At 42.0% G+C, this 57,671-nt stretch carries 45 protein-coding genes (2 of these 45 cut by a window edge); 23 read left to right on the forward strand and 22 right to left on the reverse strand.

The window, feature by feature from the left end:
- From AB5062_RS01425 to AB5062_RS01435, 3 genes are all read left to right on the forward strand, one after another.
- Nucleotides 1-693 carry the 3' portion of a hypothetical protein gene (locus AB5062_RS01425; protein ID WP_004318625.1) on the forward strand. 180 nt of this gene lie to the left of the window's left edge, so 693 of the gene's 873 nt are visible here — the last part of the coding sequence; its start codon lies off the left edge, out of view; its stop codon occupies nucleotides 691-693.
- Nucleotides 694-902: 209 nt separating this feature from the next.
- The gene (locus AB5062_RS01430) at nucleotides 903-2,795 is read left to right on the forward strand and encodes a type IA DNA topoisomerase (RefSeq protein WP_005680137.1); all 1,893 of its coding nucleotides are present in this window, start codon (nucleotides 903-905) and stop codon (nucleotides 2,793-2,795) included.
- Between the two features lie 11 nt (nucleotides 2,796-2,806).
- The gene (locus AB5062_RS01435; RefSeq protein ID WP_004318621.1) at nucleotides 2,807-3,025 is read left to right on the forward strand and encodes a hypothetical protein; all 219 of its coding nucleotides are present in this window, start codon (nucleotides 2,807-2,809) and stop codon (nucleotides 3,023-3,025) included.
- 34 nt (nucleotides 3,026-3,059) lie between these two features.
- On the opposite strand, the gene AB5062_RS01440 is transcribed toward AB5062_RS01435, so the two are convergent.
- On the reverse strand, nucleotides 3,060-3,467 hold the full coding sequence (locus AB5062_RS01440; RefSeq protein ID WP_004311882.1) for a deaminase: 408 nt from the start codon (nucleotides 3,465-3,467) through the stop codon (nucleotides 3,060-3,062).
- A 658-nt stretch (nucleotides 3,468-4,125) separates the two neighbouring features.
- Between AB5062_RS01440 and AB5062_RS01445 the strand changes: the two genes are divergently transcribed.
- Entirely contained in the window at nucleotides 4,126-4,293 is a 168-nt protein-coding gene (locus AB5062_RS01445; protein ID WP_008771129.1) for a helix-turn-helix domain-containing protein, read from the forward strand.
- A gap of 5 nt (nucleotides 4,294-4,298) precedes the next feature.
- On the forward strand, nucleotides 4,299-4,610 hold the full coding sequence (locus tag AB5062_RS01450; RefSeq protein ID WP_004311879.1) for a helix-turn-helix domain-containing protein: 312 nt from the start codon (nucleotides 4,299-4,301) through the stop codon (nucleotides 4,608-4,610).
- Nucleotides 4,611-4,675: 65 nt separating this feature from the next.
- Here the strand turns inward: AB5062_RS01450 and AB5062_RS01455 are convergent, their stop codons facing one another.
- Nucleotides 4,676-5,905, reverse strand: a complete 1,230-nt coding sequence (locus AB5062_RS01455) for a site-specific integrase (RefSeq protein WP_004311878.1) — start codon at nucleotides 5,903-5,905, stop codon at nucleotides 4,676-4,678.
- Nucleotides 5,906-6,262: 357 nt separating this feature from the next.
- Between AB5062_RS01455 and AB5062_RS01460 the strand changes: the two genes are divergently transcribed.
- The 6 genes from AB5062_RS01460 (at nucleotide 6,263) to AB5062_RS01485 (ending at nucleotide 14,146) form a co-directional block, all read left to right on the forward strand.
- Nucleotides 6,263-6,625 (forward strand): BlaI/MecI/CopY family transcriptional regulator, encoded by a 363-nt coding sequence (locus tag AB5062_RS01460; protein WP_007831675.1) that lies wholly within the window; start codon nucleotides 6,263-6,265, stop codon nucleotides 6,623-6,625.
- A 33-nt stretch (nucleotides 6,626-6,658) separates the two neighbouring features.
- Nucleotides 6,659-8,545 carry a M56 family metallopeptidase gene (locus AB5062_RS01465; RefSeq protein WP_005843060.1) on the forward strand — a complete coding sequence of 629 codons (1,887 nt, stop codon included), beginning with the start codon at nucleotides 6,659-6,661 and terminating at the stop codon, nucleotides 8,543-8,545.
- Between the two features lie 10 nt (nucleotides 8,546-8,555).
- Nucleotides 8,556-9,899, forward strand: a complete 1,344-nt coding sequence (locus AB5062_RS01470) for a lipopolysaccharide assembly protein LapB (protein ID WP_005843058.1) — start codon at nucleotides 8,556-8,558, stop codon at nucleotides 9,897-9,899.
- A 30-nt stretch (nucleotides 9,900-9,929) separates the two neighbouring features.
- On the forward strand, nucleotides 9,930-11,120 hold the full coding sequence (locus tag AB5062_RS01475; protein WP_032952737.1) for a peroxiredoxin: 1,191 nt from the start codon (nucleotides 9,930-9,932) through the stop codon (nucleotides 11,118-11,120).
- 22 nt (nucleotides 11,121-11,142) lie between these two features.
- Nucleotides 11,143-13,251, forward strand: coding sequence for a TlpA disulfide reductase family protein (locus tag AB5062_RS01480; RefSeq protein WP_032952736.1), 2,109 nt, complete (start codon nucleotides 11,143-11,145; stop codon nucleotides 13,249-13,251).
- Nucleotides 13,252-13,372: 121 nt separating this feature from the next.
- Nucleotides 13,373-14,146 carry a hypothetical protein gene (locus AB5062_RS01485; RefSeq protein WP_057099393.1) on the forward strand — a complete coding sequence of 258 codons (774 nt, stop codon included), beginning with the start codon at nucleotides 13,373-13,375 and terminating at the stop codon, nucleotides 14,144-14,146.
- A 177-nt stretch (nucleotides 14,147-14,323) separates the two neighbouring features.
- Here AB5062_RS01485 and AB5062_RS01490 read toward each other — a convergent pair whose 3' ends face one another.
- The 10 genes from AB5062_RS01490 to AB5062_RS01535 form a co-directional block, all read right to left on the reverse strand.
- Complete coding sequence (locus AB5062_RS01490; RefSeq protein ID WP_005851052.1) at nucleotides 14,324-16,363, reverse strand: alpha-L-fucosidase; 2,040 nt, start codon at nucleotides 16,361-16,363, stop codon at nucleotides 14,324-14,326.
- Between the two features lie 8 nt (nucleotides 16,364-16,371).
- Complete coding sequence (gene miaA / locus AB5062_RS01495) at nucleotides 16,372-17,274, reverse strand: tRNA (adenosine(37)-N6)-dimethylallyltransferase MiaA (RefSeq protein WP_005843035.1); 903 nt, start codon at nucleotides 17,272-17,274, stop codon at nucleotides 16,372-16,374.
- Nucleotides 17,275-17,325: 51 nt separating this feature from the next.
- On the reverse strand, nucleotides 17,326-17,889 hold the full coding sequence (locus AB5062_RS01500) for a hypothetical protein (protein ID WP_005843033.1): 564 nt from the start codon (nucleotides 17,887-17,889) through the stop codon (nucleotides 17,326-17,328).
- Between the two features lie 62 nt (nucleotides 17,890-17,951).
- Entirely contained in the window at nucleotides 17,952-18,719 is a 768-nt protein-coding gene (gene lpxA / locus AB5062_RS01505; protein WP_005843031.1) for an acyl-ACP--UDP-N-acetylglucosamine O-acyltransferase, read from the reverse strand.
- A gap of 16 nt (nucleotides 18,720-18,735) precedes the next feature.
- A complete protein-coding gene (locus AB5062_RS01510; RefSeq protein ID WP_005851058.1) occupies nucleotides 18,736-20,121 on the reverse strand; it encodes a bifunctional UDP-3-O-[3-hydroxymyristoyl] N-acetylglucosamine deacetylase/3-hydroxyacyl-ACP dehydratase in 1,386 nt (461 codons plus the stop codon).
- A gap of 5 nt (nucleotides 20,122-20,126) precedes the next feature.
- A complete protein-coding gene (lpxD, locus tag AB5062_RS01515) occupies nucleotides 20,127-21,167 on the reverse strand; it encodes a UDP-3-O-(3-hydroxymyristoyl)glucosamine N-acyltransferase (RefSeq protein ID WP_005851060.1) in 1,041 nt (346 codons plus the stop codon).
- Nucleotides 21,168-21,299: 132 nt separating this feature from the next.
- Entirely contained in the window at nucleotides 21,300-22,535 is a 1,236-nt protein-coding gene (locus AB5062_RS01520) for an HD domain-containing protein (RefSeq protein ID WP_117720173.1), read from the reverse strand.
- Between the two features lie 88 nt (nucleotides 22,536-22,623).
- Nucleotides 22,624-23,442, reverse strand: a complete 819-nt coding sequence (gene pyrF, locus AB5062_RS01525; RefSeq protein WP_005843024.1) for an orotidine-5'-phosphate decarboxylase — start codon at nucleotides 23,440-23,442, stop codon at nucleotides 22,624-22,626.
- A 36-nt stretch (nucleotides 23,443-23,478) separates the two neighbouring features.
- Nucleotides 23,479-24,594: a peptide chain release factor 1 gene (prfA, locus tag AB5062_RS01530; protein WP_005843023.1), complete on the reverse strand. Its 1,116-nt coding sequence runs from the start codon at nucleotides 24,592-24,594 to the stop codon at nucleotides 23,479-23,481.
- A 242-nt stretch (nucleotides 24,595-24,836) separates the two neighbouring features.
- Entirely contained in the window at nucleotides 24,837-26,006 is a 1,170-nt protein-coding gene (locus AB5062_RS01535) for an AIR synthase-related protein (protein ID WP_005851064.1), read from the reverse strand.
- A gap of 1,237 nt (nucleotides 26,007-27,243) precedes the next feature.
- Between AB5062_RS01535 and AB5062_RS01540 the strand changes: the two genes are divergently transcribed.
- Nucleotides 27,244-27,837, forward strand: coding sequence for a hypothetical protein (locus tag AB5062_RS01540; RefSeq protein ID WP_057279659.1), 594 nt, complete (start codon nucleotides 27,244-27,246; stop codon nucleotides 27,835-27,837).
- Between the two features lie 2 nt (nucleotides 27,838-27,839).
- Nucleotides 27,840-28,838, forward strand: coding sequence for a virulence RhuM family protein (locus AB5062_RS01545; protein ID WP_057279660.1), 999 nt, complete (start codon nucleotides 27,840-27,842; stop codon nucleotides 28,836-28,838).
- A gap of 348 nt (nucleotides 28,839-29,186) precedes the next feature.
- Here AB5062_RS01545 and AB5062_RS01550 read toward each other — a convergent pair whose 3' ends face one another.
- Complete coding sequence (locus AB5062_RS01550) at nucleotides 29,187-30,866, reverse strand: glycoside hydrolase family 10 protein (protein ID WP_057279661.1); 1,680 nt, start codon at nucleotides 30,864-30,866, stop codon at nucleotides 29,187-29,189.
- Nucleotides 30,867-30,944: 78 nt separating this feature from the next.
- Between AB5062_RS01550 and AB5062_RS01555 the strand changes: the two genes are divergently transcribed.
- From AB5062_RS01555 to AB5062_RS01565, 3 genes are read left to right on the forward strand one after another with little or no spacing between them, the layout of a single operon-like run.
- Entirely contained in the window at nucleotides 30,945-32,375 is a 1,431-nt protein-coding gene (locus AB5062_RS01555; protein ID WP_118292401.1) for a carbon starvation protein A, read from the forward strand.
- Nucleotides 32,362-32,583: a hypothetical protein gene (locus AB5062_RS01560; protein ID WP_005851069.1), complete on the forward strand. Its 222-nt coding sequence runs from the start codon at nucleotides 32,362-32,364 to the stop codon at nucleotides 32,581-32,583. The genes AB5062_RS01555 and AB5062_RS01560 overlap by 14 nt, the downstream gene beginning before the upstream one ends.
- Before the next feature lie 18 nt (nucleotides 32,584-32,601).
- Nucleotides 32,602-33,093 carry a hypothetical protein gene (locus AB5062_RS01565; RefSeq protein WP_005851070.1) on the forward strand — a complete coding sequence of 164 codons (492 nt, stop codon included), beginning with the start codon at nucleotides 32,602-32,604 and terminating at the stop codon, nucleotides 33,091-33,093.
- 109 nt (nucleotides 33,094-33,202) lie between these two features.
- On the opposite strand, the gene AB5062_RS01570 is transcribed toward AB5062_RS01565, so the two are convergent.
- The 3 genes from AB5062_RS01570 to uvrA all read right to left on the reverse strand — a co-directional run bounded on the left by AB5062_RS01570 (nucleotide 33,203) and on the right by uvrA (nucleotide 39,644).
- A complete protein-coding gene (locus AB5062_RS01570) occupies nucleotides 33,203-35,509 on the reverse strand; it encodes a family 20 glycosylhydrolase (RefSeq protein ID WP_032938752.1) in 2,307 nt (768 codons plus the stop codon).
- A gap of 56 nt (nucleotides 35,510-35,565) precedes the next feature.
- Nucleotides 35,566-36,597 carry an endonuclease/exonuclease/phosphatase family protein gene (locus tag AB5062_RS01575; protein ID WP_005843009.1) on the reverse strand — a complete coding sequence of 344 codons (1,032 nt, stop codon included), beginning with the start codon at nucleotides 36,595-36,597 and terminating at the stop codon, nucleotides 35,566-35,568.
- Between the two features lie 245 nt (nucleotides 36,598-36,842).
- Nucleotides 36,843-39,644 (reverse strand): excinuclease ABC subunit UvrA, encoded by a 2,802-nt coding sequence (uvrA, locus tag AB5062_RS01580; protein WP_032946428.1) that lies wholly within the window; start codon nucleotides 39,642-39,644, stop codon nucleotides 36,843-36,845.
- An 81-nt stretch (nucleotides 39,645-39,725) separates the two neighbouring features.
- Between uvrA and AB5062_RS01585 the strand changes: the two genes are divergently transcribed.
- Nucleotides 39,726-41,225: a glycoside hydrolase family 10 protein gene (locus AB5062_RS01585; RefSeq protein ID WP_032946429.1), complete on the forward strand. Its 1,500-nt coding sequence runs from the start codon at nucleotides 39,726-39,728 to the stop codon at nucleotides 41,223-41,225.
- Between the two features lie 286 nt (nucleotides 41,226-41,511).
- On the opposite strand, the gene AB5062_RS01590 is transcribed toward AB5062_RS01585, so the two are convergent.
- From AB5062_RS01590 to purL, 4 genes are all read right to left on the reverse strand, one after another.
- A complete protein-coding gene (locus AB5062_RS01590; RefSeq protein WP_005843003.1) occupies nucleotides 41,512-42,084 on the reverse strand; it encodes a chromate transporter in 573 nt (190 codons plus the stop codon).
- Nucleotides 42,081-42,629: a chromate transporter gene (locus AB5062_RS01595; RefSeq protein ID WP_005843001.1), complete on the reverse strand. Its 549-nt coding sequence runs from the start codon at nucleotides 42,627-42,629 to the stop codon at nucleotides 42,081-42,083. Before AB5062_RS01595 ends, AB5062_RS01590 begins: the two co-directional genes overlap by 4 nt.
- Before the next feature lie 4 nt (nucleotides 42,630-42,633).
- A complete protein-coding gene (locus AB5062_RS01600; protein ID WP_032946431.1) occupies nucleotides 42,634-46,650 on the reverse strand; it encodes a hybrid sensor histidine kinase/response regulator transcription factor in 4,017 nt (1,338 codons plus the stop codon).
- Nucleotides 46,651-46,727: 77 nt separating this feature from the next.
- Nucleotides 46,728-50,432 carry a phosphoribosylformylglycinamidine synthase gene (gene purL / locus AB5062_RS01605; RefSeq protein ID WP_032946432.1) on the reverse strand — a complete coding sequence of 1,235 codons (3,705 nt, stop codon included), beginning with the start codon at nucleotides 50,430-50,432 and terminating at the stop codon, nucleotides 46,728-46,730.
- Between the two features lie 150 nt (nucleotides 50,433-50,582).
- Between purL and AB5062_RS01610 the strand changes: the two genes are divergently transcribed.
- The 4 genes from AB5062_RS01610 (at nucleotide 50,583) to AB5062_RS01625 (ending at nucleotide 54,303) form a co-directional block, all read left to right on the forward strand.
- A complete protein-coding gene (locus AB5062_RS01610) occupies nucleotides 50,583-51,242 on the forward strand; it encodes a LysE family translocator (RefSeq protein ID WP_005842995.1) in 660 nt (219 codons plus the stop codon).
- Between the two features lie 71 nt (nucleotides 51,243-51,313).
- Nucleotides 51,314-51,856, forward strand: a complete 543-nt coding sequence (locus AB5062_RS01615) for a DUF4924 family protein (protein WP_032946433.1) — start codon at nucleotides 51,314-51,316, stop codon at nucleotides 51,854-51,856.
- A gap of 14 nt (nucleotides 51,857-51,870) precedes the next feature.
- Nucleotides 51,871-52,728, forward strand: coding sequence for a dTDP-4-dehydrorhamnose reductase (gene rfbD, locus AB5062_RS01620; protein ID WP_005851079.1), 858 nt, complete (start codon nucleotides 51,871-51,873; stop codon nucleotides 52,726-52,728).
- Nucleotides 52,729-52,734: 6 nt separating this feature from the next.
- Nucleotides 52,735-54,303, forward strand: coding sequence for a peptide chain release factor 3 (locus tag AB5062_RS01625; RefSeq protein WP_005842989.1), 1,569 nt, complete (start codon nucleotides 52,735-52,737; stop codon nucleotides 54,301-54,303).
- A gap of 74 nt (nucleotides 54,304-54,377) precedes the next feature.
- Here the strand turns inward: AB5062_RS01625 and AB5062_RS01630 are convergent, their stop codons facing one another.
- Nucleotides 54,378-55,160: a TerB family tellurite resistance protein gene (locus AB5062_RS01630; RefSeq protein ID WP_005842987.1), complete on the reverse strand. Its 783-nt coding sequence runs from the start codon at nucleotides 55,158-55,160 to the stop codon at nucleotides 54,378-54,380.
- A 106-nt stretch (nucleotides 55,161-55,266) separates the two neighbouring features.
- On the opposite strand from AB5062_RS01630, the gene AB5062_RS01635 reads away from it, so the two are divergent.
- Nucleotides 55,267-56,151 carry an NAD(P)-dependent oxidoreductase gene (locus AB5062_RS01635; RefSeq protein ID WP_032952768.1) on the forward strand — a complete coding sequence of 295 codons (885 nt, stop codon included), beginning with the start codon at nucleotides 55,267-55,269 and terminating at the stop codon, nucleotides 56,149-56,151.
- Here AB5062_RS01635 and AB5062_RS01640 read toward each other — a convergent pair.
- Nucleotides 56,134-56,922, reverse strand: a complete 789-nt coding sequence (locus AB5062_RS01640; RefSeq protein WP_008670229.1) for an aspartate dehydrogenase domain-containing protein — start codon at nucleotides 56,920-56,922, stop codon at nucleotides 56,134-56,136. The two genes, AB5062_RS01635 and AB5062_RS01640, sit on opposite strands and share 18 nt — an antisense overlap.
- A 296-nt stretch (nucleotides 56,923-57,218) precedes the next feature.
- Here AB5062_RS01640 and AB5062_RS01645 point away from each other — a divergent pair, with 296 nt between their 5' ends.
- Nucleotides 57,219-57,671, forward strand: partial view of a BF3164 family lipoprotein gene (locus AB5062_RS01645; RefSeq protein ID WP_005842980.1) — the beginning only. Its footprint extends 627 nt past the window's final position; only the first 453 of its 1,080 coding nucleotides appear in the window; its start codon is at nucleotides 57,219-57,221; its stop codon lies off the right edge, out of view.

Below are 57,671 nucleotides of genomic sequence, written 5' to 3' on the forward strand. Positions count from 1 at the left end.
CTCCACGAACCCTCATGGGGAAAACGGATCGGATTATTCTTTCGTACCAAAAATCCAATCGCTATCCTCCGGGATGATTACCGGAGCAATCGCAGTAATCTGTTGAATAAATGGGAAACGTCCAGCCTGAACCGTATCCAGATGGAACTGGTCCGAATGGGTAGTATGCCTATTCAGAATAAGGACAGACATACTTTCAAAGCTCTGAACAGCATTGAAAAGAAAATCAAACAACTGCAGGAATATGAAGGATGTCCCGATATGAGCCATGAAAAGCAGCTTCTGGCAACATACAAGTACATTCTTTCTTCTCCTTTTGACCGGAAGTTCGGAGGATTGCCACCCGATGAGATTTGTGGGATGCTTCAGCAGAACGGACTGTCTGAATCAAACCTTCCTTACCAAAATTACGAAGGAATCCTCCAGGGCCGTGAAACAGTCATGTACGAACTGGCAACCGGAAAGAACGGGGAGAAATACCTCCAACCGGCAGATCAGGTGAAACTGAATGCGGGAATGTCAGGAATCTCAATGGATTTAATCAGCCGTTTTCCGGCAAAGGAAATACCCCTGCCGAATCTGACGGAAAGCATACAAGTATCGGAAAAGAAAGAGAAGCTCTCCATTCCCAAAGAACCGAAGAAAAGGGTACGGAAAGAAAAATCAAAGGTCAAGAGTGTAAAAATTAAATAGTCATTCATATTAAAAAAGAAAGTAACATGAAAACAATTTGTATTTGTGAGAAGCCCTCGGTGGCACGCAGCATTGCCCGGGTCCTGGGCGTAACGGAGAAACAGGAAGGATACTTGAGTGGGAACGGATATGCCGTCACATGAACTTACGGCCATCTGTTGGCATTGGCCCTGCCTCAAGACTACGGCATTGTCCATGTGGAAAAGGAGATGCTGCCTATTATTCCCGACCCGTTCAAACTGGTTGTCCGTCAGATTAAAACCGAAGATGGATACAAGGCTGATCCGACGGCTCTGAAACAATTGGAAGTAATCCGTAAACTGTTGGGTCAGGCTGATCAAGTGATATCCTGTACTGATGCAGGGCGGGAAGGAGAGTTAATTATGAGATATGTGCTTGAATATCTGGGATATCATAAGGAAACCAAACGCTTGTGGATATCTTCCATGACAGAAAAATCGATACGGGAAGGATTTGATAGCCTCAAATCAAGTAAGGAGTTTGACAACCTGTACCGTGCCGCTAAAGCCAGGAGAGAATCAGATTGGGTCGTCGGTATGAATGCCAGCCTGTCTTTGAGCATGGCTGCAGGCAAGAGTAACTATTCTCTGGGAAGAGTACAGACACCGGCACTTGGCATGATTTGCCGTCGATATCTGGACAACAGGGATTTTATAGCCAAACCCTATTATCTGCTACAGCTACGGACAACGAAAGCAGGGAAAGAACTCGTCTTAACCTGTACCGGGAAATATGATACACCGGAAAAACTCGATGTGGACCGTAAAAAAGTGTATGAAGAGACGACAGCCAAAGTGGTGCAAGTGGAGAAGAAAGAGGTTCCAGAAGAAGCTCCGCTACTTTATGACCTGACCGCCCTGCAACGAAGTGCCAATACCAAACTCGGACTGACCGCAGAACAGACGCTGAACATTGCTCAAAAATTATATGAAGGAGGCTACATTTCGTATCCCCGTACCGGATGTAGCTATATCACAGAAGACATCTTCGAACAAGTCCCTTCCCTCATCGGCCTGCTTAAGCAACATCCCCGTTTCACATGGCATGCGGAAAACCTCTGTAACCAGCCTTTAAACCGGCACTGTGTGGACGATAGCAAGATGACGGACCATCATGCGTTAATCATTACGGAGAACTATCCCCAGAGGCTTTCCCTTGACGAGCAGAATATCTATTCCATGATCGCGGGACGCATGTTGGAGGCTTTCTCCGGCAAATGCCTGAAAGAAACGGTATCCGTACAAGCGGACTGTAACGGCGTTCTTTTCGGGATAAAAGGAAGCCAAATCAAAGTTCCGGGGTGGAGAGGCATCTATAACGAACCCAGTGAGAAAGAAGAAGGAAGTCTTCTGCCCGAATTTCAGGAAGACGAAATATTGCCCGTGCTCGGTATTGATACATTGGTCAAGAAAACCAAACCGCAGCCCATATTCACTGAGGCAAGCCTGCTTGCTGCGATGGAAGGTTGTGGCAGAACATTGGACGATGAAAAGGAAAAAGAGGCAATGGAGGATTCCGGCTTGGGTACACCGGCTACACGTGCCGGAATCATCGAACTGCTCATTGCCAGACACTACGTGGAAAGAAACGGACGGTCACTGATTCCCACTCCCAAAGGACTGGAAGTATATGATATTGTAAAAGAGAAGATGATCGCCAACGTGAGCATGACCGGAGGGTGGGAATGCGCCTTGCATGAAATCGAAACCGGCAAAGTTTCCACGGAAACATTTACTCAGAGCATCAATTCCTATACCCAACAAATCACCTCGGAACTGCTTGCCCTGAAACTTAACCATCCGGACTTGCCACATTGTAACTGCCCCAAATGCGGAGCAGAAACGATTATCGTCTTTAACAAGGTCGCCAAATGCAGCGATCCCAATTGTGGGTTCCTGTTATTTAGAACGTTCAACGGCAGGGAACTGACGGATAATCAGATGCTCCTGCTGCTATCGGGGAAACGTACCGGATATCTGAAGTTTACCAGCAAGAAAGGAAAGAAGTATGAGGCATCACTCGAGCTGGATGACAATTACAGGATTGAGATGACTTTCAAGGATAATAAACCTAAAAAATAAAGAAGCGACTTATGAAAAAAGAAATGGAAGAGATACCGGATGAACTGAATCCGGACTTAATGCTGAATACGATTGCTTCCGAACTGCTGATCAAGATAGCCAAAGGGGAGATTGATATCCAGAAGCTGGTCAGGAAACAACTCTCGGACAGGGGAATCGATGACCAACGGAACTGGATAGGACCGGACAAGGCAAGAAAATATTGGGAGAAATATAAGATGCCTGTCTAAACCAAGTCAGTCAGGATAAGAAGATAATTGCAGGTTATTCAATCCGTTTGTAGGCCAGCCTGCAAATACCGGATCTGAAACATTTGTTCCCGGTCATTTCCCATGAGGAAGGACCGGGAATTTCTGTAAACAGACGTATGCCGTCCCCTTGGATATACGGTGCGACAAAAAGGATGATTTCATCCACCAACCAGTATCTGAACATGCTGCTTATAACGGAAATTGTATCCGGAGCCGCTTCTATGAAATAAATACCTTCATTTTTCTTTTTCCATTGTGTCAATGAGATGAAAGATACATCCGGCCCGAGAGTCTGTGTAGCACGTTCCCGTATTTTGGTGAGGCCATATTTGTTCGGATTATCCCACAAAGGGGAAGAAACAGTCCTGTCGAAGAGGTATCCGTCAAGAGTAGTGATTGCAAGTAATTGGAGTTTTGCCATAAGTATAATATTTAACCTATAAATATTATTCGGCAGAAGTATTTGAGAAAGCGTGGCCTTACCCAACTCCAAGACGGAGGTTCTGGTAAACCTATGAATAGTAGCTGTGTAAGCCACGCTATGACAAAGCATAGCATAAGCAATACACAAAAAGCCTCTATTCATTGAAATTTACCAGATTTCCGTCTTGAGACATTCTGCGAATGTTATGTCTATATCTAATTGGAAGGCTATTGCCTGCCATTTAAATCTATATTTCGTTCCAAAGATACTCATATTTCTGATTTCTCCGAAGAAATCCATATCATAAAGAAATGTGGCAGGGCAAAAAAGGAAAAAAGATGAAAGAGTTACCATTTGTATAAGGGATGTCGGATTTCACGACTCCCCCGTTAAATAAAAAGTATAAGAAAAGCTACGCTGACAAAAAATGACTATTAATGACTATTAACGACACTGGAAACTAAACGATTGATTTATAGTAATATTCCCTTTATCTTGCACCCAATTTCATTATTCACAATTTAATTTATAAATCATGGAACTGACAATTATCGAAACAAGTGCTTATCAGGACTTGAAGAAACAACTAAGTATGCTGTCCGTGCAAATGATGGACTTTCAAAAGAAAATAGCCCCCGTAACACCGGACAAGTGACTGGATGCGCAGGATGTGTGCCTGGCTCTCAATATTTCCAAAAGGGCACTGCAGACTTACCGGGATAACGGGCTGATTCCTTATTCTAATATCGGTGGAAAATTCTTTTATAAAGAAGTGGACATCCAGCAAATTCTGGAGGAAGGACTAATCAAAAAAAGAAAATAAAGAGTATGGCAGACATTATCACTAAAGATTCGGAAGAGTTCAAGGAACTTACCGGATGGATCAAACGGACAGGAAAAAATCTGGAGGCTGCTGCGGCACGGATACGTCCGACGATTGCAGACGAACATTATCTGAGTGGAGATGAGGTATGCCGGATGCTTCATGTTTCCAAGCGTACATTACAAACACTACGGGATGAAAAGGCAATACCTTATACCTCAATTACCTCTGTCGGGGGTAAACTGCTCTATCCGGAAAGCGGGCTATACGAGGTACTAAAAAAGAACTATAAAGATTTCAGGCGTTACTTGAAATAAGCAACCTGCCTGAATACGAAAAACACCCTTCAACATTTGCTGAAGGGTGTTTTTTCATACTTATTCTAATTGGCCAAGCGATACACGGAACCAATCTTGTCGCACATCCTATCCGTATCTTCCCCAACCTTCGGATTGATCAGTTCAGCATAGACTTGTGTGGAAAGAATCGATTTGTGTCCTAATACTTTTTGCAAAGTTTCTAACGGCATGCCTTTCAATATAGCCAAAACTGCAAAGGTATGTCTCCCGATATGAGGGGTGATATTTACATTACAATCACACTTTTTCCCTAAAACCTTAAAACTACTTTTCATGGTTTCATAATCACCGACGGGGAAAACGCAATCAGGAGAATCTTTCTTTTTGTTATCACCCTTATACTTTTCTACAAGTTCAATTGCTATAGGTAATAATTTCACGACGTATGCTACGCCTGTTTTTATACGGTTTCCCATGAGCCATGTGCCACCATCAGAATCTGTATGGATATTCTTATAAGTAATTGCTTTCAGATCTGCGAAGGCGAGGCCTGTGAAGCACATGAAAAGTAGCATGTCACGCATAGCCTGCTGACGTTTATACCTCAATTCTACATGTATAAGCCTCTGCAGTTCTTCTTCAGAGAGAAATGAACGTCTTTTATATCCCGGCTTACATCCAAAACCCGTGAAGGGATGAACTTTTATTAAACCTTTCTCTTGAGCGATATGCATTAGCCATTTCATGGTATTAACACGTCCGAATGCTGTAGAACTGGCCGAGCCGCATGTGCCCAACATCCAATTATAATAGTCTTCAATAAAATCTTTGTCAAGTTCATCAAGTGCAATGTCCTCAACATTCTTTTTGTCTTTCAAAAAAAGCAATGCGCTCTTATAATCGGCTACTAAACCAAGATAGGTGCTTTTTGCCTTTTCCTTGCCTACTTTCTCCTTGTATGACTCAAGCTGTTCCCTGAAAAGCTCCATAAGGGTGTGGGAATCTTCTTTAAAACCGACATAGCGGCTATAGACTTTCTTGGCTGTGACAAAACTGTCATGATCGCATATGTATTGGTAATGCTTGGCAATTTGGGCTTTGGCATTATCAAGTTCCTGGTTTAACATTCTAGCTTCTTCGGATTTCCCTTTAGCCCTATTAGCTTTGGCGTCCCATAAAGAAATAGACACCTCCTTCTTACAGCTAAAGCAAGCTGTGGTCTTGTTGATGGTAATACGTCCCATTACAGGTACTTTACCATTCTTAATCGATTGATTTTTAGTGTAAAACAACACTCTGAATGTACTTCTCATAACTCAACTTTTTTAGTTACAAATTTAATTACTGTTGAGGTATTTGAAGTTATGAAGAATAATGCAATATATTGAAAACTAATGCCTTATATCCGATTAGTAGGCAAATTGGAAGAGGTAACAGATAAGTAACATAACTCACTCCCAAATATGCTCTATTTAGCTTTATTCACCACATCCGATTAAAACATTAGTTTTATAACTATTTGAATTTTAATAGGTTTGCACTATATTTGCGCATCTTGAAAAAACACTTTGTTTCACAGCAGGTAACTAAAGCTTTTAGTTTACTTTAACTATGAAAATTAGTTTTATAACTAAAAGTTTTAGTTCTTTGTGATAATCAAAAGAAAGATTATGAAAATGTTGACAGCAAAGGAAGAAGAAATTATGGGTTATTTTTGGGAAAAAGGCCCGTTGTTTGTAAAACAGTTACTTGATTTTTATGATGAACCGCGTCCGCATTTCAATACTCTGTCTACCATTGTGAGAGGATTGGAGGAAAAGGGGTTTCTCAGTCATGAGGTATTTGGAAATACCTATCAGTATTATGCGGTGGTAAGCTGTGATGATTTTAAGAAGAAGACGTTGAAAGGGGTTATCAGTAAATATTTCAATAACTCTTATTTAGGAGCGGTTTCTTCACTGGTGAAAGAGGAGGAGATTTCTTTGGATGAATTGAAGCAGCTTATCCGGGATGTGGAAAAGGCGCATGAATAATCCGGATAAAGAGAATAATTAAAAATACATACTATGGGAGCATTTTTTGTATATATTGTAAAGTCGGCAGTCTGTCTGGCGGTATTTTATTTATTTTACCGCCTGTTGCTGAGCCGTGAAACATTCCATCGTTTTAACCGTATTGCTTTGTTGGGAATACTGATATTGTCCTGTGCCATTCCCTTTGTGGAAGTGACCATGAAAGAACCGATGGAAGTCAGCCAACAATTGCTGACTTGGGAAGAACTGCTACTTATGGCTAATCTTAATCGGACTGCTACTATAGAAACTGCTCCCGAATCTGTCATTACATGGCGTGAAGCGCTGCTGATGGTTTATTTGTTGGGTATTGTATTCTTCTTTTTACGTAATGTATGGTCGCTGACCCGTATGCTGAGGCTGATAAAGGGTAGCACCCTTGTCCGTCAGGAAAATGGCATCACGCTGATTACCCATCAGAAAAAAATCGCACCTTTCAGTTGGATGAAGTTTGTAGTGATCTCTGAGAAAGACCTGAAGGAAAACGGTGAGGAAATACTGACGCATGAATATGCCCATATACGGAAGAGACATTCCATAGATTTACTTATAGCGGATATCTGCATCTTTTTCCAATGGTTCAATCCTGCCTCCTGGTTATTGAAACAGGAACTACAGAACATACACGAGTTCGAAGCGGACGAAAGCGTGATTGCACAAGGTATTGATGCAAAGAAATATCAGTTGTTATTAATAAAAAAAGCTGTCGGCACAAGGCTCTACTCTATGGCCAACAGCTTCAATCACAGTTCACTTAAAAAACGTATTACTATGATGTTAAAAAAGAAATCCAATCCGTGGGCACGACTCAAGTACCTGTATGTGCTTCCATTGGCAGCCATTGCCGTGGCAGCCTTTGCCCGCCCCGAAATCTCTAGTGAGTTAGATGAGATTTCAGCCGTCAAAGTTAATGATTTAACGGCAATTATGAAAACCGAAGAGGTTAAAAGTCCCGAAAAACATCCTGCAAAGGAAATAAAAGTGCAAGGGCAGGTATTAGAAAAAAGTACAAACGCTCCGGTTGTAGGTGCTAGTGTGATTATCAAAGGTACCACTTCAGGTACGATCACTGATTTAGATGGAAATTTTGTTATATCAATGCCTGTTGGGGCTACTTTGAGTGTTTCATATATAAATATGAAAACAAAGGAATTGACTATTACAGAGAAACTTATTGGAAAAATTAAATCTTTAAAAGTGTATTTGGAGGGAGAAATCACAACTAAGACACAGGAAGTGGTTGTAGTAGGTTATGGAGGTGGTGAAGAAGCTTCTGATGAAGTTCCGGTTTTTCGGGTTGTTGAAGAGATGCCTGAGTTTCCGGGTGGTATGGGAGAATGTTTGAAATTCTTGGGGAAGAATATCAAATATCCAGTGGAGGCTCAGAAAGCTGGAGTACAGGGAAAGGTTATTGTACAATTTGTAGTTGAGAAAGATGGTAATATAGCCAATCCCAAAGTTGTCAGGAGCATTGATCCGGATTTGGACGGTGAGGCCATCCGAGTCATTTCCATTATGCCGAAATGGAAACCGGGTATGCAGAAAGGTCAGCCTGTGCGTGTGAAATATACGGTTCCCGTCACTTTCAGACTAGACGGTAAAGATATCAAATCAAATGAAGCACGTCATTTGGAGTTGAAGACAGACACTGTTTTTCAAGAAAATCCATTGCGGATAGGTAAGGAAACTTTTTCGTTGAAAGATTGGAAGGAGAAACCATTGCTTATAGTTGATGGGATAGAAAAGCCTTATAGTCAAATGGAAAAAATAAATGTTTCGGACATTGAATCTATTTCGGTGTTGAAGGATGCGGCAGGTACTGCCATTTATGGAGCCAAAGCCAAGAATGGCGTGATATTGATTACCACAAAGAAACAATAAGAATAAAGATATGAAAAAATTTGTAACACTGCTGCTATGTATGCTCCCCGTTTCGTTGTTTGCCCAGGTGAATGATGGGATTCGTCAGGCAATGGATAATTATGATTATGAAACAGTAGTTACGCTGATTGAACCCGATTGTCAGGATTCTTTGTTGCTGATTACCAAAGCTCAGGCGCTGAAAGCGATGAACCGTTATCCGGAAGCCATAGGGGTATTGAACTCTCTTATCTTGAAAGACAGCACAAACACAAAAGTTTTGATCGACCTTGCCGAGTGTTACAAATTGACGGGTAACTCCCGTCGGGCGGCCAACTGTTATCAGAAGGCAATGAATTTGCAACCGGAAAATAAATTTTTCCGGTTGCAGTTCATACGCTCTTTATTAGCTTCCGAAGATTATGAAGAAGCGCGTACGGCTTGTCATGGCTGGTTGGAACGCGATTCCTTGTCGGCCACCGGATACAAATATCTGGGACAGGCATACGAGGGATTGCAGGATGCCGCCAGTGCCTTCCTCAGTTATAACATAGCCTATCGGCGTGATTCGTTGGATGCCCAGACAGTGGCACGCATTGCCGGTATTTTTAATAACAATCAGCAGTTTAAAGATGCTGTTGATGTGACGGAAGTTTATCGTTTGTCCGATACCACCAATATAGATGTGAACCGCCAGAATGCGAAGGCTTATTGTATGCTGAAAGAGTACGGAACGGCGGTAAAACGCTATGAGTCATTAAAAGAACTGGGTGATCGTAGTTTTCTCACTCTTTACTATTTAGGTGTATCCCATTATGGGGATAACTGGTTTTACGGTGCATACGATAATCTGAAAGAAGCTTATCAAAAAAATCCGATGGATGTGAATGTGCTCTATTATCTGGCAAAAGCTTCGGCACGCACTTCCTGGAAAAAGGAGGGTGTGGAATATATGGAAGAAGCCTTCCGCATAGCAGTTCCTTCTGATAGTATGATGGTACGTCTTTATGACGGGTTGGTAGAATGTTACGATTATGCGGGGGATACAAAGAAAGAGGTGGAAGCCTTGGAGAAGTTATATATTTATACAAAGAAAAACTCCATTCTTTATAAAATAGCCTGTCTCTATGATTGGAAAGAAGATGAGAAGAATGCCATTCGCTATTATAGGAAATACATGGCTACAGTTTCCGAAGATCAGCGTTATGCCTTGGACGAAGACGGGAACCCGGTGGAAGACCGCATAACACTTTACCAGCAGGCATGGAAACGTATCAAAAAAATAAAGGAGGAAGGTTTCTTTAGAGGTGATATTCCGACAAAGTCATTTCCTGTAGAGAAAAAAGATACGTTGGCACTTCGTCATGCAAAATAACGGAAGTCATTTATATAAAAGTAAGAATATATGAAGAAAATTTTAGCTTTGGCACTCTTTGCAGTGGCTCTAGTGTCATGCCGGCAAACTATGCAGACCGATGGCTTTAAACTATCCGGTCATTTGGAAGGGCTTCAGGTTGGAGATACTCTTTTTCTTAAAACTTTTTTATTACCCGATTGGAAAGAAGACGGGACAGATACCATATTGGTGGAAAAGGAGGGGATTTTCTCGGCTTTTATTCCTATGGAACATACTACTTTTTATTTATTGACGCATCAGCCTAAAGTGGGTGAACCGTTACGGAGTTGTATTCGCGGAGCTGAGATTATAGCTCGCGTAGGTGATGATATAAAACTGGAAGGGTCTTTGGATTACTTGGGTGCGGTTCGTCATTCGGGTGGTTTTTATGACAATTCGTTGGTGGCTAGGTATGATAGCCTGACTGCGTCTTCCAATACTGAAATGATTGATATCTTCAGTCAGATACTGAAATATCAGGATACAAAGCAAAATGATAGTGTGGCAAAATACGGGCAAATGTATAATGAATATCATCGTCCGCTAATGCTGAAGACTGTTCGTGATAGTCTGGCATTGAAAGTGAACGATATGGAATATGCCGCTTTTATGTATGCATCCGCTTTTGTTTTTGATGCTACTTATAAGGATGTGAAAGAGCGTTTGGCACAATTTACTCCAGAGGTTCAAAATTCATATTTTGGACAAATACTTGACAAGCAATTGCTTGTATTGAAGAATATTGAAGTAGGCTTTGCGCCAGCGGAGTTTACAGTGACAGATAAAGACGGCCGGAAGGTGTCTTTGTCTGATTATAAAGGCAAATATGTGTTGATTTATCATTGGGGATTATGTCCTAGTACTTTTTGGGTAAATCCTAAAATAACGGATCTCTATCAAAAATATCATGAAAAAGGTTTGGAGGTATTGGGATTTACCCGTGATGATTTGTTGAAATCGTTGCAGGGAAGTTCTGAAGAGTTTAAGAAAGATGAACGGGTACAGGGATTGCTAAGCCATCCGTGGACTACAGTTTACACAGAGGATGAGGGCAATGGCTTTATAGTGAAAGACCTTTATTTTTCAGGAGTTCCCATTCTTATGTTAATCTCTCCGGATGGTATTACTTTGGCCCGTGGATATACAAAGGCATACGAAGAAGTAAAGAATCTTTTGGATAGGAACTTGGGAAATAAGTAAGTATGTTTAAAAAAAAGATACAATGAAAAACTTTGGTATTTTACTGCTTGCTATGGTGAGTTGCTGCCTTTTGCAGGCAAAAGACAGGGTGGTTAAACAGCCGCCTTTCATCGCTCGTAGCTCTTCTACTATCGAGATAGACAGAGTGGTGGTTTCGGATACGGCAACCGTATTGGATGTAAAAGCCTTTTTCCGTCCTCATAATTGGATTCAGATAAGTAATGAAAGTTATTTGTTGGCTGATAATGGAGAGAAGTATCCGATTCGTTCCGGTAATGGAATTACCTTGGGCGAAAAATTTTGGATGCCCGATAGCGGTGAAGCTTCTTTTAGTCTTATTTTTCCGTTATTGCCCCCTACAGTGAAAGTGATTGATTTCATTGAGAGCGATTGTGAGGACTGTTTCAAGGTATGGGGAATCCATTTGGATGGTAAATTACCGGAATTGGATTTATCGGATGATGTGAAGAAACAGAAATTGAATTACGCTGAACCGTTGCCTAAGGCTGAATTGAAAGATGGCAAATCAGTGATAACCGGTCGTTTGTTAGACTATGAGAAGCACTATGCACTTCCGTTTTCTTGTAGGATTTGTGATTTGTTGACGGCAAAATTTGAGGATACTGAAATAAAGGTGAATGAAGACGGAACATTTCGGACAGAGATTGAACTTTGTGCTCCGACTACGGTCAGTTTTTCTGTGGGACGTGATATTTATTTTGACGTCTTTTTGGTTCCCGGTGGTGAATTGGATATGGCTGTCAACTTGCGTGAGTTGAGTCGTTCTGAAAGCAAATTGTTGAAAGGCAAGCGTGCTGGTGGAAAGAAAGTCTATTTTTCAGGTACCATGGCGGCTTTGAATGATGAAATGATAACCGATGATGAACATTTGATGGATGTATGGGGAATGGTTCATTGGAATATGAATGATTTATATAATATGACTGCCGGTCAGTATAAAGCTTATTGGTTGAAAAAATATGAAGAAACCAAATCCGCTATCTGTTCCGATAAGAAAAGAAGTCAGGCATACCGGGAGCTTTTATTGGCTCAGAATGATTTGCTTTGTACTTTGACATTGACCCGTGTAAGTTCTAATTTAGCCTATGCTTATGTGCAGTGCAGTGGATTACCGGCTCGTGAAGCTTATCAAAAGTTTAAACAACCGGAATTGAGTGATGATTTCTATGACTATATCCGGCAGTTGAATATACTGAACTCGCCTGTCATGCTTTATGCCAATGGTTATGCTGATTTGGTAAGGGGAATGGGCTATCTGAGGGTGAAGATGGATGATGAGTTGAGTGATATATTTGCGTTTATTCTCTCTTCCGATAAAGTTTCTGCTGAAGATGCTAAGATAATACGTGAGTTCAAGGCTGATACAGATACCGGAAAAACATCTGTCTATCAGGAAAAAATGGGCGAATTGCGAATAAAATACGATGAATTGTTTAAAGAATTCAGTTCTATGCAGCAAGACTATATTTTGAAAAAGATTATAGCCGGATATTTGGGCACAGACCAAGGACTTTTTTTCGACTTGCAGAAAATGATGAAATATGCTCAGAAAATCAGTGACTTCACTCCATTGACTGTACATGATTTTGAGGAGATACGGAAGATGAGTGACCCTTATTATCTCGGCAGACTGACAAAGATGAACAACCGTCTTTTGGAAACGATTGAAGCTAATAAGAAAAAGAAGGGTTATACCGTTAATGAATCCGGAGAAGTAAAAGATGAAGATTTATTTTATTCCATCATTTCTAAATTTAAGGGTAAGGTGGTTTTGGTCGATTTTTGGGCGACTTGGTGCGGTCCTTGCAAAATGGCTATGAAACAGATGAAACCGATGAAGAAAGATCTTGAAGGTAAAGATATTGTATATGTTTTTATTGCCGGAGAGAACTCGCCCAAAGAAACGTGGGATAACATGATTCCGGATATTCATGGAGAGCATTACCGGGTAACGGCAGCTCAGTGGAATTACCTGAGCAGGCAGTTCAGCATACAGGGGGTTCCGACTTATATTATTGTCGATAAAGAAGGGGGTGTTATTCAAAAATATACCGGTTTCCCGGGAGTGGATACCGTAAAAAGAGAATTAATGAAAGCATTAGAGAAATAAAGACCGTGTTTGTCTTGCAAGAATAAAGTGGAAAAGGATCTGTAAGGTGCTGTAAGCATTTACAGATTCTTTTTTTGGATTTATATTACTATCTTTGGCAAGACAAAACTAATATTGAATAATGAAAAACTGGGTCGTTAAGCTATTGTTATTACTTTTCATTCCTTCTTTAGCAGGAATTTTGTTCACTGTTGCTCTTGGTTTTAATCCGGGGGGCTGGTTACAAATTACGACGTATGCTTTACCTCCGTTACTCACTCTCGCCGGAGGGGCTTTTATCGTTGCTTCAAGATGGAAAATTCCTTTTCTTATATTGATGGCAGCTGCAAGTATGGCCTTTAATATTCCTTTACAGAACTGGCTTTTTCATTCGGCAGATGAAGTGGTGCGTTATCATGCTGTTACCGATTTATATAATTTGGAGAATAATGCTCTGTATTTTACTTTCGATACTCTGGAGGTGGATTATGCCCGAAGGAGCAGTGTGACTGTCACTCGTGAGGTGACACGAAGTATGGGCAGACACCGCTATCGTAAGGAACAGAAGCAATATCATTTCTCTGTAGCTCCTGTATTTACCGATTCATTGCCCCGTCATAAGTATGAGGAGCGGGAAGTTAAGGCATGGGTTATTCCGGTGAGGCATGAGAAAGGACAAGCCGTTGTATGTTATGAGCGTTGTATTTTTGATTTAGATGATTATCAGAAAGCCATTGATCGGTCCCGCTGTAAACTCCACCATCCTCAAGCTCCGATTATACGACCTTTGTATTCACAGTTCATTACCCGGCAGGAATGGAAAGGAATCTTTTTGAATGTTGCATGGATTGTACTTTCTGTACTGATAGTACTGGGGGTAATTCTGAATTATCAGGCAGACAGGAGGAAAGCATAATATCGGAACAGACTGTATGAAGGGTACTTTATGAATATTATGATCTTCATGCATGAGGCCTGTCAGTACTATTGGTAAATTCTAGAATGATGTTTTCTTTATATAAAACTTTCCCCGGATATTTCATGACAGAAACATCCGGGGAGAGGTATTTCATTTTTTATTTATTGAAAAGTTTTATTTTGCCTCTACCTTCAGATTGGATAATTCTGTGTCCTTATGGATGGATGGCAGATTATTTTGTTTTACAACAACAGTATGAACTTTTCCTTTTGCCACTTGCGGCAAAGTGAATTTCTGCTTGTAGATAACCTGTTCCGCTGATGGGCGCAGCAGATAGCCTGTTTCTTTTTCAAAGCGGTTGTATATTCTTACCACAATTTGGTTACTGCCTTTTTGAAGCGGTAGCAGCACCTTTTCCTCGCGGAACTTGCAGCGGTAAGGGTTGAGGTGTTTCATTACCGACTTGCCGTTCAGATAGATTTCGATACCGTTTCCGGCACCTACATCTACTAGAATATCTTGTGCTTTGGGCGATTCTACCTGCTGCATCAGGAAGTAACTTTCCAGAATATTGCTGGGGAACATGGCTTTTTCCTCATTCACTTCTTTCCATTGTCCTTTTCTTACCGGTGCTTTGTCCGGATCAGTATGGATGGTGGCAGGAGCATCGAACAATCCGCTGCCCGGTCCGCAGAAGTAACGCTGACCCCATACGGTCTTGGAAGGCAGGTTTAATGCCTGTGCCTTGCCTGCGTCAAGGGTTACTGTGTAAGGTGTTCCATCTACTTCAACCAGTAATTCCTTACCGTTCTCCTGCGGAGTATAGGTAAATTCCAATGCGTTGAGGTTGGATTTGTTGATGCTCCATTGATAGCTCACCGTACTGCGGTAGTTGCTGTAATAATCGAAACAGGAATAACTATAATTGGGAGTGCGCTGTGCAGCCATAGGTTGCGGTTTCACCGGTTGGTCGAACGTGGCGCAAATCACTTGGATGTCTTTTCCGTATGCGTCGGCGGGCAGTGTGAAGATCATCTCCTGTCCTTTCTGAATAGCTTTAATGTCTGCTTTTTGCAGTTTGCATCCCGGTACGTTCAAAGTGATTTTACCATCGGCAGGGCGGTTGCCTGATAAGATGAGGTAGAGGTTATTGCCTTTGCGGGTAATGGTTCCCCATTCGAATTGCTCACGGAAAGGAGAGGCTTCTGTGCCATAAATGGCTTCACCGTTTTTCTTCAACCAGATACCGATTTCTTTCAGCACCTCTCTTTCAAAGGGTACTACGGAACCGTCACCTTTGGGACCGATGTTCAGCAGGAAGTTTCCGCCATGGGAAACTACATTGATCAGGCTGCGTAGTTTTTCCATCGCTTTGGTGTGAACGTCCCCCCTTTTCTGCCAGGAACGGTAGCTCCAGGTTTCATCGAACATGGAAGCTGCTGTTTGCCATGCGGTCTGCAAGGAGCCTTCGGGGTATGTGTTGTCTGCCATGACACTGAAGTCATACTGATCGTTGCCCAACCGGCCGCTTACCATACAGTCTGGTTGCAATCTGTGCACCAGTTGATACAGTTCCTTGCTTTGTTCAGGAGTGTTGGAACCCATGTCAAACCATAGTTCGGAGATGGGACCGTAGTTGGTCAACAGTTCGGTAACTTGGGCTTTGGTGAATTCATGATGCTGTGGGGTGATGAAATCACAGTTATGGCTGGAGATAGGATAGGCTTGTGGAAAATGCCAGTCTATCAGTGAGAAATAGATGCCGAAGTTGATTCCGCCACGTTTGCAAGCTTCCGCCATCTCTTTTATGAAGTCGCGCTTGCCGGGGGTGGCATCGTATGAATTATAGTCGGTGGTGGCTGTACGGAACATACAGAAACCGTCGTGATGCTTGGTGGTAATGATGATGGAGCGCATACCGGCTTCTTTGGCCAGTGACACGATAGCGTCTGCATCAAACAGGGTGGGATTGAAACGCAGGGCGGTATCTCCATACCAGTCACTGAAGATTCCCGCAAACGATTGGATTTGTTCACTGTATCCTCGGGTGACGGGGTTGCCTTCCCATACGCCTCCCAGTTCGGAATAAAGACCGAAGTGGATGAACATGGAATACTTGTTCTGATGCCATTTCTCAAATGCTTTTTCCGAGATTTGGGCTGTTGCACCCAGGCTTATGACACAAGCCATGATGAAGGTTAGTAATTTTTTCATGATTGTAATTAGTGGTTAACTGAATGAATATATTGCATAATTTCTGTTTGTTGGTCGGGATGGAACCACACGATGTCTTTGTCCCGTTTGAACCAGGTCATCTGTTTACGAGAGTAAATGCGGGAATTTTGCTTGATTTTCCCGATAGCGAATTCCAATGTCCATTCTCCGTCCAGATACTTGAACATTTCTTTGTATCCTACGGTATTGAGCGAGTTCAGATGCCGGAAAGGATATACCTGCCGGGCTTCTTCCAGCAAGCCGTCCTGCATCATGATGTCCACGCGGCGGTTGATGCGGTCATACAATTCTTCGCGGTCGCGGGTTAATCCTATTTTGATGATGCGGAAAGGGCGTTCCTTGTGAGTACGGGTACGGAAAGAAGTATAAGTTTTTCCGGTCATGTAGCATATTTCCAATGCATGTATTACTCGTTTGGGATTTTTCAAATCCACTATTTTGTAATACTCGGGGTCCAGCAGCCTTAGTTCGGCGCACAGAGTGTCCAGCCCTTCCTGTTCGTAACGTCGTAGCATCAGCTGGCGTGTTTCATTGTCTACAGTGGGGATATCATCTATGCCTTTGCAAATGGCATCTATATACATCATGGAACCTCCGGTCAGTATTACAGTGTCATGGTTTTGGTATAGGATTTCCAGTTGTGCCAGTACGTCTGCTTCGTATTGTGCGGCGCTGTAATAATCTGTTAGCTGTAATGTTCCGACAAAATAATGAGGAACACGCGCCAATTGCTCGGGGGTAGGGGCGGCAGTTCCTATCTTCAGGTCTGCATACAATTGGCGTGAGTCTGCCGAAACAATGGAAGTCCGGAAGTGTTCGGCAATGGAAAGGCTTAGTTCGGTCTTTCCTACACCGGTAGGGCCGATAAGGACGATAAGGGTGTCAGGCATGGTGTTTATAAAAAGAGAGGGGCGGACGTGTAACGTCCGCCCCCGTTAAGATTAATAGTTTTCTTGCTCATAAGGGTCCGGTGAGGAGGCACCGCCCATATCAAATCCTTCGGGATCAAAGTCTTCCATATCGAAGTCCTGGTCGCCGTAGAAATTCTCGTCTATATCCAGATTTCCGCTATTGCTTTTTGCCATCATTTCGTCAAAGTCGACGGTTTGTTTCGGGGCTTCTCCGGCTTTGCGCGAACACACTGCTTTGTCAAGGTCTTTGCCGGTGATGATTTCCGACAGTTCAATGAAAAACACTCGTTCTGCCAACGGGTCGAATACATACAGCAATTTTTGCTTTTCGTCTTCCACCAAATCACTCAAGCGGGTTTCTCTCATGATGTAGCTGTCTTCTTCCGAACTGCTTCCCATATCTTCCAGTGTGATTTCCTGGTCTTTCTCCCAGTCGTCATCACAAATGAAGAAAGAGGTCATCTGGTCATCTTTATATCCTGCCGCTTTCAATATTGCTTCGTGCAAATCAAAGAAAGTTGCTTCCGAGTCTATCTTTATTTCTCTTATAAAATCATCGACTTCATCAGAGATTAGTGTAAATCTGTAAATCATATATTTATACTGTATATACTATATAACTTTTTTTTCGTGCAGTAAAGTTATAAAAAACTTTGTTATCTGATGATACCTCTTTGAGAATTTTCTATGAAAGAAATAATATATTCTATTTCTTTGCTCATAGGTATTTCTTTGCGTACTTGTTCCAAGGCATCGGTAACGTTCATGCCATTTTGATAAATAATGCGATAGGTGTTGTGTATATTCTCTATTAGTTCATTAGAGAATCCGCGGCGGCGGAGTCCTACGATATTGATTCCTGCGTAGGCAATGGGTTCGCGCCCTGCTATAATATAAGGAGGAATGTCCTTGCTGAAACGTGAACCGCCCTGTACCATTACATAACCGCCTACCCGGCAGAATTGGTGCATCAATACGGCGCCGCTGATAATGGCGTTATCATCAATGATAATTTCACCTGCCATCTTGGTGGCATTGCCTATGATGCAACCGCTGCCTATGATGGCATCATGTGCTACGTGTACCCCTTCCATCAACAGGTTGTTACTGCCCACTATGGTTTTGCCTTTAGCCGCTGTACCACGATTGATGGTTACATTCTCGCGAATGGTGTTGTTATCACCTATTTCGGCAGTCGTTTCTTCACCGCGGAATTTCAAATCCTGGGGAATAGCGCCTATAACAGCTCCCGGAAAAATGGTGTTGCCGTTCCCTATGCGTGAGCCATACAGTATATTGGCGTTAGGCATGATTGTGTTGTTATCACCGATAACTACATTCTTGTCGATAAACACAAAAGGACCGATTTCTACATTCTCACCAATTTTTGCTTCGGGATGTATATATGCTAATGGACTAATCATGTTGTTTTTTTAGTGGTTATTTATTTTTTACTATTTGTGCCATAAACTCGGCTTCGCAGACTACTTTCTCGCCTACAAACACATATCCTTTCATTGTGGAGATGCCCCGGCGGATAGGAGCCAACAATTCAACACGGAACAATAAAGTGTCTCCCGGCACTACTTTCTGGCGGAATTTCACACCGTCTATTTTCATGAAGTAGGTGGAGTATCTTTCGGGTTCGTCCACTGAATTAAGAACAAGCAGACCACCGCATTGTGCCATGGCTTCTACTTGAAGCACACCCGGCATGACAGGTTCCTGTGGGAAGTGTCCCTGGAAGAAGGGTTCGTTGGCGGTTACGTTTTTCACACCGACAATGTGGTTGGCGCCAATGGCAACGACTTTGTCCACTAGCTGGAAAGGATAACGGTGCGGAAGCAGTTCGCGGATGCGGTTGACATCCATGATGGGAGCTTCGTTGCAGTTATAGGACGGAGCCTGTATTTCGTGAAGTTTGATTTCTTTGCGTATCTGGCGGGCAAACTTGTTGTTGATGGTGTGCCCCGGACGGGTGGCGATGATGCGTCCCTTGATGGGTTTGCCTATCAGTGCCAGGTCGCCGATGATATCCAACAGTTTGTGGCGGGCCGGTTCGTTGTCCCATACCAAGGGAACATGGTTGATGTAGCCCAGTTTGGTGGCGTCCATGTGGGGAACCCCCATGACGTCTGCCAGCTTGTCGTAGTTTTCCTGGCTCATCTCTTTTTCGTAGATTACGATGGCGTTGTCCAGATCGCCTCCCTTGATCAGTCCGGCACCCAGCAATGGTTCTATTTCGCGGACGAATACAAAGGTACGCGCGGAAGCTACCTCGGTGGGGAATTTAGCCATGTCTTCCAGTGTGGCGAACTGATTGGACAGTATTTTAGACTGATAAGAGATCAGTGCATTCACACTGAAATTTTCGTCCGGAAGAACAATGATGGAAGATCCGGTTTCCTCGTCCCTGAATTCGATTTTTGATTTTATGATATAGTAATCCTTGACAGCATTCTGTTCTTCGATTCCTACACGCTGTATATTTTCTACATACGCTTTGGCACTGCCGTCCAGGATAGGGAATTCGGGACCGCTTACCTGAATCAGGCAGTTGTCTATACCAGCTGCATAAAGAGCTGCCAAAGCATGTTCTACTGTACTTACTTTTATTCCGTTTTTCATCAGCACAGTGCCGCGGGTAGTATCACCTACGTTTTCTGCTACGGCATCAATTATTGGTTGTCCTTCAAGATCAATTCGTTGGATTTTATACCCGTGGTTGTCCGGTGCAGGATTGAATGTCACCGTCAAGTTTACTCCGGTGTGAAGGCCTTTTCCATTTAAAGAAAAACTGCCTTTTAATGTCTTCTGTTTCAACATGGGGTTTATTTATTTAGTTGTTTTTTTAATTCTTCTATTTCTTTCTGCATGGCGTTCAGTGTGGTGTAAATTTCGGGCAGTTTTTTGTATACGGCCGATGATTTCATGAAATTCTTGGCATCGATGGCCGGAGTGCCTAGAATTTGCTCGTTGGATTTCACGTTACCGGGAACGCCTGCTTGTGCGCCGATACCTACCTTGTCACCTATCTTAATATGTCCGGCTAGTCCTACCTGTCCGCCAAACATGCACCATTCACCTACTTTGGTGGAACCGGCAATACCCACCTGTGATGCCATGACAGTGTGGCTTCCTACTTCCACATTGTGTGCTATCTGGATCAGGTTATCCAGTTTCACTCCTTTATGTACAATGGTGGCGCCCATGGTGGCACGATCTACGCAGGTATTAGCACCAATCTCCACATTATCTTCTATGATGGCAATACCTATTTGTGGAATTTTTTCGTACCCTTCGGGAGAAGGTGCGAATCCGAATCCATCAGCACCGATTACGCAGCCTGCATGCAGGGTACAGTGGTTTCCTACCAAGCAGTCGTGATAGATGGTGGCATGTGGATAAAGTGTACAATTATTACCTACTTTGGCATGGCTTCCTACAGTAGCGTGCGGGTGGAGGGAAGTGTTGTCACCAATCTCAGCACCATCGCCTACGCAGGCAAACGGAGCGATATATACATCCTTCCCCAACTTCGCAGTGGGGGCAACGTATGCCAGCGGATCTATACCGGTCTTTTTAGGTTTGCTCATTTCATAGAGGGTCAGTAGTTTAGCCAGACTTTCGTAGGCGTTGTCTACCTTGATTAAGGTAGCTTTTACTTCTTGCTCGGGAACGAAATCTTTGTTTACCAACACAATGGTAGACTGAGTATCGTAAATGTAATGAGTATACTTAGGATTTGAAAGAAAAGAAATCGCTCCCGGCACGCCTTCCTCTATTTTAGCAAAAGTATGCACAGTTGCGTTTTCATCGCCAACAATAATTCCCTGGATGTATTCCGCAATTTGTTTAGCTGAGAACTCCATAATACTGTCTAATTCTTTATGTTCTAAATGTTTCAGTTTTGTTACTTGCGTGTTACATGTTAGTGTAAACACATCATTAATTATGCAAATTACGCATTTTTTTTTTATATATCCGTACAATTCGCTAATTATTTAATGTCCGTCGTTTTCGGAACGCAGGTAACATATATAATATTTTTTGACTTTTCGGGAGAGAAGAGAGATGTTGAGCATATCCGAAGCCTTGGCTATATCGCGGGTGCTTCCATCTTTATAGATGATTTCAATACTGTCATCCTCCTTTTTATACATATTGTTTTCTATACTGGATATGGATAGGAAGTATTTTGCTTCTTTCTTGTTGATATTCAGTTTCTTACTTATTCTTGAAAGAATTTCTTCTTTTCGTGCTTTTGTGATGGAAGAGGAGGTTACCTCTACTTTGAATAGTTTCCTGTTAATCATTCCACGACTCAGAGTGGACAATACCACATCGCTGTGATTGCTCCAAACTTTCAGTGCAGTCCATATGTCATTATCATCTAATTGAATAAAATTTTCAATACAATCCGGGCTGTTATAAAATTCTTTTTTATCAATAGGATGGTATAAAAAGAATCTTAAAGCGGGTGAGGCGAACAGCTCTACGCCACGTAAGGCTAATTCCTTTGCTCGTGTCAGAGTGTTGACCAGCATTTTTTCACTGGCAACGGAGGTCTTGTGCAGATATACCTGCCAGTACATCAGGCGGCGGGACATCAGGAAGTTTTCGATGGAGTAAATGCCTTTGGATTCTACTACCAGGTGATCGTCTTTTACATCAAGCATTTTGATGATGCGGGCGGACCCGATATTGCCTTCGGATACACCGGTATAGAAACTGTCACGCCGCAGATAGTCCAAACGATCCATATCCAATTGACCGCTGACCAGTTGGTGCAGGAATTTCTTGGGATATTCATCTTTGAATATCTGTATGGCAAGATTGAGTTGACCTTTCATGTCCTTGTTCATTCGTTCCATCAGCATCAAGGAGATTTCTTCATGTGAAACGCCTCCTGCCAATGTGTTTTCCAGCACATGGGAGAAGGGACCGTGTCCGATGTCGTGTAACAGGATGGCAGCTTGTACGGCTTCCGCTTCGCTGTCAAAGATGAAGTTACCTTTGGCGGTAAGGTGCTTGATCGTTTCGCTCATTAAGTGGAAAGCGCCTAATGAGTGTTGGAAACGGGTATGTTGTGCTCCCGGATATACGGCAGAGGACAGGCCCAGTTGCTTGATGCGGGTAAGACGTTGCAGCAATGGGTGACATACAATGTCATATAGTAACCCCTTCGGGATGTTGATAAACCCGAAGACGGGGTCATTTATAATTTTTCGGTCACTCATGGGGAATAATTATTCAGTGTGCTGATATGCTTAAACCAATGTATTACGCTATGTATCTACCTGGTAATTTGCATATTAGCACATTGTTTTATTGGCACATTATTTTCTCCATCTGTGCCTGGACTTTCTGAGCTTCTTGTCCTGCTACAGTCGCAAAATTCTCAGTTTTATCCGCATAGATAATGGCACGGCTTGAATTAACAATAAGTCCACAGGTACTATTCATGCCATATTTGCAGACTTCCTCTAGAGAACCTCCTTGTGCGCCGATTCCAGGTACAAGCAGGAAGTGGTTGGGAACAATTTTACGGATGTCTTCGAAAGCGCGTCCTTGTGTGGCACCTACTACGTACATCATGTTTTCATCGTTGGCCCATTCTTGTGATTTGCGCAATACTTTTTCGAAAAGGCGTTCGCCGTTGGTGTCCTCGGTCAGCTGGAAGTCGTGGGAACCCTTGTTGCTGGTAAGCGCTAGCAGGATTACCCATTTGCCTTCGTAACTCAGGAAGGGAGTCACGCTGTCTTCACCCATGTAAGGAGCTACGGTGACTGAGTCAATGTCCAGCTCTTCAAAGAATGTGCGGGCATACATGGCCGAAGTGTTTCCGATATCGCCACGTTTTGCATCGGCAATGATGAATTGGTCGGGATAGTTTTCCTTGATGTAGGATACAGTCTTTTCGAAAGCGATCCATCCTTTTACGCCCATGCTTTCATAAAAGGCCAGATTGGGTTTATAGGCGATGCAATAAGGGGCGGTAGCGTCAATGATGGCTTTGTTGAAAGCGAAGATAGGATCTTCTTCTTTTAACAGATGTTCGGGGATCTTCTTTATGTCGGTGTCCAGTCCTACACAGAGGAATGATTTTTTCTTTTGGATATTTTCAAATAATTGTTGCTTGTTCATTGCTATGTTTACAGTTTATGGTTTACGATATTTAAATTATAATTCGCTCTCTTTCAAACGTTCGGCATTCTCGGCTACAGTCAAATGGTCAATGCAGTCTTGAATGTCGCCATCCATAAAGGCGGCCAAATTGTAAATGGTATAGTTGATGCGGTGGTCGGTGATACGTCCTTGCGGATAATTGTAGGTACGTATTTTTGCCGATCGGTCTCCGGTAGATACCATTGTTTTTCGTTTGCTGGCAATGTCGTCAATGTACTTTTGGTGTTCTTTATCATATATAAAGGTACGCAGGCGAGAAAGGGCTCGTTCTTTATTCTTCGGCTGGTCACGGGTTTCGGTACATTCTATCAGGATTTCCTCTACTATTCCGGTGTTGGGGTTCTTCCAGTTGTAGCGCAGGCGTACTCCGGATTCCACCTTATTTACGTTCTGTCCGCCGGCACCACCGCTTCGGAAAGTGTCCCATTTGATTTCCCCTTCGTTAATTTCCACATCAAAAGGCTCGGCTTCGGGTAAAACGGCGACTGATGCGGCTGAAGTATGTACACGTCCTTGGGTTTCGGTGGCTGGTACACGTTGCACACGATGTACGCCCGATTCATATTTCAGAGTGCCATATACTTTATCTCCGGTTACGGAGCAGATAATTTCCTTAAAACCTCCTGCTGCTCCTTCATTGGCGCTGGATACTTCCAGTCTCCAACCTTTTGTCTCGCAGTATTTGGAGTACATACGGAACAAGTCGCCTGCAAAAATGGCGGCTTCATCACCTCCCGTACCACCGCGTATCTCCAGAATGGCATTTCGGTCATCTTGCGGATCCGCAGGAACGAGTAACAGTTTGATTTCCTCTTCCAGTTCTGGGATGCGGACTTCGCAGAGATTTGCCTCTTCGCGTGCCATCTCTTTCATCTCCGGGTCGGATTCGTTAGTCATGATTTGTTTGGCCTCTTCCAGTCCATTCAGGCATTGTATATATTCTCTACGGGCTTTCATGATGTCATTCAAGTCCTTGTATTCCTTGGTGAGCTTGACATAACGTTTTTGGTCAGCTATGACATTAGGGTCTGTAATGAGGGTGGAAACTTCCTCAAAGCGAGCCACTAACCCGTCTAATTTCTCAAGTAATGTATTATTGTTTTCTGCCATTCTTTTCTAAACATTTATTTGCGACATACCAAGTGAGTAATATCCACCCAAGTATGGCAAGTACTTTTCTTACTGTATATAGTATGTCATGCCAAGTTGTTTCATGACCCCATGCGGTAGAGATGAAATACAACTCGCGTATTGTATCAATCGTAACTAATGAGCATATTATTGCTCCTATGCCATAAAAAAATCTTTTTTTCAATGTAGCAGGCTTGGAAGTGTTATTATAATATTGCTTGTCAGTATTTGAATTCTCCAAACTCACTTTTGATAATTAGCTCCTTCTTGTCACTTTCTTCTATACGTCCCACGATCTTCGCGTCAATATTGAATGACTTGCTGATGGCGATCACCTCTTCGGCATGTTCGGGTGAGAGGTAAACTTCCAGGCGGTGGCCCATATTAAATACTTTGTACATTTCTTCCCAATCGGTGCCGCTTTGTTCCTTGATGGTTTTGAACAGAGGGGGAACGGGGAACAGGTTGTCCTTTACTACACGGCAATTGTTTCCTACAAAGTGCAGGACTTTGGTTTGAGCACCGCCTGAGCAGTGAACCATTCCGTGAATTTCAGGTCGGAGCGCATCCAGTAATTTCTTCACTACCGGAGCATAGGTACGGGTAGGTGAGAGTACCAGCTTTCCTGCATCCAGCGGACTTCCTTCCACAGCATCGGTCAGCTTCAAATTGCCACTGTACACTAGTTCTTCGGGTACTGCCTTGTCATAGCTTTCGGGATACTTCTCGGCCAGGTATTTTGCGAACACGTCGTGGCGGGCACTGGTGAGTCCGTTGCTGCCCATGCCTCCGTTGTATTCTTTTTCATAAGTAGCCTGTCCGTAAGATGCCAGACCTATGATGACGTCACCCGGGCGAATATTGGCATTGTTAATGACATCGGTACGTTTCATGCGGCATGTTACGGTAGAATCTACGATGATGGTACGAACCAAGTCACCTACATCAGCAGTCTCGCCTCCGGTAGCGTATACGCCTACACCCATTTCGCGAAGTTCGGCCAACAGTTCATCCGTTCCGTTGATGATAGCGGAAATGACTTCACCCGGAACGAGTAGCTTATTACGGCCGATAGTTGATGAAACCAGAATATTATCTACTGCACCTACACACAACAAGTCATCGATGTTCATAATCAGTGCATCTTGTGCAATGCCTTTCCATACGCTTAAATCGCCGGTTTCTTTCCAATACAAATAAGCCAGTGATGATTTGGTACCTGCACCGTCAGCGTGCATAATGTTGCAATATTCAGGATCTCCGCCTAGAATATCGGGGATGATTTTACAAAAAGCTTGCGGAAAAATACCTTTGTCAATGTTCTTAATGGCGTTGTGCACATCTTCCTTGGATGCTGACACACCGCGCTGCATGTATCGTTGATTGCTCATGAGTTATATATTTTATTCAATTGAATGTGCAAAAATAGTTATTATTTTGCTTATAGCCTTGAGTTTTATGAAAATAAAAGAGGAGAAGGGATTTATTCTGTTCCCATATTATTGCCGTTCCTGTTTTAGATTTATTGTTATGCTCTTATTTTTTAGACAAGTAAATTTAATATGTATATCGAACAGGCATTAATATCATACACTATTTATATGTTACAATGCCTTGTCAATATAGCGTTATAAAGAAAGACGCATAGTACAACCACCCCCCCATCAATATCAAAGATCTTAAAGACTATAAAAGAAAACACGGCCTAATTTAACGTGAAATATAAAATTTCCCCGTCATCTCATCGTCTTCATTATCAGTATGTTCCGGTGTGAAAATATCTGTAAAGGCCCCGAAACGGTTGGTAATCGCCGGTCAATGTACCACATTGCGCCCACCATACCCATAGCGGCAAAACTCCAACAGATGTACCTTGCCGGCAGTATGTTACCATGAAAACAGCCTTATGGCTTTATTGCTTCACCTGTGTGAAGCGGCAGTTTCACACAGGTGACAACGGCTCTTCACCCGAATGATAGGGCCTGTTCATCTGGGTGATGGTACAGATGGTGCACTCTTCTTGCACGGATACTGCCGTAAATATACCAAGATTACGTATCCAATATGACAACCGGCATCTGACGAGCTGGCTTCCGCAAGGAAAAACGAAAAAAAACACTTTGTGGGGATACAGAAAATTCTGTCACTGCATATCGTTGTATATCAGTATAATGCGGTGGCGGAACAAAAACATTGCAGTGCGGAAATAAAAAATAACAGTACGTAAAGTTTTATCAGATTATAACTTAACGACAAAGATGGATATGCCCGGCAGACAAACTTTTTGAGAGCCGGGCATCTGCAACGACATAATGTGTCATGCCAAAGAAGCAGTTTGCATTTTATTTTAGATTTTCATCAGTTTGATACAACCGATTGAAGAATAAACTTTTAGCGTAGTATTTGAGAAACAGAGGTAACGATTTAGTAACCGTGCGAATATCAGCGATTTGCGGTGCTATGCTGTCAAACAACTCTTTGCATTTATAAAGTTAATAAAATTATTCGGGGAATAATGCCTACTATCAAAAAAACTGCATCCTATCTTTGTAGATAGTCCATATAAAAAGAATGCAACCTCACAAATTATAGCTATCTTTGTGATTGAAACTCAATGCATCAATTACAATGGCAAAAATTACCGTTCAAAATACAGATATTAGCGTTGTCAAATACAATGAAGAAGACTATATCAGCCTTACAGACATGGCAAGAAGCCAACTGCAAGATGAGCATGGAAACATTTTTGCTAAAATGAATACTTCTGCCTTTATCGTAGAAGATAAAATTCATGCAATATATGAAAATGGGAAATTGTACTTTCAAAGTTATACAATTGCAAATCAAATATTTTCGCTAATAGATTTTGTTACAGAAGCCACAAATACAGAAATTGAATTATTTGGCGAAATAAAAGGTATAGATGTAAATGCAGAGAATATAAAACATATCGCAAACATAAAAACTCGTCGACTCATAAAATTATTATCTAGCACAAACAACATTGCTACTTTTATGCGAAAGACGTTTCGAACGAAAACAAGTCTTTTAAAGAAATATGGAATCAATGCACAAATTAATGGGAACAATGAGTTAGTGTTACCGACCAATAATGTTGTTGAGCTAAATCGTACTTTAGAATTTCTTAATGAAGATATATTTAGAGGTATCATCACTGATAGCCTTTATCATTCAAATTCCAAGAAAAAAGACAATCGCTAATCATGAGTGAGAATAACAAAATAATACTTTATCAAGACGATAATGAGATAATACGTGTGTCTGTTCGCTTTTCCGATGAAGATTTGTGGCTGACACAGAATCAGTTGGCGGAAATATATTGTACTACACAACAGAATATCAGCCAACATGTAGATAACATCTATAAAGACGGAGAATTATTCACAGAAGCAACTAACAAGAAATTCTTGTTAGTTCGTCGGGAAGGCAATCGTCAGGTGAGACGTAACATTGACCATTACAATCTTGACATGGTTATCGCCTTGGGCTATCGTGTGCAATCTCAGGTTGCAACCCGTTTTCGCCGTTGGGCGACTCAACGGCTTCATGAATATATCCAAAAGGGATTTGCTATGGATGATGAGCGGTTGAAGCAAGGGGGTAATCGTTACTTCCGTGAGTTGCTGCAACGCATCAGGGATATTCGTAGTAGTGAACGTAACTTCTATCAACAGGTTACGGACATATATGCCACAGCCACGGACTATAACCCACGGGACGAGATGACAAAGATGTTTTTTGCCACCGTGCAAAACAAGCTCCATTATGCCGTTCACGAAAATACGGCAGCGGAAGTTATCTACAATCGTGTGGATAATGAGAAGCCGTTTGTGGGTATGATGAACTTCAAAGGCAACTATGTGACTAAGGATGATGTGAAGATTGCCAAGAACTATTTGTCAGAAATAGAACTCCAGCGTTTGAATCTGCTTGTTTCCGGTTTCTTGGACTTTGCCGAGTTCCAGGCATTGGAAATGAATCCCATGACCATGAAAGATTGGATAGAGGCATTGGATAATCAGATTATTGCCCATAAACGAAAGGTTTTGATTGATAAGGGACGTATTTCACATAAACAGGCGATTGAAAAGGCAGAAAAGGAATTCGCCATCTATCGCAAACGCGAAATGGATTTGCTTGAAAGTGATTTTGATAAAGAAATCAAAAGATTAAAGGACAAGAATGATAATAATCCAAACTAATCCACTACCTTTGCATTTGAAGTCAGCGTTCTTTGGGTTTAACAAGGCAGAATACAGAACTTCGCTCGTTTCTAAATCGTTACCTATCAAGAAGCCAATCTTTGCAACCCATTCAATTTGAGCGATAAAGACAATGCACAATGTCTTGCCACGTGGTAGGTCAAACAAACCTTGAAACCGCATTGTATGCCTATATCTTTGAGTATTTTGTTACAACTTCCGCGTCCACCGTGATACAACACATCAGAGGCAGGTTGCCGTTGGGTTTGGCACTGCCTTTCTTCACGTAGAATAACACTTTGAATGTACTTCGCTACGCTTTGCCCAAATTTACTTTTTGCTATGTGTTTATTTTACGATTGTTCCGACAAAGGTTTGTGCTCCTGCATTATTCAAGATATATACTGTATAGAATCCGCCGGGTAATGAGGCTATGGACATTTGGGGTGCATAAACAAAATATTTTATTTCTTCACCGGTAGCAGTAAATATTTTCACTGTCTTTGCCTCTTTTATTTCAGGCAGGGTGAGAATATCTCCGTCATTTAGTAAAGGTATGTCCGTTTCTGAAATTGCATTCAGTTCCAAGGGAGCACTTTCGTTTCCAAAACGGTCGGCAGCTGTTACGGCAAAATAACGTTTTTGTCGCCAAGGTGAAATAGGGGTATATTCGTATTCCGTATGGGTGAGATAGGTTTCCAGTAAGTTTCCGGCATCTGTGATATCTACCGGATAGGTATCCGAGGCATAAAGATGATAGGTGACAAGACCTCCGTTGTTATCTGTGGAAATCTGCCAGCTCATGTGCATTTTGCCGTCCGGCAACAGTTGCAGGGAAGGCATGGCCGGAGTGGATGGGGGGATGCTGTCCATCCAGGTCATTGGGGGAATCAATGCCGGAGTGGTATAGAAATTCTCTTGGAGTTCGTCCCAAATGCCTTTGGTGTTGTTCAATAGAAAACGATTGCGGAAGTAGGCTTGTCCGTTTAGTTTTATCTGACGGGTGAAATGAAGTTGGCGGACTATTTCGTCCAACGGCCAATTTTGTTCGTCGGGAGAGAGGAAATAAATGCCCAAACCTGGTACTATCCAGCGGTTACCGCAATTCTCTTTCCAATCCAATGCAAAAGGATAGAAATTATTTCCCTGAAAATACATCATCGGGAACAACGCATCATGAATACCTTCTTTTAGCCATTTCTGAGCATCTTGGTAAACTACATGATAAGCGTTCCATCCACGGGAGGGATATCGGTTGGTATCTCGGTATTTGCCAATAGGGGAACTGCTGACTTTCACCCAGGGTTTGATAGTCTTGATGTCGGTATAGAGCCTATGCACAATATCTGTGATATTATCACGCCGCCATTGTTTCAACTCCTTACCTTTGCCGTATTTCCGGTAGGTGTCCTTGTCGGGAAAGTTGTCGGCTTGCTCAGGGTAGCGGATGTAATCGAAATGAATGCCGTCTATATCATAACGGGAAGTTATTTCTTTTACGATGCATGACAGATATTCTTTGGTTCCCGGATTTCCCGGGTCCAAGTACCAGTTACCTTTATAAAGTTTGCAAATAGTCCGGTTTTTCCGTACTACGGAGCTACGTCCTTGCAATTGTACTTGACGGGTGTTTCCGGCAGGAATCGTAACAATCCATGCATGTAGTTCCATGCCGCGTTTGTGGCATTCTCCGATGGCGAAAGCCAAAGGGTCATATCCGGGATTCCCTCCTGTGCTACCTGTCAGTGATTCGGCGAAAGTTTCTATGGCGGAAGGATAAATCATATCTCCGCGCAGACGGGTTTGCAACAATACCGTATTGAAATTGGCGGCTTTCAGGCGATCCAGTATATCACATAATTCTTTTTGCTGACGCCGGATGCCTGATGCGTTTACTGCCTTGTTACGAGGCCAGTCCATTCCTCCGAGCGTAGTGATCCAGGTGGCACGGATTTCATATTTAGGTTGTGAGAAAACGGGTGATAAACTCACTATGACTAGTAATAAAGTTATAAAGAATGTTCGCATTTACTTTAATTTTAGGGCAAAGATACGAAGTAATCAATTAATTCGTTACTTTTGCCCCAACAAAACAAAAAATAGAATATGATAACCTTTATTATTGCATTATTGGTTCTTGTAGGCGGATACTTTTTGTATGGAAGTTATGTGGAACGTGTGTTCGGTCCTGACAAGATAAGGAAGACACCTGCCCTGACCATGGCGGATGGTGTTGACTTTATTCCACTTCCTACTTGGAAGATTTTCATGATTCAATTTTTGAATATAGCCGGCTTAGGACCTATTTTCGGTGCTATAATGGGAGCGAAGTTTGGTACGGCGTCTTATTTGTGGATTGTTTTAGGTACCATTTTTGCCGGGGCGGTACACGATTATTTGTCCGGAATGCTTTCCATTCGGCATGATGGCGAGAGTTTGCCGGAAATTATCGGTCGTTACTTGGGCCTTCCCACAAAGCAGTTGATGCGCGGTTTTACGGTTGTGCTGATGATATTAGTCGGAGCGGTTTTTGTGGCAGGACCTGCCGGATTGCTTGCCAAACTTACTCCGGAGTATATGGATGTTACTTTTTGGATTATAGTCGTATTTGTCTATTATATGTTGGCTACATTGTTGCCGGTAGATAAGATTATAGGAAAAATATATCCGTTGTTTGCCATTGCTTTATTGTTTATGGCGGTGGGGATTTTGGTGATGTTGTTATGGAATCATCCGGCATTGCCCGAAATTACGGACGGGCTGCATAATACCCACCCTGCCGGATTACCAATTTTTCCTATCATGTTTGTTTCTATTGCTTGTGGGGCAATCAGTGGCTTTCATGCCACACAATCTCCGTTGATGGCACGTTGTATGAAGAATGAGAAGTATGGCCGTCCTATTTTTTATGGAGCGATGGTGACCGAAGGGATCGTGGCATTGATTTGGGCTGCTGCCGCTACTTGTTTTTTTCATCAAAATGGTATGGAGGAGAGTAATGCTTCGATTATTGTGGACAGCATAACCAAGGAATGGTTGGGTACGATAGGAGGTTTATTGGCTGTACTGGGGGTAATTGCCGCTCCTATTACCAGTGGAGATACCGCTTTACGTTCAGCTCGTTTGATTGTTGCCGATTTTATGCATTTGGAACAAAAAAGTATAGCGAAACGTTTATTGATTTGTATTCCTATTTTTGCGGTAACTATCGGTATATTGTTGTACAGTCAGCGTGATGCGACAGGATTTGATATGATATGGCGTTATTTTGCCTGGTGTAATCAGGCTTTGTCTGTGTTTACTTTGTGGGCGGTCACTGTTTTTCTGGTACGTGCGAAAAAGAATTATTATATTACCTTGTTTCCTGCCTTGTTTATGACGGCTGTATGTTCTACTTATATTTGCATTGCTCCCGAAGGATTGGCACTTTCTGATTATGTATCTTATATAATCGGTGGTCTTTGCACGTTGGTAGCCGCTATAGGGTTTGTAAGTTGGTATAGGAAACAAAACAGCATAGTTTATGAAAAAATATAGAAAATCGATTTGGTTGCCTGTCGCTTTGTTGGTTTATACTACAGCGATGGCCGTTTATTTTATTCCGCGTAATACGGAAATAAGTGATACGGAAAAGTATCTCACAGTAGGTTTATCCTATATGATAATAGCGTTGTTATGGATTGTCCTTCGTAAGAAAGAAAAGGCGGAGGAAAGACGTGAACGTGATTTGGAAAATAAAAAATAACTATTAAACGACAACATTATGAAGAAAATTTTAGTCAGCTTGATGCTGTTGGTAATGACTGCACTGAGTGCACATGCTCAATTTGAGAAGGAGGTATGGTATGTGAATGCTTCATTGACAGGGCTTGACCTATCTCATAGCAAGAATGAGGGTACAAATTTTGGTTTCGCTTTGACCGGTGGTGCGTTTGTAGCCGATAATGTGGCTGTATTGCTGAATTTTAAGGGCAATTATGTAGAACATGGAATGGATGAAACCAGTATTGGTGCACAAGGACGTTATTATTTTTCCAGTTGCGGTATTTATGGAGGATTGGGAATGGCGTATAAGCACCTTTCTTGTGTAGGATTTAAAAAGAATCTGGTTTGTTTGACACCGGAAGTCGGATATGCTTTTTTCTTGGGCAGAAATGTGACTATTGAGCCGTCTGTATATTATGACTTGAGTTTTAGTGATATTTCAGAATTTAGTAAATTAGGCTTCAAGATAGGGTTCGGAGTTTACTTCTGATTGATGTAATTCCACCACAGATTACGCAGATTATTGAATGGGAGAATTCATTGAAATTCAATCTATGTAAATCTGTATAATCTGTGGTGGAAAAACTTTTTATGTGAGATTAATGCGCATAGAGATGCGTGAACGGAATTTCTTTACCATCACTACCTGTTACTTTTAATTTCAGTTGTCCTCCGTTTTGGTCGAAATAACGTAATTCCATTGGATGATATCCTTTCGCCAATGCCTTTTGTCCCACTATTTCCTTAGGTCCGTGAGGCCCGTCATTGTCTACTATCTGTTCACTGTCTATGGTCAATGTACTACCATCGTCGGACAGGAGTGCAAAAGTGTAGATATCGTCTTGAGGAGCATTGAAATATCCTTTGATAATCAGTCCGATATTTCCTTTTACTTTTTTAGGAATCATAACGTCTTCCACTGGATAAGTACCATTGACCGGAGCTTTTTCTATTTCACTGCATTTATTTCCTTTAAATTCGTGCCATGTAGCTTTCAAACCCGGATTGGAAGGAGCGGCAGTTACAGAGGGGGTATATTCACTTTTGATGAAACGGGTCTTGGCTATGTCACCTTTCTTTCCATTAGGGCGGAAGGTGCAGAAAGTAAAGTCTGTGGTTTCAGTCACTTTGATGGGACCTTCATATACGGGAGATTGTAAAGTAGGAGTACTGCCATCAGTGGTATAGTGAATTTCCGCAGTGGGGTCAAGGCAAGTTACATTGATGGTTCCTTCACCGATAAAGGCGTTGACGGCATTAAAGCCTTCCAAATCGGGTATACGGTAATTGATACCCATGATATTGAGACGTTCAAACTGATCAGACAGGCGTTGTTTGAAGGCATTCCAGTCTTTTTGCTCCGGTTTGCTCCAACCTAATTCGGCAATAGCCAGCAAACGTGGAATGGCCATATATTGCATACGTGCGTTGGAAGGAATCCATTCGCACCAAATATTTCCCTGCACTCCTAAAATCAGCGACTGCTGCTCGGGAGTCAGGTTGTCTGTCGTATCCAGATTATAAATGCTTGCCATAGAATTCTTGTCTTCTGCATAATCCAAATAAAATTGTCCGTTAGGAGTGAAAATGACAGGGTTGCCTTGTGCCGTTGCCTTGGTCGCTGCATCTTTTACCCAGCTGCGCCACCACATTACGGTGGCTGTTTTAGACAATCCGCCTTCAATGATTTCATCCCAGCCTATCATTTCTTTGCCTTTCCCGTTAAAGAATCTCTCCATGTCATGAATGAACCATGATTGCAGTTCTTCTTCGGTTTTCAGATTATTGTCATGCATACGTTTCTGGCAGTCCGGACATTTTTTCCAATTGGTTTTTTCTACTTCGTCACCTCCTATATGTACATACTTATAGGGGAAAAGGGCTATCAGTTCTGCATAAATATTCTTGCAGAACTCCAATGCAGAGTCTTTCCCCGGACAAACAGGTGAGGAGAAGACGCTTCCCCAACCGGTTTCGTTAAAACAGGAAACACCTTCATAGTTACTCACAGCTGCCAGCATGTGTCCCGGCATATCAATTTCGGGAATAATATCTATGCCTCGTATTTTGGCGTATGCTATGACATCCTTGATATCTTCCTGAGTGTAGTAGCCTCCATATAGGGTGTCACCTTCTACGATGCGTATCTTGTCTTCGGGAATTGCCATATCCGGATTGTTGTCAGTCTTTGACTGACGTATGCATTCGCGGTCATGGGAATTGAATTTGCGCCAGGCTCCTTTTTCCGTCAGTAAAGGATATTTCTTGATTTCGATACGCCATCCTTGGTCATCGGTAAGATGCCAGTGGAATTTATTCATCTTGTAAAGGGCCATGACATCCAGTAATTCTTTCACCTCATCTATTGTGTAGAAATGGCGGGATACGTCCAGCATGATGCCTCTCCATTCAAAGCGGGGGGCATCTTGAATGTTAACGGCCGGTATGGCCCAGTCTGTACCTTTAACAATTTCTTTAGATTCTATTTGCGGGGGAAACAGCTGTCTGAGGGATTCGATACCTGCAATGACACCTCCGTAAGAGTTACCTGTAATGTTGACCTTATCGCTCTCGGCTGTCAGGGTATAGGCACCTTCTTTTCCTTGAACATCCCCCAAGGCAAGGGTGATGGTTCCTTCGCCTTCTTTTACTTTAAGGTCGTAGCCTGTGGCACCGGAAAGCATATCGGCCAAATACTCGGCTGCGGGAATTAGTTCGGCGTCAATAACACCGATGGAGGTATTACTTTTCAATACAAAAGCACCGTTTGTTTCCTCCAGATGGTTGGTTATGGGTACAATGGATACCTCTTTTGTTACAGGGGGAGTACTGGTACATGCTCCCAACATCAATGTGCCTGCTAACATACAGGCGGTCATTAACTGCTTATGTGTACATTTGGTCATAGGATAATAAATTAGGTTATTGGACAAAGATAACAGAAATATTGGGAAAAACGATATTATTTGGCGGGATATTGGAAAGTAACCAGTACTCCTTTATGGTCTGTAGGCCATACGCCCAATGGTTCTATAAACTTGTCTTTAGATGTTTCCTGAACACGCTGTGCACGGACTATGGAATTTTTCGGACCGAAAATGGCGGCGTCTTTCACTTTCAACCCCTTTTCGGGATAATACCAAATGTAATCTATACGGTCGCGTTCATCTGCTTTGGGAGCCCAGGTTATTTTGTCGGCGGGCTTTGCCGGATTATCCGAAGGATAAGTGAAGCCGGGATAGTTTAATACATCTGGATAGAATTCTCGATAGGCGTCTTTCAATCCGGCTTCGTCTAACAGGACAGGAACTGTCCAGGGGATTACAAAGCCATGATGGTCATACAGGTCTTTGGTTTCTTCAGTCCAATCTTGATGTGAAGGTTCATTAAAATCTCCTCCTAAAATGATGGTGTAGCCGGCTGCACGATCTTTTTTTGCCTGTTCAATGAATAGTCTGATGGCGTCATCGCGTTGTGAGGCTACATTTCTCTTTAATACTTCTTCTACGGTAGTGGGGATAGGGATTTCTTCCCAAGTAGAACCATCATATCCGCGTACATTATAATAGGCGTCATCCAAATAATCAAGATGAGCGGTATAGACTGCTATTTTCTGTCCGTTCATATCGGCTGTAAGGCGATAGATACTGCCGTGGTCATTCTTTTCGGGAAAAACGGTTAATGAATCAGTGATGGGGTATCGGCTTAACAGACCTGTATCATAGGTATAGAAGGAATAATAGGTTTCTCCTTTTTCCTTTAATGATTGCACTAGGCGGGCAGTGAAATTGGTGTTTTCGTAATTACGTACTTCGCTCAATGTGACGAAGTCCGGACGAAGACGGGCTATTTCATTCACAATAGCGTCGTAACCACCGGGAATTACAGTTCCTTCTTGCCAAATGTTCCATTGAAGAACGGTGAATTCTTTCTCTTTTTGTGAACATCCCAATAGGAAAGGGAACAGCAAGAGTAGTAAAAAAAGTTTTTTCATATTCTGTTGATTTATAAGGTTGTTAATTCAATTCTAAATTTACTCATATTTTCGTTTAGATTGACAATGTGGAAAACATTAAAACAGATTTTTAGTAAAATGATTCTGCAATCATACCACAAAATGCTAAATTTACAGAACAGAATAAATCACTTTTAAATTCCCATTTATCATCTAGTGGTATATTGCGTATAATCATATTTAATAATTTGTGTCAGTTTGGACAATCAACGGTGAATAAAAAATCAATCAGGAGAATCCATCGCCAGTTTTTCACGTAAAAACTGTCCCGTATAAGATGCCGCACATGCTGCAACCTCTTCCGGAGTGCCCGCAATTACCAGATTTCCTCCCATATTTCCTCCTTCGGGTCCTAGGTCAATCACATGGTCGGCACATTTTATCACATCCATATTATGCTCGATAATGATAATGGTATGTCCGCGGCTGATTAAGGCTTCAAATGCTTCCAGCAGTTTCTTGATATCATGAAAATGCAGACCTGTGGTTGGTTCATCGAATACAAAAATAGTGGGTTGTGCTTTCTCTATGCTCAGAAAATAAGCTAGTTTTACGCGTTGGTTCTCGCCGCCGGAAAGAGTGGAGGAGGCTTGTCCTAACTTTATATATCCCAATCCCACTTCTTGTAATGGAATTAGTTTCTTCACTATCTTTTTTTGATTGTATTCGGCAAAGAATTCAATGGCTTGATTCACTGTCATTTCCAGAATGTCATAGATGCTCTTGTCTTGGAATTTTATTTCCAGCGTGTCGCTCTTGAAACGTTTTCCATGACAAGACTCACATTCTAGTACCAAATCTGCCATAAATTGCATTTCAACGGTTACCGTACCGTCACCTTTGCATTCCTCACAGCGCCCGCCTTCGGTATTGAATGAGAAATATCCGGCAGTATATCCCATTTGCTTGGCAAGAGGCTGTTCGGCAAAGAGTTTTCGTATTTCGTCGTATGCTTTTACATAGGTTACCGGATTGCTGCGTGATGATTTTCCGATAGGGTTCTGGTCTACAAATTCAATATCTTTCACCAGCTGTACATCTCCTTCCAAAGAGATGAACTCACCCGGCCGTTCGCTAGCTTCACTATATTCGCGTTTCAATGCCTTGTAAAAGACATCACGTACCAACGTACTCTTCCCCGAACCGCTGACTCCCGTAACTACCGTCATTACATTCAGTGGAAATTTTACGTCAATGCCTTTAAGGTTGTTTTCACGCGCACCTTTTATTTCTATATAATTGTTCCACGGACGATGGCATCGGGGAATCTCTATGTTTTCTTCTCCCAACAAATAGCGCACCGTATAACTGTTACTGTTTCTTTGAAGATCGTTCATGTTGCCTTGATATACTATTTGTCCTCCTAAACGTCCTGCTTGAGGACCGATATCAATGATATAATCGGCAGCACGGATTATTTCTTCATCATGTTCTACCACTACTACGGTATTTCCCAGTTCCTGTAACTGACGAAGTACTTTTATCAGCCGGTCGGTGTCACGGCTGTGTAATCCGATACTGGGCTCATCCAGGATATAGAGTGAGCCTACCAAGCTGCTGCCTAATGAGGTGGCCAGATTGATGCGCTGGCTTTCACCGCCGGAGAGCGAGTTGCTGAGACGGTTCAGTGTAAGATATCCCAAACCCACATCCATGAGGAAGTTGATGCGGTTGGTAATTTCCGTTAAGATCCGTTTGGCGATGGCTGTGTCATGTGCATCTAGTTCTAGAGTGCGGAAGAATTCTTTTAAGTCGTGAATAGGTAAGTCAACCAGTTGAGAGATGGATTTTCCACCTACTTTTACATAACCGGCTTCTTTTTTCAAGCGTGTTCCGTGGCAGACAGGACAAATAGTTTTTCCCCTGTATCGTGCCAGCATCACACGATATTGTATTTTATATTGGTTTTCTTCCAGCATTTTGAAGAAAGAATCTATACAGGCCTTATTTCTAGGTCCATGCCATAAATAATCTTTTTGTTCCTGTGTCAGTTCATAATAAGGGGCGAAGATGGGGAAATCGTGGGCGGGAGCTTCATGAATGAATTCCTGTAGCCATTCCCCCATCTTTTCACCACGCCAGCAAAGGACAGCTCCGTCATATACACTCAGAGCACGGTTTGGAATCACCAAATGTTCATCTATACCTATCACTTTACCGAAGCCTTCGCATTCGGGACAAGCGCCGAGAGGGGAATTGAATGAAAACATTTGGTCATTCGGTTCTTCGAATTTAATTCCGTCGGCCTCGAATTTAGTGCTGAAAGAGAACAGCTGCGTACTTCCGTCAGCAGAGTAGAAGCGGAGGAGGCAATTCCCGTCTCCCTCGTACATGGCCGTTTCGGCAGAATCGGTGAGGCGGCTGATACTGTCTTTGCTATCATCGGCTGTCATGCGATCTACCAGCAGATAGATGTTTTGTTTTTTATCTTCGGCAGCTGTTTGTTGCAGAAAATCTTCTATACGGACTATTTCACGGTTCACCTCTATACGGGTAAATCCTTGTTTCAAGTCCATTTCCAGTTGCTGGAGCAGTGTACGGCCTTCACGGGGCATCATAGGAGTGAGAACCGTGTATTTCGTTCCTTTAGGAAAGGAAAGCATACAGTTTACAATATCTTCAATACTATGTTTTTTCACCAGTTGCCCGCTAATGGGGGAATAAGTCTTCCCCACGCGTGCATAGAGCAGTCGCAGATACTCATATATTTCGGTGGAAGTACCCACGGTGGAACGAGGATTGCGGCTGTTCACTTTTTGCTCTATGGCGATAGCGGGTGGTATACCTTTGATGAAATCACACTCAGGCTTGCTCATGCGGCCCAGAAATTGGCGGGCGTATGATGACAGGCTTTCTACATAGCGTCGCTGACCTTCAGCGTATAATGTATCAAAAGCCAAGGATGATTTTCCGGAACCGGATAGTCCCGTGATGACGACCAGCTTGTTGCGTGGAATGTTTACATCGATGTTTTTGAGGTTGTTTACCTTTGCTCCTTTTATGGATATATAGTTACTTTCTGACATTCTTTATTGAATTTGGTTTAATATGCAAAGATAATTATAAGTTTTCTTATCTTTGCAAGCGTATTAAACAAGAATAACAAAATGAGAGCAAAAACTATTCTTCTTTTATTGATAGCACTACTTTTTACTTTTGTTGTCAGTGCTCAGACACGTTATCCTAAACGTGAGTTCCGCGGTGCATGGATTCAGTGTGTGAATGGACAGTTCCAGGGAATGCCGACAGAGAAGATACAGCGGCTGTTAATAAATCAACTAAACAGTCTGCAGGGCGCAGGCATTAATGCGATAATTTTTCAGGTACGTGCAGAAGCCGATGCCTTGTATAAATCTTCTTATGAGCCGTGGAGCCGCTTTCTTACAGGAGTGCAGGGCAGAGTGCCTTCACCTTACTGGGACCCGATGCAGTTCATGATTGATGAATGCCATAAGCGTGGAATGGAGTTCCATGCCTGGATTAACCCTTACCGTGCCAAGACAAAGGGAACTACTGCCTTATCACCCATTCATCCGTATAATAAGAATCCGGAACGTTTCGTGAATTATGCTGGGCAACTTTATTTTGATCCGGCTTTGCCCGAAAACCGTAAATACATTTGCAAGATTGTGCGCGATATTGTTACCCGTTATGATGTGGATGCCATTCATATGGATGATTATTTCTATCCTTATCCCAACCCGGGCGAAGATTTTCCTGATCATGTCAGTTTTGCGCAATATGGTCGCGGATACAGTAATAAAGCCGATTGGCGCCGTGACAACGTGAATGTGCTGATAAAGGAAATTCACGAAACTGTGCGCGAGTGTAAGCCGTGGGTGAAGTTCGGTGTTTCTCCTTTTGGTATCTACCGCAACAAGAAAAATGATCCGAATGGAAGTGATACACGCGGTCTTCAGAATTATGATGATTTGTATGCAGATGTGCTGATGTGGATTAATAATGGTTGGGTAGATTATAATATCCCTCAGATTTATTGGGAAATAGGTCATCCTGCTGCCGATTATGACAACTTGATACATTGGTGGGCAAGACATGCCGCTTCGCGTCCGTTATTTATCGGTCAGGATGTGATGCGTACGGTGAACAAGGCGGATGCCCGTAATCCGTTACAAAACCAGATGCCTGCCAAAATGAAGTTGCAACGGTCGCTTCCTACCGTGCAGGGAAGTTGTCAATGGTATGCTGCTGCAGTGGTGGATAATGCCGGCAATTACCGCACTATGCTGGAGAAGGAGTATCATCGTTATCCGGCTTTGATTCCTGAATCTCCTTTTATGGACGATAAGGCTCCAGGTAAAGTAAAGAAGGTGAAGATGGTATGGACGTATGAAGGTCCGGTACTCTTCTGGACAGCTCCGAAGGCAAAGGACGAGATGGACAAAGCTGTACAGTATGTGGTTTATCGCTTTGATAAAAAAGAAAAAGTCAATTTGGATGATGCTTCCCATATTGTAGCCATTACCCGTGACCATTTTTATCCATTACCTTATAACGATGGAAAAACGAAGTACCAGTATGTGGTGACAGCGTTGGACCGTTTGCACAATGAGTCGAAGGGTACTAAAAAGAAAGTAAAACTGTAAGAAGCGGGAGTGTTTCTTTAATTTTAGATTTTATTTTTACTGCCACTGCCTGGGTATTATATTCACGTCCTATCGATGAATAAAGAATTCCGGGGCAGTGGCAGTTGATTTGTATGCCGCCTGTTTTCCGGGTGCTATATTGTTTATGTTGAAATCAGGAAAAGGTTATAACATCTGTAATCCATCTATTGCGGCTTTATCTAATCAGTGATGACAAAGAGTTGATGATTATTTCCGGAGCCAATCATACGGATTTTTTTGATGATTTCCCATAATCGTCCTATTCTCAGTAAAGCAGGAACCCTGCCACTCCGCAAAGTATAATCATTAATATAGGATTGATTTTGTATTTCCGTGTACCTATAAAGGTTACTAGAAAAATAATTATACTGATGATGAATTGATACAAATCTATTTGATAACTGCCGAAGTTTTCAGCATTCATCAAGACGAGTGCAGCTGCTGCCAGCAGACCTACTACTGCCGGACGCAACCCTTTGAATACGGCTTCTACAACCGGATGCTTTTGGTATTTCAAGAAGAACCGGCTGATGATTACCATTAATATGAACGATGGAAAAACTACAGCAAAAGTAGCTATGCAAGAACCGAATATAGCCCAGCTTTCATTGTAGCCTGCATTCAATACCGCAGTATATCCCACATAAGTAGCAGAGTTGATGCCAATGGGACCCGGTGTCATTTGGCTGATAGCGATGATATCTGTAAATTCGCTGGCACTGATCCAATTATATCTTGTTACTACTTCTCCTTGTATCATGGACAACATGGCATAGCCTCCTCCGAAACCGAAGAGCCCTATTTTACAGAATGTGTAGAATAAATATAGAAAAATCATTTGGATGAATATTTATGTTTGTACTTGCCATATATAAAACCTCCCACGCCCGCTATTATGATAATGTAGACTGGAGACACGTCCAATACCCAGATAAGCAATGCGGATACTATTGGTATCCAGACAGTGTAACGGTTTATCTTGGCGGATTTTGCCATGGAGAAAGTGGGAGCTGCAATAAGGGCTACTACCGCCGGGCGAATTCCCTTGAATATATTCTCTACAATTGGGTATTGTTTGAACTGTTGAAAGAACAAGGCAATTGCCAATATGATAAAGAAAGAGGGGAGTATTGTGCCTAAAGCCATTGCCAATGCTCCACGGAATTTACGCAATTTATATCCGATAAATATGGCAATATTTACAGCAAATATTCCGGGTACAGACTGAGTGAGGGCTAATAAATCAATAAAATCCTCTTTGTCAATCCATTTTCGTTTGTCCACTATTTCATCTTGAATTAGGGGAACCATAGCATATCCTCCGCCAATAGTAAATAGTCCTATTTTTAGGAAGATAAGAAATGATTGTAAATAGAAATTCATTTTTTTAATTTTGTTTCATATAAGTGCTTGGTGGAACTCCGTAGTATTTCTTAAATGTATCCGTAAAATATTTGGGATCACTGAATCCCATCATATCCGAAACTTCGGATACGGTATAACGTTTGCTTTTCAATAAAATGCTAGCTTCGTTCATACGTACTTTACGTATAAAGTCACTGGGCGAATCATTGGTTAAGGCCTTTATTTTATTGTATAAACTACTCCGGCTCATATTCATTGCATCACATAGGTTTTCTACGTTCATTTCTTTGTTTATACTACTTTTTATGATGTCGGTAGCTTTTAAAAGAAATTCCTGTTCCAAACTGACCGTCGGATCATCTGATACCTCGTCTGCATTGAATTTGAATTGTGAGAAACGCTTTTTCATGATTTCCCTGTTCGCCAGAACGTTGGTTATGTTTGCTTTCAGTACTTCCATGTCAAATGGTTTGACTATGTATTTATCGGCTTTGGTCTGTAAGCCTTTGATAATACTTTCTTTATCGTTCAATGCGGTCAGCAATATGATAGGTATATGACTGGTTTCAATATTACTTTTCAATATATTGCACATTTTGTCTCCATTCATGATAGGCATCATTACATCCGACAGTATCAGATCAGGTTGTCGCTCTTTGATAAAATCCAGTGCTTCTTGCCCGTTTCCTACATCAGACACATGATAATCTTCCGATAGTGTATGCAATAGGAAAGTACGCAATTCCATATTATCTTCCACTATCAGAATGGAAGCGGCATGTGTTTTGACCGGCTTGTTTTTGATCTCTTTCACCAGTTCTTCCGGATTGCCTTCGATGACAGGCAGCGGGTCAATTACATCAGCTTTTTTGAATATACGGTAGTTGTATTTCCGACTTTTGATAGGGAATGCCAGTTTGAAGGTAGTTCCTACATTCTCTATACTGCTCATTGATATTTTGCCGGCATGGCTTTTTATCAGTTTGTAGGTAAGCAGCATGCCGATGCCGCTTCCTGTGATTTGCAGATTGATGGCATTATTCCCTCTGAATAGGCTTTTGAACATTTTCTTTTGTTCATTGGCGGGGATCCCGATTCCTGTATCTGTAATAGTGATGAACCAATGACTTTTATTTTTCTGAGTTTGCACAGTGACATTGCCCCCCTGACAGGTATATTTCAAGGCATTTGTCATCAGGTTACGGATAATGGAATCCATCTTGTTTCTGTCCAGCCATACTTCCTGGCTTTCGAAATTAGTTTCAAATATGATATTTATCTGTCTTTTGCGGGCATATAAATTGAACTGTTCCAAATAGTTTTTGATATAGTTGTTCAATTCGTATCGGGATACATATACAGTGGAGGTATACAGTTCCTCTTTTTCAAAATTAATCAGATTACTGGCTAACTCAGACAGATTGTCTGTATTTTGTATAGCTAGGTTGATATTGATTCTTCCCTGTTCGGACAGGTTTTCGTTTTTAAGAATCTCTCCCAAAGGAGCTTTTATCAAAGTCAGCGGTGTACGTATATCATGCGCCGTGTTGATAAAGAACCGGATTTTTTCTTTTGAATTGTTTCTGTCTTTCCTAAGCCACAAATAACGTAAGACAATTACTCCGACCAGTATAAAAATGATCAGATAAAGAATGCCTGCCCAAAAAGTAGCCCACCAAGGTGGGGTTACGGTTATGAAAAGTGAACGTTCTTCTAACAAATGGTGATCATCCATCAGGATGGCTCTCACTCTTAATTTATACTTACCGGGACCGATATTAGTGTAACGTATGCGGTTATTGTTCGTGAGTGAAGTCCATTCATCATAAAACCCTTCCAGTTTCCAGGAATAGACGATGTTGGAGGGATTATCATAATTGATGGAAGACACATCCAATGAAAAAATATTCTGGTCGTAATTCAGTATGATATGCCGGGTATCATCAATTTCTTTTTTTAAAGGGGAACCTTTTTCACCGGGCATTACTTTCTGATAGAGCAGTCGGAAATTATCAAATACCATTTTGGATTTGAATTGATGAGGCAGCGTGACGGTATCTGCCAGTTCAATGGCTCCGTCTCCACATCCGAAAATAAATTTTTTATCGCGTGTATGTACTCCGGCAGCTTGATTAAAGCTGGTAGACATCAACCCTTGTTCTTTTGTCCAGTTAGAGAATATTTTTTCTTTTGTTTTGAAACGGGTCAACCCTTTTTCTGTACTAATGATCAAATCGTCTTCCAAAGTAGACAGTATGCAATGAATATTATTAGATATCAGAGCTGAATTATTGACATGGTAATTAGTTACTTTTTCTGTATAATTGTTGTAAATCCATATACCGGAACCATGTGTACCAATGAAAGTGATGTTCTTTTTACTTTGATAAATAGTATTTATGCAGCCTAGTTCGGAGTCTAGATTCACCGCTTTGAGCTCTTGATTGACCTTATTGAACTGATACAATCCATTGATAGTTCCTATCCATAAATTGTGGGCGTCCTTATTGGTGATATAGGTGATAGGGAAATCCATTTTATAACAATGCATTTCCTTTGTATCCATATCATAACTTTTTAAATTGTAATATCCTCCGGCCCAAATCAGATTATCCCAATCCTTATAAATACAACGAATATATTTATCCGGTTTTATGGTGTCATCATTTAATGTCTGGGGAATAAAATATTGTGTGGTCATGTTTTTCTTATCTATTTTGTACATTCCCGACATATATCCTCCTACTAAAATAATTCCTGGCCGGGATTCACATATAGAGATAAATACATGATTTTGATTAGGTGTGTCATGCTGATAAGTTGATAATAAATTCGTCCATTGTTTGGTGGAAGGACGGTAGCAACATACGCCATTATTGGTCGCATACCAAATATCTCCTTCAGAATCTTCCAATATATAGTTCACTTGGTTATCTATCAGTGAGTTGGGATTGTCGTAAGAGTGCTGTATCCATTTATATCCGGGATATTTCTCGGAATATACAGTAATTCCTATAGGATAGACTGCCATCCATAATTTTTGATCATCATCAATATAGATATCATTAATGATATTACCGTTCATTTTATTGGAATGGTTGTGGTCGGCATTTAGAAAATTTGTCAATTCGTAAGTGCCCAAGTTTAATTTATATACGCCTGCGCCATTAGTTGCTATTAGCACCTCGTTTTCATTTTCTTTACTTGCTATGATAGAGTTGACATTAATGTCTTGTAGTCCGTTGTGTACATCAATCAGTTGGCGGCTATGGATATTGTATAGATAAATACCATCCAGCAAGGTACCTATTACTAGCATTTGGGTTTCCGGATGAAAATAGATGTAGTTCACTATATGAAAATTATCCAGTTCCGGATGCTTGATTGTTTCTAATCGGCCATGATTCAGTTTTGCACAGTAAATCTTGTGGCTGGATGCCAGAAAATATTGGTTGTTCGTAGATTTTGCAATATATGTGATTTCTTCCTTGATAGGACTTTCCAGTTGAATAAGTTCATGGGTATCTATGTCGAAAAGATATTGTTTGTTTTTAGTGCAAAGCAATATATTGTTGTCTTTGGAGTCAAGAAATGAAGCGGTGAGCGGCAGTCCGCTGTTGCTTTTGTCCTTACTGGCAAAATCGCAAACTAGTTCAAATTTATCTTGTAAGGAATTGTACCTGAATAGATGACCGGTTTTTCCTATCTCCCAAACCACTCCTGCCGTATCTGTTTGCAAAGTGTTCAAGTTAGGAAAAAAGTTCAATAGTTTTCCGTTGGCTGTTAAGCTATAGTGTGTGTATTGTTTTCCGTTGTACCTGTCTATTCCTTCGTGAGTGAGAAACCACATATAGCCCTTTTTATCTTTTCGTATAGATAAAACTCTACGGCTGCTCAAACCATTCTGAGTATCCAGATACTGGTATAGTTGAGCAACGGCAGGTGTTACCAAAATAACAAAAAGGCATATAAGTAAAAGAATTCTTCTCATATTATTAGGAGGCAAAATCCTTACAAAGTTCGTAATTTCCCTTAACATATCAAAATCTGTTATATACAAAAAAAGCGGTAATCAGTATGACTCACCGCTTTTTTAGTAAATATAACAAATCGTTTTTATTTTTTGTTCATCTCAATCCATTTTCTAGCATTGACAAATGCTTCCATCCATGGAGTAATCTGATCGTTCTTTATTCTATCAGCCGGATAATAAGCATTTTGCCATGGGAAACAAGAGCGTTCCAGATGAGGCATCATGGCCAAATGGCGACCGTCAGGACTGGCCAGACCGGCTACGCTGTAATCTGAACCGTTCGGATTGCCGGGATACTCATCGTATGAGTATTTCAATACAACATTGTATTTATCTTCATGATATGGCAATGAGAATTTACCTTCTCCATGGGCTACCCAGATGCCAAGCTTGCTTCCGCTTAACGAACCGAACATGACGCTTCTATTCATAGGAACAGTAACACCTACAAACTTGGATTCGAATTTATGTGAATCATTGTGCAGCATTTTCGCTTTCTTGGTGAAGTCTGGGTTAATCAGGTTTAATTCTATCATCAGCTGGCAGCCGTTACATACGCCCAATGACAATGTATCTTTGCGTGCATAGAAGTTATCCAATGCAGCTTTGGCTTTGGGATTGAACAAGAAAGCTCCGGCCCATCCTTTGGCAGAACCTAAAACGTCCGAATTAGAGAACCCACCGCAGAATACGATGAAATTGATGTCCTCTAATGTCTCACGTCCGCTGACCAGATCGGTCATTGTTACATCCTTCACATCAAATCCTGCCAAATAGAGCATGTAGGCCATTTCGCGTTCGCCATTGGTTCCTTTTTCACGGATAATAGCCGCTTTGATACCTGTCGGAGTACGACGGTCGGGGTTAAGGTCGAATTGTGAAAGTTTGCCGGTGAATGATTTGTCGAATACAAATTCCAAAGGTTGTTTCTTGTAGTTCTCGAAACGTTTTTTGGCGCAGCCGTTCATGCTCTGCTTGCGGTCTAGCAAGTAAGAGGTAGAATACCATACATCGCGCAGATAGTCTATGCCGAACTGGTAAGTCGCATCTCCCTTTTCTACCAGGATATGCCGTTCTTCAGTCGGTTTACCTAATTTTACGTAGCCTATGCCTGCGTCTTCCAAGATCTTTTTCACTTCTTCTTTGTGCTTATCTTTTACCTGGATAACAATACCCGGATTTTCGGCGAACAATATCTTGATAATGTCATCTTCCTTAATCTTGTTCAGGCTGATTTCCATACCACCTTCCATATTCGAGAAGCACATTTCAAGCAGTGTAGTAATAAGACCACCGGCAGAAATATCGTGACCGGCCATAATCAGACCTTTATTTACTAATTCTTGTACAGCCAGGAATGCGTCGCGGAAATATTCAGGATTTTGTACAGTCGGTACATCGTCACCTACTTTGTTCAGTGATTGTGCAAAAGCAGAACCTCCCAGACGTAACTTGTCAAAACTGAAATCAATATGGTAGATAGTGCTCTTTTCATCATTTACCAATACAGGAGAAACCACTTTCTTCACATCCGAAACTTCACCGCCGGCAGAAACGATGACAGTTCCCGGACTGATGATCTTTTCACCGTTAGGATATTTCTGAGTCATAGACAAAGAATCTTTTCCGGTCGGTACATTGATTTGCAATGAGCAGCAGAAATCGGAAAGGGCTTTTACGGCAGTGTACAGGCGGGCGTCTTCACCTTCCTGTGCGCGGCATGGCCACATCCAGTTGGCAGACAAGGAAATGCTGTCCAATCCTTCCGCCATCGGAGCCCATACGATATTAGTCAGTGCTTCGGCTACCGACAAAACAGAGCCTGCGGCCGGATTGGCTAAGGCGGCTTGGGGAGCATGGCCTAGAGAAGTTGCTATACCTTTTTCGCCACGATAGTCGAGAGCTACTACACCACAATCGCTCAGAGGCAACTGAATTTCACCTTGACATTGTTGGCGAGCGATTTTACCGGTTACGGAACGGTCTACTTTATTGGTTAACCAATCTTTGCAAGCAACAGCTTCCAGCTGAAGTACGCGGCGGATATATTCATTTAATTTGGAAGTTTCGTATGAAACATTTTCATAATGGCGCTCTACGGTCTTGTCAACCATGTAGGTTTTCGGAGAAGAACCGAACATCTGATCTACTGCCAGATCGAACGGACGTACCCCATCGGCCTGTTCAAAGGCAAAGCGGGCGTCTCCGGTTGTTTCACCTACGGTATACATCGGCGCACGTTCGCGATCAGCAATTTTTTGTACATGTTCAATAGCCGACTCGTCAATCAGCAATCCCATACGTTCCTGAGATTCGTTGGCGATAATTTCTTTGGCAGACAAAGTCTGGTCACCGATAGGTAGTTTGTCCATATGAATTAATCCACCGTTTTCTTCTACCAGTTCGGATAAACAATTCACGTGGCCGGCCGAACCGTGGTCGTGAATGGAAACAATCGGGTTGTTATCTTCTTCACACAATGCACGGACTACATTATAGGCACGTTTTTGCATTTCCGCATTGGCACGTTGAACGGCGTTTAGTTCGATTCCCGATGAGTACCGGCCTGTCTCAACAGAAGAGACCGAACCTCCACCCAAGCCGATGCGATAGTTATCACCACCCATTACAACGACTTTATTTCCTTTTTCGGGATGTCCTTTCAGACAGTCGCGCTGAGTACCGTAACCTACTCCTCCTGCCAGCATAATCACTTTGTCGTATGCATACTTCTCGCCGTTTTCCTGGTGCTCGAATGTCAGTACAGAACCACAAATCAGCGGTTGACCGAATTTGTTACCGAAATCGGAAGCACCGTTGGAAGCCTTGATTAAGATCTGTTCCGGAGTCTGGTATAACCATTGGCGGACAGGAAGGATGTCTTCCCATTCGCGTCCCTCATCAGTACGGGGATAAGAGGTCATATAAACGGCAGTACCAGCAATGGGCCATGAGCCCTTGCCACCGCCCATACGGTCACGGATCTCACCACCGGTACCGGTAGATGCACCGTTGAATGGTTCTACGGTTGTCGGGAAGTTATGTGTTTCGGCTTTCAGTGAGATAACAGTCTTGATATCTTTGATAATGAAATAATCGGAAGTGGAATGATCGGCCGGAGAGAATTGCTCTACTATCGGTCCTTCGGCAAATGCTACATTATCTTTATAAGCGGAAATAATCTTGTTGGGATTTTCAGCAGTCGTTTTCTTGATCATCTGGAACAAGGAAGACTCCATTTCCTGACCATCAATAATGAATGTTCCGCCGAATATCTTATGGCGGCAATGCTCGGAATTGATCTGTGCGAAGCCGAATACTTCGGAATCGGTTAATTTACGTCCCAAATCTTTTTCAACCTTCAGCAAATAGTCCATTTCCTCACGGGAAAGTGCCAGACCTTCTTTTTCATTGTATTCTTCGAGGTTCTCGATGTGAACAATCGGCTGGGGTTTGATGTTGACTGTGAAAATCTCCTGGTTCAATCCCTTATACATACGTTGCAGCATAGGATCGTACTCGGCGTTTTCGTCTTTTACAGGGAAATATTCCTCAATGCGTAAGACACCTGTAAGACCCATGTTCTGAGTGATTTCTACAGCATTTGTACTCCAGGGAGTAATCATTTCCCGACGCGGTCCGATGAAGCAACCTTTCAGGTTCTCTTCGTTCTCTACAGTGGCTTCACCATAAAGCCAGCTTAATTTCTGAATATCCTCAGAAGCCAGTTCCTGGCTGACTTCTGTTGCTATTACACTTTTAGTGGGTGTTCTGAAAAATAGAATCATAGCACTTTTATAGTTGTTTTGTTAATTGAAAACTAGTTCTAATATCAAGGGTCTATTAATAAGGTGCAAAGTTATATAAAAGAGACGGGGTATGAAAGAATTTTGAGCGTAAATATAGGTACTTTCGTAAAAAAGTAGCATCTTTGCAGCATGAATTGGATAGAACAAGTAACCATACTCGATTTATTGGTGAAAGGGCTTATCGTCGGTGTAGTGGTTTCTGCGCCGTTAGGTCCTGTTGGGGTACTTTGTATACAGCGCACACTGAACAAGGGACGATGGTATGGATTTGTTACCGGTCTGGGAGCTGCCCTTAGTGATATAGGCTATGCCTTGATTACAGGTTATGGCATGAGTTTTATGGATGATTTCTTGGCAAAGAACCAAGTTTTGTTACAAATTATCGGCAGTATCATGCTGTTCTTTTTCGGTATTTATACTTTCCGTAGTAATCCTGTCCAGTCTATCCGTCCTGTATCTTCTACCCCGGGCAGTTATCTTCATAATTTTGTTACTGCTTTTTTTGTGACTCTCTCCAACCCCCTCATTATATTCCTGTTTATAGGTTTGTTTGCCCGTTTTTCTTTTGTGATGCCGGGCAGTCCCATAGGCTTTCAACTGGTGGGGTATTTGGCTATTGTATTGGGGGCTCTTCTCTGGTGGTTCGGAATTACGTATTTTGTCAATAAAGTACGCACCCGTTTTAATTTACGCGGCATTTGGATTTTGAACCGTGTGATTGGTATTGTAGTGATGCTGATTTCAGTCGCAGGTTTCATTTATACTATTTTAGGAAAAACGATGTACTGACAAAGAAACATATCTTGTGTATCATACGTTGGTTTTTTAATTTTTTAATTATCAATTTTAATTTAAAAAGTATGTTCGTTTCCAAGCAGTTAAAAGAAAAGAATATAGCCGAGTATCTTATATATATGTGGCAGATAGAGGATTTAATCCGTGCCAACGGCTGTGATATGGAAAAGATAAAAAGCACCATCATAGCTCCTTATCCGTTAACGGAAGAGCAGAAAGCGGAACTCACCCAGTGGTATATGGATTTGATTGAGATGATGCGTCATGAAGGGATTATGGAAAAAGGCCATTTGCAGATTAATAAAAACATTATAACTTGGCTTACCGACCTTCATTTGCAGTTATTGCGTTCCCCTAAGTTTCCTTATTATAATTCTGCTTATTATAAAGTATTGCCTTATATTGTAGAGTTACGCGCTAAAGGTGCGGATAAAGAGGAGCCTGAACTGGAAACTTGTTTTGAGGCGCTTTATGGTATCTTATTGTTGAAATTGCAAAAGAAAGAAATCAGTGAGGAAACAAGAAAGGCACAAGAAGCAATCTCGACATTGCTGGCTATGTTGTCAAACTACTATATAGAGGATAAAAAAGGAGAATTGGAATTCTAATAAATGAAATAGAAATGAAGAATATATTGGTGACTGGTGCCAACGGTCAATTAGGAAATGAAATGCGTGTGTTATCGGCTGAATACAAGGAATATACTTGTTTTTTTACGGATGTAGCCGAATTGGACATTTGTGATGAGCAGGCGGTGATGACTTTCGTAAAAGAGAATAATATTCATGTCATAGTGAACTGTGCGGCCTATACGGCGGTAGATAAGGCAGAGGATGATATAGAGTTATGCACCAAGCTGAATAAGAACGCAGTGAGCTATCTGGCGAAGGCGGCTGAAGCCAACTGGGGTGAGTTTATTCAGATATCAACGGATTATGTGTTCGATGGCACGAAACATCTTCCTTATAATGAGGGGGATGTTCCTTGTCCCAATTCTGTTTACGGCAAGACCAAGCTGGCCGGTGAAACGAATGCATTGGAGTATTGCAAAAAAACAATGATTATCCGTACCGCATGGCTTTATTCCACTTTTGGGAATAATTTTGTAAAAACGATGCTCCGTCTGGGAAAGGAAAAGGAAACTTTGGGTGTGGTCTTTGATCAGATTGGTACACCGACATATGCCCGTGATCTGGCACGTGCTATCTTTACAGCCATTTATAAGGGAGTGGTTCCGGGAGTTTATCATTTCAGTGATGAAGGAGTATGTTCCTGGTATGATTTTACCAAGGCTATCCATCGTATTGCCGGTATCACGACCTGTAAGGTCAGTCCCCTGCATACAAATGAATATCCGGCAAAGGCTCCCCGTCCCCATTATTCCGTATTGGACAAGACCAAGATTAAAACTACTTATAACATTGAGATTCCTCATTGGGAAGAGAGTCTGGAAGCATGTATCAAAGAATTAAATGCATAATAAAATATGAATAGTGAAATAGAAAGAAGACGGACGTTTGCGATTATAGCGCATCCGGATGCCGGTAAGACCTCTCTAACTGAAAAATTGTTACTTTTTGGCGGACAGATACAGGTGGCCGGAGCCGTAAAGAGTAATAAGATAAAGAAGACCGCCACATCCGACTGGATGGACATTGAAAAGCAGCGTGGTATTTCTGTGACCACTTCTGTGATGGAGTTTGATTACAATGATTATAAAATCAATATTCTGGATACTCCGGGCCATCAGGACTTTGCCGAGGATACTTATCGTACTTTGACAGCCGTAGATAGTGTCATTATTGTGGTGGATGGTGCGAAAGGTGTGGAAACGCAGACACGTAAGCTGATGGAAGTATGCCGTATGCGTAATACTCCGGTAATCATATTTGTCAACAAAATGGACCGTGAGGCGAAAGATCCGTTTGATTTGTTGGATGAACTGGAGGAGGAACTCATTATCAATGTACGTCCTCTGACGTGGCCTATTGAAAGCGGTCCCCGTTTCAAAGGTGTGTATAACCTTTATGAACATAAACTGAATCTTTTCCAACCTTCCAAACAGGTGGTAACAGAAAAAGTGGAGGTTGATATCAATACGGAAGAACTAGACAACCAGATCGGTGCTCCTTTGGCTGAAAAATTGCGCGGAGAACTGGAACTGGTTGACGGTGTTTATCCTGAATTCAATGTGGAGGAGTACCTGAAAGGCGAGATGGCTCCTGTATTTTTCGGGTCGGCATTGAATAACTTCGGTGTACAGGAACTGCTGGATACATTTGTGGAAATTGCTCCGAGCCCCCGTCCTACCAAGACAGAAGAACGTGAGGTGGAACCCGATGAACCGAAATTTACCGGATTTGTCTTTAAGATCACAGCTAATATCGATCCTAATCATCGTTCATGTATTGCATTTTGTAAAATTTGTTCGGGCAAATTTTCCCGTAATACTCCTTATTATCATGTACGTCATGACAAGACGATGCGTTTTTCTTCTCCCACTCAGTTTATGGCACAGCGTAAAACAACAGTAGACGAGGCTTGGGCGGGAGATATCATCGGTTTGCCGGATAACGGAACGTTCAAGATCGGTGATACGCTGACTGAAGGTGAGAAACTTCATTTCCGTGGAATTCCCAGTTTTTCGCCCGAGATGTTTAAATATATTGAGAATGCTGACCCTATGAAACAGAAACAATTGGCTAAAGGTATTGACCAGTTGATGGATGAGGGTGTGGCACAGTTATTTATCAATCAGTTTAATGGACGTAAGATTATCGGTACGGTAGGGCAGTTGCAGTTTGAAGTGATCCAGTATCGTCTGGAAAATGAATATAATGCAAAATGCCGATGGGAGCCTATCAGCCTATACAAGGCATGTTGGGTGGAAAGTGATGACCCGGAAGAACTGGAAGCTTTCAAAAAACGTAAATATCAGTATATGGCCAAGGATCGTGAAGGAAGGGATGTATTCTTGGCTGATAGCAATTATGTACTTCAAATGGCACAAATGGACTTCAAGCATATTAAGTTCCATTTTACCAGTGAGTTTTAATTTGTTGTTGGAGGTGGTCAAAAATCCCTAAGGGATGGACACACCTCCTTCTTGTTTTCACGAAATATTCTTTTTTACTTTATTCCTCTGGCTTTATAAATTCGTTCTTTAGCGTTATTAATTTGTTGGAACTTCTCTTCTGCCGCTTTTTTCACATCTTCACCCAATGTAGCAACACGGTCAGGGTGATGTTTTAATGCCAGACGGCGATAGGCTGTACGTACTTCCTCATTGGTGGCGGACGGGTCAATTTCAAGTACTTTGTAAGCTTCTTCCAATGAGTTTCCGCTTAAGTTCAGCATGGATTCCACTTCTTTGGGCGACAGTTCCATGCATTGTGCCACTTCTTTTAATGCTGCTATTTCCTCAGAGCATACGCTTCCGTCACTTTTGGCTATGTTTACCAGAAAGTCCAACAATTGCAGCCGTTGTTCGTAAGGCAGGTTCGCGGCAATCTGTGCACCACATTCATGGATGGTATTTTTAAATGCCATCGGGTTTTGACGCTCCATCTGTTTGCGCTGTTCAAAAAGATTCAGCAAAATCTGTTCTCCTTGGATGACTGCCTCTTCGCCGAAATTCATTCTTAAGAATTGGCGTACATATTCCATTTCGCTGTGCATGATGCGTCCGTCTGCACGGATGATGTAAGACGCCATAACCAACATGGAGAATAAAAAGCTATTCCGCTGGCCTTCGTCATAGTTTCCGGCTTCCGCCTGTCCTTTTTCGTATGTATTGCCAAAAAGTCCGTTGTTTCCATCCAGCAATGAGCCTAAGGCAAATCCGGCCAAAGCTCCCAGTGGTCCCATAGTCATGAATCCCAGAATACCACCAATCCATTTTCCTGCTCCCATTATTCTTTTAATTTTTTCGTTTTGGATGCAAAAATAAACAATCTTGGATGAAAAAAGTCTCTTTGCCGCATTTTTTACTATCTTTACCAGTCAAATTAAAAATACTATGTTTCAGAAACTTGTAGCAATAGAACCTGTCAGTCTGGTTCTGTCAGCAGAAAAAGCGTTATATTCTTTTGCAGATGAGGTTGTTATGTACTCTGATATTCCGGCGGGGGATAATGAGATTATTGCTCGGATCGGAGATGCGGATGCTGTATTGTTAAGTTATACATCACAAATAAACCGGTATATTTTAGAGAGATGTCCGAATGTCCGGTATATCGGTATGTGTTGTTCACTATATTCTCCCGAAAGTGCGAATGTGGATATCCGTTATGCTAATGAACGCGGTATTACGGTGACAGGTATTCGTGACTATGGTGATGAAGGGGTAATAGAATATGTAGTCAGCGAACTGGTGCGTTGTCTTCATGGATTCGGTCAGAAGCCGTGGAAAGGGATTCCCCGGGAGATTACCGGCTTGAAAGTGGGTATTGTAGGCTTAGGAAAATCTGGTGGTATGATAGCGGATGCAATGAAGTTTTTTGGTGCGGATATAGCTTATTATGCCCGTAGTGAAAAAAAAGAAGCCGGTGCGAAAGGTTATCGTTTTATGCCTTTGAATGAACTTTTGACATGGAGTGAAGTGGTATGCTGTTGCTTGAATAAGAATACGGTTTTGTTGCATGAGGCAGAGTTCAAGGCACTTGGAAATAGGAAGATACTATTTAACACAGGATTGTCACCTGCGTGGGATGAATCTTCGTTTACCCGATGGTTGGAGGAAGATAATCTTTGTTTTTGTGATACATTAGGAACATTGGGGAGTACGGCATTGCTTACCCATCCGCATGTGCGTTGTATGCAAGTATCAACCGGCCGTACCCGCCAGGCGTTTGACCGCCTGAGCGAGAAGGTGCTGGCCAATTTGTCAGAATACAATGGGTGAAGTGATATTGAGCAGGGTGTTCACTACAGACCATCCTGCAATCTCTGATGTGGCGCTGTACACTTCTACTACTGCGTGTACTTGTTCATTTTTGATTTCCACTTTTTGAGTATCACCTGTAAATCCAGGGGTGGACTGTATGGATACCTGCATATTGTCCGGTCCTACGGAAGCCAATGAGGCTGCGACAGATACATTTACTTTGGTTGGAAAAACATTTATTGCCTCTGTTGCATTGCCGGAAAAGACAATGCGTTTTTCCTGTTGCAGCTCTTCCTTGTAAACCGATGTGCCTTTCAAAGCATCAGGTCCTTTTTCATTGAAAAAACGAGCTGTAGCATTTCCCATCAAAGAGGTGGTTCTTAATACATCAAATCCTCCGGTGGCCCCGGATACCAAGTAAACCCGTGTATCGTTTGCCTTGGCCGTTTCTTTGACTTTCTCATAAAAAGAGGTGTCTGCCAAAGCTCCTATGGATAGGGTGATAATGGAAGTTCCGTTTTCCAAGGTGGGTAAGGCCAGTTCTTTCATTGCGGCAGGCGAGGCTGATTCCACCAGATAATCAGGTTTTAATTCCAACAGTTCTTTTAAAGTGTGACAGGCTGCACACATTTTTCCGTGTTGCCTCATTTTATTCGCAATGTGTTCGGCCTTTGATGCTGTACGCGAATATACGCCTACTAATTCATAGTCGGGCAACATTCCTTTGACAACTGCGTTTGTTATAATTTCAGCAAGTCGTCCACATCCTACTATAACCAATCTATTCATAGAACAAAGATAGTGATTTTCATCATATAAACCTATTTTGTGGAAAATGGAATTTATTGTGATGTATTTCTTGTTCTATGGGTATGTCTGTCCGAGCTGTTTTGAAATGTTTGCACTTAGTAAATGGCAAAGTATCTGAACTTCGATGAAATGGGAAGAAATGAAAATCTACTCGTGAAAAAGAGATGTCTATGACGAATCTAAAATGAAGATTTAAGGTAAATCTAAGGTCGTTTCTTCTTGTTTTTATGAATAGTTTGTTTACTTTGTGCCAGATAAGTAAATATAGAAATCAAATGAAAAACAAACAACTATTATGCGTTTTATTCCCTTTGTTGGTAGCGTGTACCGGGCAACGCCACCAACAGCAGGTATCCAGTGAGTCAATCATAGAAGAAGCGGTGCGGAAGGGAGAAGTTCTGAAAGGGGAGATTGTTCCCATTGATACGGCTCTGTTCCGGTATGCCTATCGTATGCGTGTACAGGGTGACAAGGCGGTGATATTGGATTTGCACAATGCCGATTACTATTATCATGTATTTACTTATCCCGATTTTCAATATCAGTCTTCTTTTGGAAAGCGTGGGGAAGGTCCGGGTGAGTCCATTTATGCGGCGAATATCCGTTTTGCAGGGCAGGACACGGTGTGGGTGCTTGATGACGGCAAGGGCAGGATGTATCAATATAGCGGTATAGCCGGGGGGAAAACTCCCAAACAGGAAAAGGATATTTTGTTGGATAAGCGCTTG

Origin of the sequence: Phocaeicola sp. RTP21359st1_B8_RTP21360_211022 (assembly GCF_040911965.1) — a bacterium.
GTDB lineage: Bacteria > Bacteroidota > Bacteroidia > Bacteroidales > Bacteroidaceae > Phocaeicola > Phocaeicola vulgatus.

Bases quoted from the DNA above. Each gene is read 5' to 3' on its own strand.
- AB5062_RS01545 (WP_057279660.1), top strand. From the start codon at position 27,840: ATGAGTGAGAATAACAAAATAATACTTTATCAAGACGATAATGAGATA.
- AB5062_RS01590 (WP_005843003.1), bottom strand. From the start codon at position 42,084: ATGATTTTTCTATATTTATTCTACACATTCTGTAAAATAGGGCTCTTC.
- AB5062_RS01585 (WP_032946429.1), top strand. From the start codon at position 39,726: ATGAGAGCAAAAACTATTCTTCTTTTATTGATAGCACTACTTTTTACT.
- uvrA (WP_032946428.1), bottom strand. From the start codon at position 39,644: ATGTCAGAAAGTAACTATATATCCATAAAAGGAGCAAAGGTAAACAAC.
- AB5062_RS01485 (WP_057099393.1), top strand. From the start codon at position 13,373: ATGAAAAACTGGGTCGTTAAGCTATTGTTATTACTTTTCATTCCTTCT.
- rfbD (WP_005851079.1), top strand. From the start codon at position 51,871: ATGAAGAATATATTGGTGACTGGTGCCAACGGTCAATTAGGAAATGAA.
- AB5062_RS01555 (WP_118292401.1), top strand. From the start codon at position 30,945: ATGATAACCTTTATTATTGCATTATTGGTTCTTGTAGGCGGATACTTT.
- AB5062_RS01430 (WP_005680137.1), top strand. From the start codon at position 903: ATGCTGCCTATTATTCCCGACCCGTTCAAACTGGTTGTCCGTCAGATT.
- purL (WP_032946432.1), bottom strand. From the start codon at position 50,432: ATGATTCTATTTTTCAGAACACCCACTAAAAGTGTAATAGCAACAGAA.
- AB5062_RS01575 (WP_005843009.1), bottom strand. From the start codon at position 36,597: ATGAAAAAACTTTTTTTACTACTCTTGCTGTTCCCTTTCCTATTGGGA.
- AB5062_RS01500 (WP_005843033.1), bottom strand. From the start codon at position 17,889: ATGATTTACAGATTTACACTAATCTCTGATGAAGTCGATGATTTTATA.
- prfA (WP_005843023.1), bottom strand. From the start codon at position 24,594: ATGGCAGAAAACAATAATACATTACTTGAGAAATTAGACGGGTTAGTG.
- lpxD (WP_005851060.1), bottom strand. From the start codon at position 21,167: ATGGAGTTCTCAGCTAAACAAATTGCGGAATACATCCAGGGAATTATT.
- AB5062_RS01490 (WP_005851052.1), bottom strand. From the start codon at position 16,363: ATGAAAAAATTACTAACCTTCATCATGGCTTGTGTCATAAGCCTGGGT.
- AB5062_RS01595 (WP_005843001.1), bottom strand. From the start codon at position 42,629: ATGAATTTCTATTTACAATCATTTCTTATCTTCCTAAAAATAGGACTA.
- pyrF (WP_005843024.1), bottom strand. From the start codon at position 23,442: ATGAACAAGCAACAATTATTTGAAAATATCCAAAAGAAAAAATCATTC.
- AB5062_RS01560 (WP_005851069.1), top strand. From the start codon at position 32,362: ATGAAAAAATATAGAAAATCGATTTGGTTGCCTGTCGCTTTGTTGGTT.
- AB5062_RS01565 (WP_005851070.1), top strand. From the start codon at position 32,602: ATGAAGAAAATTTTAGTCAGCTTGATGCTGTTGGTAATGACTGCACTG.
- AB5062_RS01450 (WP_004311879.1), top strand. From the start codon at position 4,299: ATGGCAGACATTATCACTAAAGATTCGGAAGAGTTCAAGGAACTTACC.
- AB5062_RS01550 (WP_057279661.1), bottom strand. From the start codon at position 30,866: ATGCGAACATTCTTTATAACTTTATTACTAGTCATAGTGAGTTTATCA.
- AB5062_RS01640 (WP_008670229.1), bottom strand. From the start codon at position 56,922: ATGAATAGATTGGTTATAGTAGGATGTGGACGACTTGCTGAAATTATA.
- AB5062_RS01475 (WP_032952737.1), top strand. From the start codon at position 9,930: ATGAAGAAAATTTTAGCTTTGGCACTCTTTGCAGTGGCTCTAGTGTCA.
- AB5062_RS01465 (WP_005843060.1), top strand. From the start codon at position 6,659: ATGGGAGCATTTTTTGTATATATTGTAAAGTCGGCAGTCTGTCTGGCG.
- AB5062_RS01625 (WP_005842989.1), top strand. From the start codon at position 52,735: ATGAATAGTGAAATAGAAAGAAGACGGACGTTTGCGATTATAGCGCAT.
- AB5062_RS01460 (WP_007831675.1), top strand. From the start codon at position 6,263: ATGAAAATGTTGACAGCAAAGGAAGAAGAAATTATGGGTTATTTTTGG.
- AB5062_RS01520 (WP_117720173.1), bottom strand. From the start codon at position 22,535: ATGAGTGACCGAAAAATTATAAATGACCCCGTCTTCGGGTTTATCAAC.
- miaA (WP_005843035.1), bottom strand. From the start codon at position 17,274: ATGCCTGACACCCTTATCGTCCTTATCGGCCCTACCGGTGTAGGAAAG.
- AB5062_RS01600 (WP_032946431.1), bottom strand. From the start codon at position 46,650: ATGTTAAGGGAAATTACGAACTTTGTAAGGATTTTGCCTCCTAATAAT.
- AB5062_RS01635 (WP_032952768.1), top strand. From the start codon at position 55,267: ATGTTTCAGAAACTTGTAGCAATAGAACCTGTCAGTCTGGTTCTGTCA.
- AB5062_RS01535 (WP_005851064.1), bottom strand. From the start codon at position 26,006: ATGAGCAATCAACGATACATGCAGCGCGGTGTGTCAGCATCCAAGGAA.
- AB5062_RS01540 (WP_057279659.1), top strand. From the start codon at position 27,244: ATGGCAAAAATTACCGTTCAAAATACAGATATTAGCGTTGTCAAATAC.
- AB5062_RS01570 (WP_032938752.1), bottom strand. From the start codon at position 35,509: ATGACCAAATGTACACATAAGCAGTTAATGACCGCCTGTATGTTAGCA.
- AB5062_RS01435 (WP_004318621.1), top strand. From the start codon at position 2,807: ATGAAAAAAGAAATGGAAGAGATACCGGATGAACTGAATCCGGACTTA.
- AB5062_RS01610 (WP_005842995.1), top strand. From the start codon at position 50,583: ATGAATTGGATAGAACAAGTAACCATACTCGATTTATTGGTGAAAGGG.
- lpxA (WP_005843031.1), bottom strand. From the start codon at position 18,719: ATGATTAGTCCATTAGCATATATACATCCCGAAGCAAAAATTGGTGAG.
- AB5062_RS01615 (WP_032946433.1), top strand. From the start codon at position 51,314: ATGTTCGTTTCCAAGCAGTTAAAAGAAAAGAATATAGCCGAGTATCTT.
- AB5062_RS01630 (WP_005842987.1), bottom strand. From the start codon at position 55,160: ATGGGAGCAGGAAAATGGATTGGTGGTATTCTGGGATTCATGACTATG.
- AB5062_RS01510 (WP_005851058.1), bottom strand. From the start codon at position 20,121: ATGTTGAAACAGAAGACATTAAAAGGCAGTTTTTCTTTAAATGGAAAA.
- AB5062_RS01455 (WP_004311878.1), bottom strand. From the start codon at position 5,905: ATGAGAAGTACATTCAGAGTGTTGTTTTACACTAAAAATCAATCGATT.
- AB5062_RS01480 (WP_032952736.1), top strand. From the start codon at position 11,143: ATGAAAAACTTTGGTATTTTACTGCTTGCTATGGTGAGTTGCTGCCTT.
- AB5062_RS01470 (WP_005843058.1), top strand. From the start codon at position 8,556: ATGAAAAAATTTGTAACACTGCTGCTATGTATGCTCCCCGTTTCGTTG.
- AB5062_RS01440 (WP_004311882.1), bottom strand. From the start codon at position 3,467: ATGGCAAAACTCCAATTACTTGCAATCACTACTCTTGACGGATACCTC.